Source organism: Halorarum halophilum, from assembly GCF_013401515.1.
Lineage (GTDB): Archaea > Halobacteriota > Halobacteria > Halobacteriales > Haloferacaceae > Halorarum > Halorarum halophilum.
The window spans coordinates 57,672-104,927 of the sequence record NZ_CP058532.1; the positions used below are offsets into that span (position 1 = coordinate 57,672).

Annotated in this window: 88 protein-coding genes and 5 tRNA genes (1 of these 93 cut by a window edge); all 93 read left to right on the forward strand. The window is 61.6% G+C overall.

The window, feature by feature from the left end; translation table 11 throughout:
• Positions 1 to 23: 23 nt before the first annotated feature.
• Positions 24 to 101, forward strand: a tRNA-Pro gene (locus tag HUG10_RS20900).
• A gap of 2 nt (positions 102 to 103) precedes the next feature.
• Positions 104 to 532, forward strand: a complete 429-nt coding sequence (locus HUG10_RS20905) for a dual specificity protein phosphatase family protein (RefSeq protein ID WP_179171625.1) — start codon at positions 104 to 106, stop codon at positions 530 to 532.
• Between the two features lie 128 nt (positions 533 to 660).
• Positions 661 to 900 (forward strand): hypothetical protein, encoded by a 240-nt coding sequence (locus tag HUG10_RS20910; RefSeq protein WP_179171626.1) that lies wholly within the window; start codon positions 661 to 663, stop codon positions 898 to 900.
• 27 nt (positions 901 to 927) lie between these two features.
• A tRNA-Arg gene (locus tag HUG10_RS20915) sits at positions 928 to 1,000 on the forward strand.
• Positions 1,001 to 1,003: 3 nt separating this feature from the next.
• A tRNA-Arg gene (locus HUG10_RS20920) sits at positions 1,004 to 1,079 on the forward strand.
• 208 nt (positions 1,080 to 1,287) lie between these two features.
• A tRNA-Ile gene (locus HUG10_RS20925) sits at positions 1,288 to 1,359 on the forward strand.
• A gap of 4 nt (positions 1,360 to 1,363) precedes the next feature.
• Positions 1,364 to 1,435, forward strand: a tRNA-Cys gene (locus HUG10_RS20930).
• A 42-nt stretch (positions 1,436 to 1,477) separates the two neighbouring features.
• Positions 1,478 to 3,010, forward strand: coding sequence for an ATP-dependent DNA ligase (locus HUG10_RS20935; RefSeq protein WP_179171627.1), 1,533 nt, complete (start codon positions 1,478 to 1,480; stop codon positions 3,008 to 3,010).
• A 688-nt stretch (positions 3,011 to 3,698) separates the two neighbouring features.
• Positions 3,699 to 4,091, forward strand: a complete 393-nt coding sequence (locus HUG10_RS20940) for a hypothetical protein (protein ID WP_179171628.1) — start codon at positions 3,699 to 3,701, stop codon at positions 4,089 to 4,091.
• The gene (locus tag HUG10_RS20945; protein ID WP_179171629.1) at positions 4,084 to 4,431 is read left to right on the forward strand and encodes a hypothetical protein; all 348 of its coding nucleotides are present in this window, start codon (positions 4,084 to 4,086) and stop codon (positions 4,429 to 4,431) included. The genes HUG10_RS20940 and HUG10_RS20945 overlap by 8 nt, the downstream gene beginning before the upstream one ends.
• Before the next feature lie 115 nt (positions 4,432 to 4,546).
• Positions 4,547 to 7,195 carry a DNA-directed DNA polymerase gene (locus HUG10_RS20950; protein ID WP_179171630.1) on the forward strand — a complete coding sequence of 883 codons (2,649 nt, stop codon included), beginning with the start codon at positions 4,547 to 4,549 and terminating at the stop codon, positions 7,193 to 7,195.
• Positions 7,192 to 7,629 carry a hypothetical protein gene (locus HUG10_RS20955; protein ID WP_179171631.1) on the forward strand — a complete coding sequence of 146 codons (438 nt, stop codon included), beginning with the start codon at positions 7,192 to 7,194 and terminating at the stop codon, positions 7,627 to 7,629. The genes HUG10_RS20950 and HUG10_RS20955 overlap by 4 nt, the downstream gene beginning before the upstream one ends.
• Complete coding sequence (locus HUG10_RS20960; RefSeq protein ID WP_179171632.1) at positions 7,626 to 7,817, forward strand: hypothetical protein; 192 nt, start codon at positions 7,626 to 7,628, stop codon at positions 7,815 to 7,817. Before HUG10_RS20955 ends, HUG10_RS20960 begins: the two co-directional genes overlap by 4 nt.
• A 215-nt stretch (positions 7,818 to 8,032) precedes the next feature.
• Positions 8,033 to 8,191 carry a hypothetical protein gene (locus HUG10_RS20965; RefSeq protein WP_179171633.1) on the forward strand — a complete coding sequence of 53 codons (159 nt, stop codon included), beginning with the start codon at positions 8,033 to 8,035 and terminating at the stop codon, positions 8,189 to 8,191.
• Between the two features lie 126 nt (positions 8,192 to 8,317).
• Entirely contained in the window at positions 8,318 to 10,135 is a 1,818-nt protein-coding gene (locus HUG10_RS20970) for a UvrD-helicase domain-containing protein (protein ID WP_179171634.1), read from the forward strand.
• Positions 10,128 to 10,289, forward strand: a complete 162-nt coding sequence (locus HUG10_RS20975) for a hypothetical protein (protein WP_179171635.1) — start codon at positions 10,128 to 10,130, stop codon at positions 10,287 to 10,289. Before HUG10_RS20970 ends, HUG10_RS20975 begins: the two co-directional genes overlap by 8 nt.
• Positions 10,282 to 10,473, forward strand: coding sequence for a hypothetical protein (locus HUG10_RS20980; protein WP_179171636.1), 192 nt, complete (start codon positions 10,282 to 10,284; stop codon positions 10,471 to 10,473). The genes HUG10_RS20975 and HUG10_RS20980 overlap by 8 nt, the downstream gene beginning before the upstream one ends.
• Complete coding sequence (locus tag HUG10_RS20985; RefSeq protein ID WP_179171637.1) at positions 10,470 to 10,709, forward strand: hypothetical protein; 240 nt, start codon at positions 10,470 to 10,472, stop codon at positions 10,707 to 10,709. The genes HUG10_RS20980 and HUG10_RS20985 overlap by 4 nt, the downstream gene beginning before the upstream one ends.
• A gap of 114 nt (positions 10,710 to 10,823) precedes the next feature.
• Positions 10,824 to 10,964 carry a hypothetical protein gene (locus HUG10_RS20990; RefSeq protein ID WP_179171638.1) on the forward strand — a complete coding sequence of 47 codons (141 nt, stop codon included), beginning with the start codon at positions 10,824 to 10,826 and terminating at the stop codon, positions 10,962 to 10,964.
• Positions 10,964 to 11,257 carry a hypothetical protein gene (locus tag HUG10_RS20995; protein WP_179171639.1) on the forward strand — a complete coding sequence of 98 codons (294 nt, stop codon included), beginning with the start codon at positions 10,964 to 10,966 and terminating at the stop codon, positions 11,255 to 11,257. Before HUG10_RS20990 ends, HUG10_RS20995 begins: the two co-directional genes overlap by 1 nt.
• A gap of 269 nt (positions 11,258 to 11,526) precedes the next feature.
• On the forward strand, positions 11,527 to 12,039 hold the full coding sequence (locus tag HUG10_RS21000; protein ID WP_179171640.1) for a hypothetical protein: 513 nt from the start codon (positions 11,527 to 11,529) through the stop codon (positions 12,037 to 12,039).
• The gene (locus HUG10_RS21005; RefSeq protein WP_179171641.1) at positions 12,032 to 12,277 is read left to right on the forward strand and encodes a hypothetical protein; all 246 of its coding nucleotides are present in this window, start codon (positions 12,032 to 12,034) and stop codon (positions 12,275 to 12,277) included. Before HUG10_RS21000 ends, HUG10_RS21005 begins: the two co-directional genes overlap by 8 nt.
• Positions 12,278 to 12,339: 62 nt before the next feature.
• A complete protein-coding gene (locus HUG10_RS21010; RefSeq protein WP_179171642.1) occupies positions 12,340 to 12,579 on the forward strand; it encodes a helix-turn-helix domain-containing protein in 240 nt (79 codons plus the stop codon).
• On the forward strand, positions 12,569 to 12,970 hold the full coding sequence (locus HUG10_RS21015; RefSeq protein ID WP_179171643.1) for a hypothetical protein: 402 nt from the start codon (positions 12,569 to 12,571) through the stop codon (positions 12,968 to 12,970). The genes HUG10_RS21010 and HUG10_RS21015 overlap by 11 nt, the downstream gene beginning before the upstream one ends.
• Positions 12,963 to 13,211, forward strand: a complete 249-nt coding sequence (locus HUG10_RS21020; protein WP_179171644.1) for a hypothetical protein — start codon at positions 12,963 to 12,965, stop codon at positions 13,209 to 13,211. Before HUG10_RS21015 ends, HUG10_RS21020 begins: the two co-directional genes overlap by 8 nt.
• On the forward strand, positions 13,204 to 13,434 hold the full coding sequence (locus tag HUG10_RS21025; RefSeq protein ID WP_179171645.1) for a hypothetical protein: 231 nt from the start codon (positions 13,204 to 13,206) through the stop codon (positions 13,432 to 13,434). Before HUG10_RS21020 ends, HUG10_RS21025 begins: the two co-directional genes overlap by 8 nt.
• A gap of 224 nt (positions 13,435 to 13,658) precedes the next feature.
• Positions 13,659 to 13,787, forward strand: a complete 129-nt coding sequence (locus tag HUG10_RS22070; RefSeq protein WP_281375751.1) for a hypothetical protein — start codon at positions 13,659 to 13,661, stop codon at positions 13,785 to 13,787.
• Between the two features lie 262 nt (positions 13,788 to 14,049).
• Complete coding sequence (locus tag HUG10_RS21030; RefSeq protein ID WP_179171646.1) at positions 14,050 to 14,340, forward strand: HNH endonuclease; 291 nt, start codon at positions 14,050 to 14,052, stop codon at positions 14,338 to 14,340.
• 31 nt (positions 14,341 to 14,371) lie between these two features.
• Entirely contained in the window at positions 14,372 to 14,620 is a 249-nt protein-coding gene (locus HUG10_RS21035) for a hypothetical protein (protein ID WP_179171647.1), read from the forward strand.
• A 483-nt stretch (positions 14,621 to 15,103) separates the two neighbouring features.
• Positions 15,104 to 15,391, forward strand: a complete 288-nt coding sequence (locus HUG10_RS21040; RefSeq protein ID WP_179171648.1) for a hypothetical protein — start codon at positions 15,104 to 15,106, stop codon at positions 15,389 to 15,391.
• A gap of 884 nt (positions 15,392 to 16,275) precedes the next feature.
• Positions 16,276 to 16,596: a hypothetical protein gene (locus tag HUG10_RS21045; protein WP_179171649.1), complete on the forward strand. Its 321-nt coding sequence runs from the start codon at positions 16,276 to 16,278 to the stop codon at positions 16,594 to 16,596.
• Positions 16,596 to 16,760 carry a hypothetical protein gene (locus HUG10_RS21050; protein ID WP_179171650.1) on the forward strand — a complete coding sequence of 55 codons (165 nt, stop codon included), beginning with the start codon at positions 16,596 to 16,598 and terminating at the stop codon, positions 16,758 to 16,760. Before HUG10_RS21045 ends, HUG10_RS21050 begins: the two co-directional genes overlap by 1 nt.
• A gap of 100 nt (positions 16,761 to 16,860) precedes the next feature.
• Positions 16,861 to 16,998 (forward strand): hypothetical protein, encoded by a 138-nt coding sequence (locus HUG10_RS21055; RefSeq protein WP_179171651.1) that lies wholly within the window; start codon positions 16,861 to 16,863, stop codon positions 16,996 to 16,998.
• Positions 16,998 to 17,243 carry a hypothetical protein gene (locus HUG10_RS21060; RefSeq protein ID WP_179171652.1) on the forward strand — a complete coding sequence of 82 codons (246 nt, stop codon included), beginning with the start codon at positions 16,998 to 17,000 and terminating at the stop codon, positions 17,241 to 17,243. The genes HUG10_RS21055 and HUG10_RS21060 overlap by 1 nt, the downstream gene beginning before the upstream one ends.
• Complete coding sequence (locus HUG10_RS21065; RefSeq protein WP_179171653.1) at positions 17,243 to 17,638, forward strand: hypothetical protein; 396 nt, start codon at positions 17,243 to 17,245, stop codon at positions 17,636 to 17,638. Before HUG10_RS21060 ends, HUG10_RS21065 begins: the two co-directional genes overlap by 1 nt.
• A gap of 205 nt (positions 17,639 to 17,843) precedes the next feature.
• Complete coding sequence (locus HUG10_RS21070) at positions 17,844 to 18,029, forward strand: hypothetical protein (protein WP_179171654.1); 186 nt, start codon at positions 17,844 to 17,846, stop codon at positions 18,027 to 18,029.
• A gap of 23 nt (positions 18,030 to 18,052) precedes the next feature.
• The gene (locus tag HUG10_RS21075) at positions 18,053 to 18,235 is read left to right on the forward strand and encodes a hypothetical protein (RefSeq protein ID WP_179171655.1); all 183 of its coding nucleotides are present in this window, start codon (positions 18,053 to 18,055) and stop codon (positions 18,233 to 18,235) included.
• A gap of 299 nt (positions 18,236 to 18,534) precedes the next feature.
• Positions 18,535 to 19,002 (forward strand): hypothetical protein, encoded by a 468-nt coding sequence (locus tag HUG10_RS21080; protein ID WP_179171656.1) that lies wholly within the window; start codon positions 18,535 to 18,537, stop codon positions 19,000 to 19,002.
• Positions 19,002 to 19,193: a hypothetical protein gene (locus HUG10_RS21085; RefSeq protein WP_179171657.1), complete on the forward strand. Its 192-nt coding sequence runs from the start codon at positions 19,002 to 19,004 to the stop codon at positions 19,191 to 19,193. Before HUG10_RS21080 ends, HUG10_RS21085 begins: the two co-directional genes overlap by 1 nt.
• A complete protein-coding gene (locus tag HUG10_RS21090; RefSeq protein WP_179171658.1) occupies positions 19,193 to 19,447 on the forward strand; it encodes a hypothetical protein in 255 nt (84 codons plus the stop codon). Before HUG10_RS21085 ends, HUG10_RS21090 begins: the two co-directional genes overlap by 1 nt.
• A gap of 148 nt (positions 19,448 to 19,595) precedes the next feature.
• Entirely contained in the window at positions 19,596 to 19,745 is a 150-nt protein-coding gene (locus HUG10_RS21095) for a hypothetical protein (protein ID WP_179171659.1), read from the forward strand.
• A 290-nt stretch (positions 19,746 to 20,035) separates the two neighbouring features.
• Positions 20,036 to 21,712, forward strand: coding sequence for an ATP-binding protein (locus HUG10_RS21100; RefSeq protein ID WP_179171660.1), 1,677 nt, complete (start codon positions 20,036 to 20,038; stop codon positions 21,710 to 21,712).
• Between the two features lie 447 nt (positions 21,713 to 22,159).
• On the forward strand, positions 22,160 to 22,417 hold the full coding sequence (locus tag HUG10_RS21105) for a hypothetical protein (protein ID WP_179171661.1): 258 nt from the start codon (positions 22,160 to 22,162) through the stop codon (positions 22,415 to 22,417).
• A gap of 132 nt (positions 22,418 to 22,549) precedes the next feature.
• Positions 22,550 to 22,864, forward strand: a complete 315-nt coding sequence (locus tag HUG10_RS21110) for a hypothetical protein (RefSeq protein WP_179171662.1) — start codon at positions 22,550 to 22,552, stop codon at positions 22,862 to 22,864.
• A 169-nt stretch (positions 22,865 to 23,033) separates the two neighbouring features.
• Positions 23,034 to 23,462 carry a hypothetical protein gene (locus HUG10_RS21115; RefSeq protein ID WP_179171663.1) on the forward strand — a complete coding sequence of 143 codons (429 nt, stop codon included), beginning with the start codon at positions 23,034 to 23,036 and terminating at the stop codon, positions 23,460 to 23,462.
• Positions 23,455 to 23,973, forward strand: a complete 519-nt coding sequence (locus tag HUG10_RS21120; protein ID WP_179171664.1) for a hypothetical protein — start codon at positions 23,455 to 23,457, stop codon at positions 23,971 to 23,973. Before HUG10_RS21115 ends, HUG10_RS21120 begins: the two co-directional genes overlap by 8 nt.
• A complete protein-coding gene (locus HUG10_RS21125) occupies positions 23,973 to 24,233 on the forward strand; it encodes a hypothetical protein (RefSeq protein WP_179171665.1) in 261 nt (86 codons plus the stop codon). Before HUG10_RS21120 ends, HUG10_RS21125 begins: the two co-directional genes overlap by 1 nt.
• A 449-nt stretch (positions 24,234 to 24,682) precedes the next feature.
• The gene (locus HUG10_RS21130) at positions 24,683 to 24,823 is read left to right on the forward strand and encodes a hypothetical protein (RefSeq protein ID WP_179171666.1); all 141 of its coding nucleotides are present in this window, start codon (positions 24,683 to 24,685) and stop codon (positions 24,821 to 24,823) included.
• Positions 24,816 to 25,034: a hypothetical protein gene (locus HUG10_RS21135; protein WP_179171667.1), complete on the forward strand. Its 219-nt coding sequence runs from the start codon at positions 24,816 to 24,818 to the stop codon at positions 25,032 to 25,034. The genes HUG10_RS21130 and HUG10_RS21135 overlap by 8 nt, the downstream gene beginning before the upstream one ends.
• Positions 25,027 to 25,209, forward strand: coding sequence for a hypothetical protein (locus tag HUG10_RS21140; RefSeq protein WP_179171668.1), 183 nt, complete (start codon positions 25,027 to 25,029; stop codon positions 25,207 to 25,209). Before HUG10_RS21135 ends, HUG10_RS21140 begins: the two co-directional genes overlap by 8 nt.
• The gene (locus HUG10_RS21145) at positions 25,206 to 25,829 is read left to right on the forward strand and encodes a hypothetical protein (RefSeq protein WP_179171669.1); all 624 of its coding nucleotides are present in this window, start codon (positions 25,206 to 25,208) and stop codon (positions 25,827 to 25,829) included. Before HUG10_RS21140 ends, HUG10_RS21145 begins: the two co-directional genes overlap by 4 nt.
• A gap of 71 nt (positions 25,830 to 25,900) precedes the next feature.
• Positions 25,901 to 26,359: an HNH endonuclease signature motif containing protein gene (locus HUG10_RS21150; protein WP_179171670.1), complete on the forward strand. Its 459-nt coding sequence runs from the start codon at positions 25,901 to 25,903 to the stop codon at positions 26,357 to 26,359.
• Positions 26,360 to 26,638: 279 nt separating this feature from the next.
• Positions 26,639 to 26,902, forward strand: a complete 264-nt coding sequence (locus tag HUG10_RS21155; RefSeq protein WP_179171671.1) for a hypothetical protein — start codon at positions 26,639 to 26,641, stop codon at positions 26,900 to 26,902.
• Between the two features lie 646 nt (positions 26,903 to 27,548).
• Positions 27,549 to 27,884 carry a hypothetical protein gene (locus HUG10_RS21160; protein WP_179171672.1) on the forward strand — a complete coding sequence of 112 codons (336 nt, stop codon included), beginning with the start codon at positions 27,549 to 27,551 and terminating at the stop codon, positions 27,882 to 27,884.
• 315 nt (positions 27,885 to 28,199) lie between these two features.
• The gene (locus HUG10_RS21165) at positions 28,200 to 28,460 is read left to right on the forward strand and encodes a hypothetical protein (RefSeq protein WP_179171673.1); all 261 of its coding nucleotides are present in this window, start codon (positions 28,200 to 28,202) and stop codon (positions 28,458 to 28,460) included.
• 1 nt (position 28,461) lies between these two features.
• Positions 28,462 to 28,623, forward strand: a complete 162-nt coding sequence (locus HUG10_RS21170) for a hypothetical protein (RefSeq protein WP_179171674.1) — start codon at positions 28,462 to 28,464, stop codon at positions 28,621 to 28,623.
• Positions 28,623 to 28,784: a hypothetical protein gene (locus tag HUG10_RS21175; RefSeq protein ID WP_179171675.1), complete on the forward strand. Its 162-nt coding sequence runs from the start codon at positions 28,623 to 28,625 to the stop codon at positions 28,782 to 28,784. The genes HUG10_RS21170 and HUG10_RS21175 overlap by 1 nt, the downstream gene beginning before the upstream one ends.
• Positions 28,781 to 28,972 carry a hypothetical protein gene (locus tag HUG10_RS21180; protein ID WP_179171676.1) on the forward strand — a complete coding sequence of 64 codons (192 nt, stop codon included), beginning with the start codon at positions 28,781 to 28,783 and terminating at the stop codon, positions 28,970 to 28,972. The genes HUG10_RS21175 and HUG10_RS21180 overlap by 4 nt, the downstream gene beginning before the upstream one ends.
• A 169-nt stretch (positions 28,973 to 29,141) precedes the next feature.
• Positions 29,142 to 29,654: a hypothetical protein gene (locus HUG10_RS21185; RefSeq protein ID WP_179171677.1), complete on the forward strand. Its 513-nt coding sequence runs from the start codon at positions 29,142 to 29,144 to the stop codon at positions 29,652 to 29,654.
• 220 nt (positions 29,655 to 29,874) lie between these two features.
• Positions 29,875 to 30,153 (forward strand): hypothetical protein, encoded by a 279-nt coding sequence (locus tag HUG10_RS21190; RefSeq protein WP_179171678.1) that lies wholly within the window; start codon positions 29,875 to 29,877, stop codon positions 30,151 to 30,153.
• A gap of 101 nt (positions 30,154 to 30,254) precedes the next feature.
• Positions 30,255 to 30,593, forward strand: a complete 339-nt coding sequence (locus HUG10_RS21195) for a hypothetical protein (protein WP_179171679.1) — start codon at positions 30,255 to 30,257, stop codon at positions 30,591 to 30,593.
• A gap of 105 nt (positions 30,594 to 30,698) precedes the next feature.
• On the forward strand, positions 30,699 to 31,505 hold the full coding sequence (locus HUG10_RS21200; RefSeq protein ID WP_179171680.1) for a zinc metalloprotease: 807 nt from the start codon (positions 30,699 to 30,701) through the stop codon (positions 31,503 to 31,505).
• 47 nt (positions 31,506 to 31,552) lie between these two features.
• A complete protein-coding gene (locus tag HUG10_RS21205; protein WP_179171681.1) occupies positions 31,553 to 31,747 on the forward strand; it encodes a hypothetical protein in 195 nt (64 codons plus the stop codon).
• 129 nt (positions 31,748 to 31,876) lie between these two features.
• Positions 31,877 to 32,368, forward strand: coding sequence for a hypothetical protein (locus tag HUG10_RS21210; protein WP_179171682.1), 492 nt, complete (start codon positions 31,877 to 31,879; stop codon positions 32,366 to 32,368).
• Between the two features lie 143 nt (positions 32,369 to 32,511).
• Positions 32,512 to 32,751 (forward strand): hypothetical protein, encoded by a 240-nt coding sequence (locus HUG10_RS21215; protein WP_179171683.1) that lies wholly within the window; start codon positions 32,512 to 32,514, stop codon positions 32,749 to 32,751.
• 23 nt (positions 32,752 to 32,774) lie between these two features.
• Positions 32,775 to 32,987: a hypothetical protein gene (locus tag HUG10_RS21220; protein ID WP_179171684.1), complete on the forward strand. Its 213-nt coding sequence runs from the start codon at positions 32,775 to 32,777 to the stop codon at positions 32,985 to 32,987.
• A 247-nt stretch (positions 32,988 to 33,234) separates the two neighbouring features.
• Positions 33,235 to 33,360 carry a hypothetical protein gene (locus HUG10_RS22075; RefSeq protein WP_281375747.1) on the forward strand — a complete coding sequence of 42 codons (126 nt, stop codon included), beginning with the start codon at positions 33,235 to 33,237 and terminating at the stop codon, positions 33,358 to 33,360.
• Complete coding sequence (locus tag HUG10_RS21225) at positions 33,360 to 33,530, forward strand: hypothetical protein (protein ID WP_179171685.1); 171 nt, start codon at positions 33,360 to 33,362, stop codon at positions 33,528 to 33,530. Before HUG10_RS22075 ends, HUG10_RS21225 begins: the two co-directional genes overlap by 1 nt.
• A 1,060-nt stretch (positions 33,531 to 34,590) precedes the next feature.
• Positions 34,591 to 34,887, forward strand: coding sequence for a hypothetical protein (locus tag HUG10_RS21230; protein WP_179171686.1), 297 nt, complete (start codon positions 34,591 to 34,593; stop codon positions 34,885 to 34,887).
• Positions 34,884 to 35,063 carry a hypothetical protein gene (locus tag HUG10_RS21235; protein WP_179171687.1) on the forward strand — a complete coding sequence of 60 codons (180 nt, stop codon included), beginning with the start codon at positions 34,884 to 34,886 and terminating at the stop codon, positions 35,061 to 35,063. Before HUG10_RS21230 ends, HUG10_RS21235 begins: the two co-directional genes overlap by 4 nt.
• 71 nt (positions 35,064 to 35,134) lie before the next feature.
• Positions 35,135 to 35,620 carry a hypothetical protein gene (locus tag HUG10_RS21240; RefSeq protein WP_179171688.1) on the forward strand — a complete coding sequence of 162 codons (486 nt, stop codon included), beginning with the start codon at positions 35,135 to 35,137 and terminating at the stop codon, positions 35,618 to 35,620.
• Positions 35,617 to 35,811, forward strand: coding sequence for a hypothetical protein (locus HUG10_RS21245; protein ID WP_179171689.1), 195 nt, complete (start codon positions 35,617 to 35,619; stop codon positions 35,809 to 35,811). Before HUG10_RS21240 ends, HUG10_RS21245 begins: the two co-directional genes overlap by 4 nt.
• Entirely contained in the window at positions 35,804 to 35,965 is a 162-nt protein-coding gene (locus HUG10_RS21250) for a hypothetical protein (protein WP_179171690.1), read from the forward strand. The genes HUG10_RS21245 and HUG10_RS21250 overlap by 8 nt, the downstream gene beginning before the upstream one ends.
• Positions 35,958 to 36,383, forward strand: coding sequence for a hypothetical protein (locus tag HUG10_RS21255; protein ID WP_179171691.1), 426 nt, complete (start codon positions 35,958 to 35,960; stop codon positions 36,381 to 36,383). The genes HUG10_RS21250 and HUG10_RS21255 overlap by 8 nt, the downstream gene beginning before the upstream one ends.
• Positions 36,376 to 36,648, forward strand: coding sequence for a hypothetical protein (locus HUG10_RS21260; protein WP_179171692.1), 273 nt, complete (start codon positions 36,376 to 36,378; stop codon positions 36,646 to 36,648). Before HUG10_RS21255 ends, HUG10_RS21260 begins: the two co-directional genes overlap by 8 nt.
• Positions 36,638 to 36,919 (forward strand): hypothetical protein, encoded by a 282-nt coding sequence (locus tag HUG10_RS21265; protein ID WP_179171693.1) that lies wholly within the window; start codon positions 36,638 to 36,640, stop codon positions 36,917 to 36,919. The genes HUG10_RS21260 and HUG10_RS21265 overlap by 11 nt, the downstream gene beginning before the upstream one ends.
• The gene (locus tag HUG10_RS21270) at positions 36,912 to 37,211 is read left to right on the forward strand and encodes a hypothetical protein (protein WP_179171694.1); all 300 of its coding nucleotides are present in this window, start codon (positions 36,912 to 36,914) and stop codon (positions 37,209 to 37,211) included. Before HUG10_RS21265 ends, HUG10_RS21270 begins: the two co-directional genes overlap by 8 nt.
• A complete protein-coding gene (locus tag HUG10_RS21275) occupies positions 37,204 to 37,554 on the forward strand; it encodes a hypothetical protein (protein ID WP_179171695.1) in 351 nt (116 codons plus the stop codon). Before HUG10_RS21270 ends, HUG10_RS21275 begins: the two co-directional genes overlap by 8 nt.
• Positions 37,554 to 37,862, forward strand: a complete 309-nt coding sequence (locus tag HUG10_RS21280; protein WP_179171696.1) for a hypothetical protein — start codon at positions 37,554 to 37,556, stop codon at positions 37,860 to 37,862. Before HUG10_RS21275 ends, HUG10_RS21280 begins: the two co-directional genes overlap by 1 nt.
• 194 nt (positions 37,863 to 38,056) lie before the next feature.
• Positions 38,057 to 38,434: a hypothetical protein gene (locus tag HUG10_RS21285; RefSeq protein ID WP_179171697.1), complete on the forward strand. Its 378-nt coding sequence runs from the start codon at positions 38,057 to 38,059 to the stop codon at positions 38,432 to 38,434.
• Between the two features lie 100 nt (positions 38,435 to 38,534).
• Positions 38,535 to 38,849: a hypothetical protein gene (locus tag HUG10_RS21290; protein WP_179171698.1), complete on the forward strand. Its 315-nt coding sequence runs from the start codon at positions 38,535 to 38,537 to the stop codon at positions 38,847 to 38,849.
• Positions 38,849 to 39,259, forward strand: a complete 411-nt coding sequence (locus tag HUG10_RS21295) for a hypothetical protein (RefSeq protein ID WP_179171699.1) — start codon at positions 38,849 to 38,851, stop codon at positions 39,257 to 39,259. Before HUG10_RS21290 ends, HUG10_RS21295 begins: the two co-directional genes overlap by 1 nt.
• Positions 39,256 to 39,918 (forward strand): helix-turn-helix domain-containing protein, encoded by a 663-nt coding sequence (locus HUG10_RS21300; protein WP_179171700.1) that lies wholly within the window; start codon positions 39,256 to 39,258, stop codon positions 39,916 to 39,918. The genes HUG10_RS21295 and HUG10_RS21300 overlap by 4 nt, the downstream gene beginning before the upstream one ends.
• On the forward strand, positions 39,915 to 40,193 hold the full coding sequence (locus tag HUG10_RS21305; RefSeq protein WP_179171701.1) for a hypothetical protein: 279 nt from the start codon (positions 39,915 to 39,917) through the stop codon (positions 40,191 to 40,193). Before HUG10_RS21300 ends, HUG10_RS21305 begins: the two co-directional genes overlap by 4 nt.
• 180 nt (positions 40,194 to 40,373) lie before the next feature.
• Positions 40,374 to 40,511: a hypothetical protein gene (locus tag HUG10_RS21310; protein ID WP_179171702.1), complete on the forward strand. Its 138-nt coding sequence runs from the start codon at positions 40,374 to 40,376 to the stop codon at positions 40,509 to 40,511.
• A 463-nt stretch (positions 40,512 to 40,974) separates the two neighbouring features.
• Positions 40,975 to 41,382, forward strand: coding sequence for a hypothetical protein (locus HUG10_RS21315; protein ID WP_179171703.1), 408 nt, complete (start codon positions 40,975 to 40,977; stop codon positions 41,380 to 41,382).
• Positions 41,375 to 41,575, forward strand: a complete 201-nt coding sequence (locus HUG10_RS21320; protein ID WP_179171704.1) for a hypothetical protein — start codon at positions 41,375 to 41,377, stop codon at positions 41,573 to 41,575. The genes HUG10_RS21315 and HUG10_RS21320 overlap by 8 nt, the downstream gene beginning before the upstream one ends.
• Positions 41,576 to 41,778: 203 nt before the next feature.
• Positions 41,779 to 42,195: a hypothetical protein gene (locus HUG10_RS21325; RefSeq protein WP_179171705.1), complete on the forward strand. Its 417-nt coding sequence runs from the start codon at positions 41,779 to 41,781 to the stop codon at positions 42,193 to 42,195.
• Positions 42,196 to 42,241: 46 nt separating this feature from the next.
• Positions 42,242 to 42,916, forward strand: coding sequence for a hypothetical protein (locus tag HUG10_RS21330; protein WP_179171706.1), 675 nt, complete (start codon positions 42,242 to 42,244; stop codon positions 42,914 to 42,916).
• Between the two features lie 172 nt (positions 42,917 to 43,088).
• Positions 43,089 to 44,645 (forward strand): terminase large subunit domain-containing protein, encoded by a 1,557-nt coding sequence (locus tag HUG10_RS21335; RefSeq protein WP_179171707.1) that lies wholly within the window; start codon positions 43,089 to 43,091, stop codon positions 44,643 to 44,645.
• A 79-nt stretch (positions 44,646 to 44,724) separates the two neighbouring features.
• Positions 44,725 to 44,856 (forward strand): hypothetical protein, encoded by a 132-nt coding sequence (locus tag HUG10_RS22080; RefSeq protein ID WP_281375748.1) that lies wholly within the window; start codon positions 44,725 to 44,727, stop codon positions 44,854 to 44,856.
• A 16-nt stretch (positions 44,857 to 44,872) separates the two neighbouring features.
• The gene (locus tag HUG10_RS21340) at positions 44,873 to 46,603 is read left to right on the forward strand and encodes a hypothetical protein (protein ID WP_179171708.1); all 1,731 of its coding nucleotides are present in this window, start codon (positions 44,873 to 44,875) and stop codon (positions 46,601 to 46,603) included.
• A 1-nt stretch (position 46,604) separates the two neighbouring features.
• On the forward strand, positions 46,605 to 47,256 hold the 5' portion of the coding sequence (locus HUG10_RS21345) for a hypothetical protein (protein WP_179171709.1). The gene runs 221 nt beyond the window's last position; 652 of the gene's 873 nt are visible here — the first part of the coding sequence; it begins with the start codon at positions 46,605 to 46,607; its stop codon lies beyond the right edge, outside the window.

Below are 47,256 nucleotides of genomic sequence, written 5' to 3' on the forward strand. Positions count from 1 at the left end.
CCACCGAGGTAGAGCTTGGCCGCTGGGTGGTCGCGTAGCCTGGTTTATCGCGCCCGCTTTGGGAGCGGGAAATGTCGTCGGTTCGAATCCGACCCACCCAATGATGGACAGACTAACAGACAGCCTCTGGATTGGCGACATCCAAGACGCCAGAACGAGGCCACTGGCTGACCTTGGTATCGATCACGTCGTGACGGTGTGTCAGAACCGTGTCGACGACAACCTCCCGGACTCGATGGCGTACACGCACATCGACATCGACGACGGTCCCCACGACTACGAGGAGTTCAAGCGCGGTGTCGACACAGTGGTCGAGGCGATCGACAACGGCGAGACCGTCTTCGTCCACTGTCACGCCGGCATGTCGAGATCGACCTGTACGTGCACGGCCGCGATCGCCGTCCGGCGCGGGCTGAAGTGGACGGAAGCAGTCCAGTTCATGCACGACCGCTACCACCGGATGATGCCAAGCGTCGAGCTCGCTCGAAGCGGCGGTCGATACGTCCTCGACCACATGGCCGCGACGCGGTGATACATGATACGTGATACACGGCTCACGCGTAGGATGCGTGTGACACGGGACGCCTGTAGCACCCAGAGTATCACGTGTGAGACGGGCAACGTGGCGCTTATCCATCACCCGCGGGTGACCCAGACATAATGGCACCGCAGTCAACGGAGATCTTCGACGAGATGGTCGAGCTCCTCTATCAGCAGCGCGAGTTCACGATCGGCGACTTCACCGTCGACCCGGGCAAGTACGAGTACGTCAAGACCACGCTCAACGAGCTCGAGGAGCTCGGCTGGGTCGACCGGCTCGATCCCGGCCACCCCGATCCGTCGTGGGGGCCCGGTGAGAAAGCGAAGCTCCTGATGGACCTCCCCGACGAGGACTCCTGATCAGGTGCCACCACCAGCGGAAGTATCGCTCCTGTAGTTCAGCGGCCAGAGCATCCGCCTTCTAAGCGGAGAGTCGTCGGTTCGAATCCGACCAGGAGTATGTGCCCTTGTAGCTCAGCCCGAACAGAGCATCGGCCTTCGAAGCCGAGTTGTCGGCGGTTTGAATCCGTCCAGGGGCGTGAAGTACCAGAACTGTGATATACGTGCTATACGTAGGATACGTATGAAGTGTAACATGTGTGGCGGGCCCATGGTACGAAAACGCGGACGGGTCGGCATCGAGGGGACGCGGCGATACTTCTTCCGCTGCTTCATGTGCGGGAAGATCCACGTCCCCCGGGACGAGAACGATCTCACACCACTGTAGACGTTGCTCGTCCACTCTGCACGCTCGTAGCTCACTGGTAGAGCACTCCGCTGATAACGGAGGGGAAGCTGGTTCAATTCCAGTCGGGCGTACTGTGTCCTGGTGGCCGAGTGACTACGCACCGCGCAGCAGACGCGGAGGACCCCGGTTTGAATCCGGGCCAGGGCTTTCGAAGAAACACTTAACCATTTTACACGTCAATATACATACATGGACTTGACGGAGTTTGGAGCGCATCTTGAAGAGCTCCAGGCCGGCGAGAAATCGAAAGACGACGTTATCCTACGTGCGCTCAGGGACATCAACCCGAGTAGCAAGCACTTCTCCGGTGCTATCGCACTTCTGACGCGAAAGCCCTTCGACGATATCGGCGTCGGGAAGAAGTCGCTCCGGAAGCTCGCGACCACCTGCTTCGACGTGACCCACGACGAGCTCCGCGACCTGGAGCGAGAGTACGGCGATCTCCCGAGCGCGATCGGTCACGTCGATCTCAAGACGAACACGCTGACCCTGAAGCGGAAGATCACGCTGGGCGAGCTCTACGACGATCTGGAGTACCTGCGGCGAACGAGCGGTCCCGAGCAGAAGCGCCGCATGAAAGAGATGCTCGGCTACGACTCGCCCAAGTGGGTCGCCCACGCCATGCTCGGCAAGAAAGGTGTGAGCCTCGGCGTCGGGGAGAAATCGGTCGTGAAGACGCTCGCGATCGAGAATGGCTACGATGAGCACCGGAAGCTCCTATCGCTCAACCCTGACGTAACGACGCTGTGCCACAAGCTGACGTCGCCAGACACGGACCCACGCTCCGAGCCTGGAGTCGGCCACCCGTTCCTCCCGATGTTAGCGAAGTCCAAGGAGGTGCCACCAGACCCGGATGGCGACTGGATGATCCAGCCCAAGTACGACGGTGCTCGCATCCTCGTCCACATCAAGAACGGTGAGCTCCGTCGGGCGTTCAGCCGGAACGCGAATCGCGTCGACGAGTCGCTCCCGGAACTTCGGGAGTTCGTCGACGACGTGTTCGCCACTGGAGACTGGATTCTCGATGGCGAAGCCATTCCGTACAAGGACGGCGAGCGTCAGCCATTCCAGGCGATCATGACCCGATTCGGCCGCCAGGAGGCTGTCGACGAGCAAGAGATCGATGTCGAGTTCAAGTTCTTCGATCTCGTGTACGGTGGCGGCGTGTGCGCTACCTACCCGGGTGATCTCTCGAACGAGACCGCCTCTCGCCGGATTCATCTCCTGCGGGTGCTGTTCGGCCCAGAGCAGGAGTACGTAGCGCCCACGTATCGGCCCGACACGCACGAGAAGCTGAACGAGTACTATCAGTCGTTCCTCGACGACGGACTCGAGGGCGCGGTCGTGAAGCACGTCGACGCGCCGTACGAGTTCGACCGCCGATCTCCCAACTGGCGGAAGATGATCCCGACCAAGGAGAACGTCGAGCTTCGCATCACGGCGGTCCACGAGGGGGAGAACAGCAACGCGGGGAAGGTCGGCGGGATGAAGCTGGAGACAGAAGATGGGGTACCGGTCGGTCACGTCGGTGGTGGCATGGAAGGTCACAGCGGCATTCCATGGGAGGAGCGGGACGACATCATCGACAAGATCGTCGAGGTATCGTGGCGCGAGCTCCAGGAGAACGACGACGGAACGTACGCACTCAGGTTCCCCAGCCTCGAGGGATTCCGGGCTGACAAGGACGAAGCCGACTCACTGGATAAGATCCTGAGCGCCTAATCGGGGTCCGACGCCGGGGTCTTCGGGCCATACCCCCTACCTTCGACACGGTAGATACGGTACCTGTTAAGTTTCGAAAACTGGTATATACGTGCGTCACCCATTACCATACGATGGCGGTGCCAAGCACTGACGGCGACGCCGGAGCCCCGTTTTCAACCACCGATACCTCTCGCGAGGCCATGACAAATCGGTGGTTCGTCCGGCTCGTCGACCCGGGTGGGTTCTGACGACGACTCCCTGAGCGACGACAGGTTGGGTACTGCTGACTGGTCAAGGTTCCTCCGTTTTTCAACATCAGAGAGCTGGTAGGTCTGCTAACCAGTAACATTTATTACAGTATGATGACTATTTCTATACACTAACCTCTGGGCTACTGGCGTGGAACGGAGGTAGTATGTGATAGATCTATGAAGACGAATGGTCAGATAAAGAGAATGCTGGCGAATCGGCGGAACGCCGGCTTTGAAGATAGCTCAATTGGTGCGAATCGTCAACGCCATATCGAATACAAGCTCTTGCGACAGATCCTGGAGCTCGAACCGGGCCAGGACGTGTGTCGCGAGTGCGCGGAGATCTCGGACGGAACCGAGCACTGGGATACCGGACTGTGTCCGGCATGTTCGGATGATACGGTTCAGCTTCGGCTCACGGCAACCGCTGATGGTGGCACAGGAGGTGATGTGTGATGGGAACCCCGCGGTACTGTCCCTACTGTTTCGACCGCATCGAACGGACACGCTACTGGTACCGGGATGCTCCCGAGATCGACCTTCCCGACGTGACGCCGGAAGACGCCCAGTACCCGGGATCGGAGACCCCGGTGCAAGAAGTCGACGAGATGGTCATGGTCAAGCCCTGCGGCCACTCGTTCGAGGCCGGTCGCTGGTTCGACTACGCTGATGCGTGTACGATGTACTCGCTGACGCTCGCCGAGCTCAAGCAGATGATCAGCTCCGACGGGGCACGGTTCCTCTCCGAAGAGCTCGAGCAACACGACATGCGGATGCGGATCAGTGCGGAGGAGTGCTGCGAGACGATGGAGCGGACACCGCCGGAAGGAGTCTTCTCCGATGCGTGAGGAGATCCCGCCGGCCGACGAGTTGGAGTGGATCGAGATGAGCATCCACGCCTGGACGCGCTGGAGTCAGTGGACGGACTCGCCCGGAGTCGGCCCGATCATCGCCTGGAACATGGCCGAGTCAATCACCGGCGACCACGGGCTCTACTGTGACGAAGCGCGCTACTTCGAACCCGCGAACGTCGTCCTCCTGGTCGCGAAAGACGACGACGTCGACGAGGAGACCCCGCGGACGATGGTCACGGTCATGACTGGCGCGACGATCAAATCGAAAGCACGAGAGGCGATTCTGCGAATCACCGCGATCGACCCCGTTGACGCTGAGGTCGTTCAATCATGAAACGGCCATCCCTCATCAACCCTCGCCGTGTCACTCTCGTGCGGTATTTCATCAATGACCTGGTGATGCTCCTCGGTGGCACCGTAATCGGCCTCATACTCGGGGCGGTGTTCCTATGACCGAGGAACCGGTGTCGACGAGCTCCTCGGGCCATGACTCCCACCCTGACACGGCCGACATCGAGGTTACACCCGTGGAGGATTCCGGGATGAAGCCGATGTTGATCACGCAGGTCGATTACACCACCACGACCACTCGTGGGGAGACGCCGGAGCCGGTGATGCACATCTTCGGTCGTGATGCAGAGAACATCGTCCATCAGGTCGACGTGTACGGTCACGAGCCGTACTTCTACATCCCGACGGAGGCGACCGAAGAGCCCGGCTTCGGCTCAGAAGAGATCGTATCGGTCCAGCCAGGGTACACATCCATCCGCGGTCGTGAGCTCTCTCGGGTCTACACGCACATCCCGAAGGAAGTCACGAGAATCAGGGACGACTACGAACACTACGAGGCGGACGTCGTGTTCCCGAACCGGCTCATGGTCGACTACGAGCTCAAGGACGGGATGCTGATCCCCGATCGTGGGACGCATCACACGTTCGATAGCCCCGAAGAGATCGAGCCATGCACGCCGCCTACAGAGGCGGAGCTCCGTATCCACCACGTGGACATTGAGGTGAACGATCGGAACGGCTTCCCCGAGAAGGGTGAAGAGCCGATCCTCTGTTTCACCACCTACGACTCGTACGACGAATCATATATCGTATGGTGGTGTAAGGAGAACGCCGACCAGGAGCTCGACCCCGACCGGAAGGCCGAGCTACTCACCGACCAGGACGCGGGGACCGTCTCACTCCGGTCGTACACGGACGAGGCGAAGATGCTGGATGAGTACCTCGACTACGTCGAGGAGACTGATCCCGACCTGATGACGGCGTGGAACATCCCTTTCGACATGCCGTACATCGTCGACCGGCTCAAGAAGCTCGACGCCACGTCAATGCGGAATCTCTCGAGAGATCGCCTCTCACGCATCGATGAGGTGTGGGGCGGCCGCGACGTGCCGAACATCAAGGGCCGCGTCGTCTTCGACTTGCTCCGTGCGTACAAGTTCACGCACTTCAGTGAAGAGGAGAGCTACCGGCTCGAGGCGATCGGTCAGAAGGTGGTCGGCTTCGGCAAGGAGACGTACACTGGGAAGATCGGCGACCTGTGGGAAGAGGACCCAGACAAACTGCTCGAGTACTCGCTCCAAGACGTCGTGCTCACAGTCGAGATCGACAAGAAGACGGAGACCATCGAGTACATCGACTCGCAACGCCGGTTCGTCGGCTCCCGTATCGAGGACTCGATCGTCGCGAACGAAGTCTGCGACATGTACATCCTGCACAAAGCGCGTGGGAGATTCGTCCTCCCGTCGAAGGGCTCTGAGGACTCCGAGGAATACAGTGGCGGCGCTGTATTCGACGCGTACAGTGGTATCGCCGACATGGTGGCGGTACTCGACTTGAAGTCGCTGTACCCGATGTGCATGGTCTCGATGAACCTCTCCCCCGAGACGTCGGTCGACCCCGACGTGTACGAGGGAGACACCTACGAGTCACCGAACGGGCTCCACTTCCGCAAGGAACCGGACGGAATCATCCGAGAGATCGTCGACGAGCTCCTCGGCGAGCGGGAAGCGAAGAAGTCCGAGCGCGACGAGCACCACCCCGACTCGGATGCGTACAAGCGCCTCGATCGCCAGCAAGTGGCGGTGAAGGTCGTGATGAACAGCCTGTACGGTGTCCTGGGGTGGGAGCAGTTCCGCCTCTACGACAAGGACATGGGCGCCGCGGTCACCGCCACCGGACGGGGCGTGATCCAGTTCACCGAGGAGGTCGTCGAAGACCTGGGCTGGGAAGTGACGTACGGCGACACTGACTCGGTCATGCTCGAGCTCGGGAAAGACGTCTCCAAGGAGGAGGCGATCGAGATCGGGTTCCAGCTGGAGAAGGAGATCAACGCTCGCTACGACGAGTACGCGGAGACGCTCAACGCCGACGAACACCGGTTCCAGATCGAGTTCGAGAAGCTGTACAAGCGATACTTCCAGGGCGGCAAAAAGAAGCGGTACGCCGGCCACATCACCTGGAAGGAAGGGAAGGACGTCGACTCCGTCGACATCACCGGGTTCGAGTACAAACGCTCGGACACCCCGCGATTCGTCAAAGAGACGCAGAAGGAAGTCCTGGACATGATCGTCCGCGGTGAAGAGGTCGATGCCATCAGGGACTACATCAAGGACCAGGTCGACAAGGTGAAGAACGAGGAAGTCCCGCTCGACGAGATCGGTATCCCCGGCGGGATCGGCAAGAAGCTGGAGGGCTACAACCCGCCGAACGTCCACATCAAGGGCGCGATCTACGCGAACCTGCTGCTGGGGACGAACCTGGGGAAGGGATCGAAGCCGAAGCGGGTCTACCTCGAGCGCGTCCTCGACCAGTTCTACTTCAAAATCGAGCGGCGCCGGAAGTGGGAGCTCGAACGCGACGACTGGTACCGCCAGTTCAAGCAGGAGGTCGCCAGCAAGGACCCGAAGGAGGGCGCCATCTGCTTCGAGTACCCCGAGGAGATCCCGGACGATTTCATCATCGACTGGGATGTCCAGCTGGACAAGACGCTCAAGGGCCCGATTGAGCGGATCACGGAACCGCTCGGGCTCTCCTGGGACGACATCATCACTGGGACCGAGCAGACCGGCCTGGGGGCATGGGGATGAGCCTGATTCTCCCCACCGCAGTAGAACGGCTCGAACGCCGTGGGTTCAGAGTCAGAGGTTCGATCACCGATGACGATGGGATGGTTGGAATGTGGCTCTCCCGACGAAGACAGCACTATGTGGTCGTCGCGAAACGATACGCCCACCGAGGGAAAGCGTCGTTCATTACCCGTGCTGTCGAGGCCGCAACGGAATGGGACATGTACCTCGTGTTCTATCGTGCTGATGAAAACGATTACACGGTCTTTGCCCACGAGATCGTCGATCAGTACGGTGCGGACTCAGACGGACCAAGTAAGAAGGGCCCAGCAACGTGGAGAGAACTATCGCTACGATACGGTATCGCATTAGATGACCATCTCGATGGAGGAGACCCGTTCACCGATCACGAGCTGAGTGATATCTCCGACGATCTCCTGAGGACGTGGTCATGAGCGACGACCTGGTCGAGATGGAGATGCCCCGATGGATGGTTCGCCAGATGCTCGGAGATGCGATCCAGAGCAAGCACACCGCATACACGGAGAGTGGACGCGACGACGCTGACCAGATCGCCAGACTACTCAGGTTCTATCTCGAGGAGTCCTCGACGAACCACGAGCCATCTCCAGGCCGTCGCTGACGCAACCCCTCCAACCACTCACGTCGTCCCGCTTACCGGTTCTACGCGCCGCCCTCGCCCGTCCAGCAACGGTCTCCAGCCGCCTCCATCCTCCATGAATCCACGTGAAAGATCCGAAGCTCCCTCACAGATCTCGACTCTGACATGCCACCACCAGCGGGTGCCCGAGAAGTTCAGGAAAACTGGTATGTTCACCATGGTACGTAGCCCGACTGATGAACGAACTAACTCTGTTCTGGTCGTTCCTGAGCATCGTACTGTTCACCTACTCGGTGTTCGTCCTGGTCGTGTACCGCGATATCTTCGGGTCGATGTTCTTCTCGATACTGGCCGCGGTCGCGGCGTTCCTCTGGCTTCTGATGAGCGCACTGTGAACGTACCAAACATCTGTAGCTATCAGAAATTTTAATACTCCACCCTTCCTATCAAGAACCACACATACGGAACCGGAGTGTCGGACCAAATCGGTAGACCGGATGTGTGCTGAGCAACAGCTACCCATGTCACAGAATCAGAAACTACCCCCTGAGGACCGTCTCACGGTCACGAAAGTGATCGGGGGCCCTGGCACCGGGAAGACGACCGCCGTGGTCGGGAACCCGGAGCTCGAGATCGACGGCCTGTTCGTCCAGCACATGGACGAATACAGTCTCGGCGAGCAGCTCCTGGTGACGTTCACCAAAGCTGGCGTCGATGAGGCCGCCACTCGGCTCAAGAAGATGCTGGGCATCCCCAAGAAGGACCTCAAGAAACAGATCCGAACGATTCACAGCCACGCCTATCAGAAGATGGGCGTCGAGAACGGTCAGCTCGTCAGCTGGCGAAACAAGAAGAAGTGGTGCGAACGCCACAACCTCGAGTTCGAGTACGACGACGGGTCGGACGACCTGATGGGCTCCGAGGGCGTCGCCGATGGCAACGCGTTCTTCCAGATCAACAGCTGGCTCAACGCCCACCGGCTCGGCCCCGAGGACCACCCGGAGTGTCCCGCTGACTGGACAGGCCACCAGAACCTGGAGATGCTTCTCCACGACTGGAACACGTTCAAAGAAGAGTACGACAAGCTCGAGTTCGACGACATGATCGAAGGTGTCGTCCAGGAGTGCGTCTCCGTCCTCCGTGAGGGCGGATACGGCGACCCTGACATCGAGAGCGATCGCGAGTACCTCGAAACGTGCCGCTGGGACGAGGACCTCTCGCCCAAGGCGATTCGGAACCACCCGGCGTTCATCGACGAGCCGGTCATGTACGTCGACGAGTGTCAGGACCTGACCTACCTCCAGTGGGACTGGTACCTGTGCCAGAAGTTGGCATGCGAGAAGGTCTTCCTCGGCGGCGACGACGACCAGGCGATCTACGGCTGGGCGGGAGCCGACCCCGAGCAACTGCTCGGCGAGGAAGGCGACGTCGACGTCCTGGAGAAGACGTACCGCATTCCGGCGCAAGTCTGGAGTGCGTGTCAGGCTTGCATCGAGCAGGTCGACGTCCGCCAGGACAAGGATATCGAGCCCGTGGACGACGAAGGAGAGTTCGTCGCCCTCTCGAATCCGTACCCGGCGCAGGTGTGCGAACACATCACCGAGAGTGATGACACGCTGATCCTGTTCCGCGCCAAGTTCCACATCGACGAGTTCCGCAAGACGCTCCACGACCAGGGCATCCCGTACAAGAACATGTCCACGTACAACACGTGGAACGGGACCGTCGTGAAGATGCGCGACATCCTCGCGTCCGTCTGGAACGGCGAGACACTCACCGCCGATGAGGTGAAGCGCCTGATCGAAGTGGCCGACGAGGGGATGATCGACGCGAGCAACCCCGGGATGGTGAAGTACCTCGTCGACGAGCCCGAGTACGAGGCGGTCGACGTCCTCGACTTCTTCAAGGTCCCGTCGTTCGACCAGAAGCAGTTCTGTCTCTGGTACCTCGACCGCTGCGGCAAGCGAGAGGCCGACTCGGACCTGAACTGGTACCAGACGAACGCGATCGCGGGCAACCTCCGACACGGTCTCACTGACCGGGTTCCGGAGCAGGTCCGCATCGGGACCATTCACTCGGCCAAGGGGAAGGAGGCGGACACGGTCATCCTCGGAACGGATTCGACCGGGACGATCCTTCGCAACATGGAAGTCGACGACACCGAACACGGTGCGCCGGCCTACCGCATGACTGGCTCGACGATCTCGGACGAAGAGCGCCGAGTCATCTACGTCGGGATGAGCCGCGCCAAGCGCAAGCTCGTCATGGCCGAGGGCCTCGTCACGCCGGAGACGACCCTGCGGATCAACGCGATCGTATCGGGTGAGCAGGATGTGTGAGTACGCGCTCAACCACTGCATCTCCTGCGGTTCGGAGAACGTCGGCGGCTTCATGGCGACCGAGCGGATCGCGAGCGTGTCGTGTGACGACTGCGGCATCCGGTTCAACATCGACGACATCAACGGCGATCTCGAGTGGGGACGCGATGAGTAAGTTCACCGCGACAGTCGAGGTCGAGCTCGAGAACCCAGACGACAATCTCCACGACCTGACGATGAACGCTGCGGCAACGGTCGCCAAGTCCGCGGTCAAGCGAATGGTAGACGGCACGTTCGACATCCAGGATGCCACCATCGTGGCGATCGAACGAGTCGACGACGATGAGGACGAACAATGAACCCGACAACGAGAACGGAACGAGAAGGAGTACCGATCGACATCTACGATGAGCCAGAGCGAGTGACCGCATCGACCGGGTCGTACACGCACGGCCAGCCGGGTGTGCACCTCGCGCTCGCGCTCGACTACGTCGGAGAAGTGCCCGATGAAGTAGTCCACGAGGAGGTCGCGACCATCGTCGACGAACTGCTCGAACGTGGTCGTGCCGAGATCGAACGCCAGGAGGAGCAGTAAGATGGGAGCAATCCTCGGCGGGATACTGATCGTTATCTTCGTCACGTGGCTGCTCGGCCCCGAGGTCGGCGTGGCACTCGGACTGATCCTGCTCCTGATCGGGCTCCTATCATCATGACGCCGCTCGCTGCGGCGATGGCCGGATGTCTGCTCCTGGCCTCGCCGATCGTGTTCATCGGATGCCTCGCCAACGGAAACGTAGTCGGCGCCCTGTGCATCCTCGCACTGTGGGCGGGCTTCTTCGGAGGGAGCTGATGGCACGAGATGACCGCATCCGTATCGCGCTCGACAACGGTGAAGTGTTCGAGATCAGTGTCGCAGACGCGGCGTACGTCCTCGCCAAGCACAAGTACCCTGACAAGGGGGAATCGCACTACGATGAGCGCCGGTTCTTCGAAGAGGACCCGGAGGAAGCGAAGTGGGACCTTCCGAACACGGTCGGCTGGGACGAGCTCAGAGCGTTCGTCACCCGTGTGGAAGAGCCCGCGAAGACCGACTACGACGACCTGCTGATGAGTGCAGACCTGCGGGTGATCGCCAATGAGTAGACGGCGTCACTGCGACATCTGCGACTCGGAGATCAAGAAAACGCACGGTCTCCCGAGCGGGCAAGTCAGAAAGGGCCGCGACTCGGCCCGCATCTTCGTCCCGCTCAGGTACCGGTTCTTCAGCTGGCTGCTCGGCCCGCCAATCATCTGGCGGCTCTGGGCGGATAAGAAAGGGAAGATCGGTGGCCATTGGTCGGCGATGGACCTGTGCAGCAGCTGTAGCTGGAAGGCCCGCCGGATGATCCGGGACATGTCCCAGGAGGAAGCCAATGAGTAGAATCTACGACCGACACCGGTACGAGTACCCGAGTGGGAAAGTCTCGCTCGACTTCCGGCTCGACGTTCCGAAGGCACCCCACGAGGACTTGAAGAGTAGCGCCACCATGAAAGACGGACTCGTCGACGACTTCGAGCTCCGGCTTGGCCTGCTCTCACAGGAACAGTACACGGCCGACGAGATCCGTGAGACGATGGAGGAGATCCTCCGACAGGCGGACTTGCCCCGGACTCGACACCGGGCCGAGCGCCAGAAGATCATCGACGAGGAAGTGGATGAGTACGGGCTCGACCCCGACAGAATCCCCGACGTCGAAGCAGAGGACGAGATCGACGTGAAGCTCGGGTATGATCCCCACTGGGGAGAGCTCGGCTTCTACCAGATCCACCTGAAGTGCCATTCGTTCTTCCCACCGGTCTGGCGGGAAGACGAGTTCATGGACTTCGTCGAGGAGTACACGGACCTGTTCGTCGACGCGTTCGACTGGGAGGAGACCGATGGGTGACCCGTTCAAGGACTACCACATCCGAGAGGCGGAGAAGCGCCGCCGGCTCGTCGCCGAGAAGTACATCCCGCTGGTCGTCTGGGTCAAGCCCAGTCACCACCTCGTCGACGACGACAATCTCGAGCTCGCGATCACGCAAGAGCTGCTCGAACGGGCGGCGACCATCCCGTGGGTGAAGTTCGCCGACAAGAACGCACCTCGCGTCCGCGATGTGATCACGGAGTTCGACGATGAGTGAGCTCCTCAACCGGCTGGAGGCGACCAACTACGCGCTACAGACAATCAAAGAGGAAGAAGACAATGAGTGAAGCACAGACAGATCCAGTACATGCCACCACAATCGATGGATATCGCGTCCCGACCCCCGACGAGCTACGGATGCTCCGCCGGGATCTCGGCGTAACACAGACCCAGCTGGCGACCGCCGTCGGTTCAACACAGACGACGATCAGCCAGTTCGAGCTCGGGAACCACGACATCATGTCGTCGACCCTGCGAGACGCGGTCGAGTTCCTCCAGGAGGAAGCCGATGGTGAGTAGGCTGATCAACGCCGACGTCGAGCTCGACGACCTGGAACCGGAGGGCCGACGAGCGTACGTCGACGCCCAACGGTGGATCGCCCTCTGGGACGGGATCGCTATCGGAATCGGCTTCGCCGGCATCGTCATCACAGTCGCGATGGGACACGGGCTGGTCGGTATCGGCTTTGTCGTGATGCTGGGCGTCGCCATCCACAGGTACCGGAACCCAGACGAGGAGTACGGGCTTGCGAAAGGACGGCTGGCCGAGATGCCACCACCGCCAGAACCACTCAGCTGGGAAGAGCACGTCAAGAAGTACGGCCACCGTGACGGCGAGCCCCTCACCGACGCGGAAGAGCGAGCACTGATCAACGGGCACGCAAGCGACCTGGGAGACGAGCATGCGTAACAGCCATCGGGCGCTGCTCGACTCGAACGACGAGATCATCTTCGCAGCAGCAGCCATGACCGGCGGCGCGTTCCTGCTCCTCTGGATCGTCGTCGGCGGGGTCACGGGGGTCCTGTTCAGCGGCGTGGTTGGCCTGTTCCTCGGCCTCGCGATCGCGCTCCTGGCGAGCCCGATCCTGTACTTCCGGTTCATGATCATGATCGCGGCCTACGTCGAATGGGAGATCGAGCGCCATGGGTGAGCTCACCGTCGACGAAGGAGCGGAAATCGGTGAATGCCCCACGTGTGGGATCATCACCGAGGACGACGTCGAGTTCAACTTCCCATGTCCAGCCACATGCAACCGGTGCGGTGCAACACTCGACTCGGCCAGGATCGCGCCGATGACGATCACGATCGATAGTCAGCCGACGGGCGAGTCCCAAGCACATGACCCCCACCCCTCGGAGGCTGACAACGAATGATCAAGCGGATACGGCGGCTATTCGGCCTTCCGCCGGATGATGGACTCGACGCTGCGGACACCGACTACCCAACGGGCGAGGACGGAGTGCCTCAAGTCCCCTCCTCGGTCGAGCTTCGTGGGGTGTTCCCCCGCGACGGCACCTGGGGTCACCGAATCGTCTTCGCTAACTACCCAGACCGGCGTGTGTACGGCTGGCTCACACCCCGCGCCCGAGAAGGCGATATGTTCGGCATCCAGATGGACAGCGGACGGATCGGCGTGTTCCAGATGGTCGACGTCGAGCGACCCGGGAACCCGAACGACATGTTCTTCGCCACGGTGGAGGACATCGGCTATCTGAACGAGAACTGACATGACCCCAACACCCGCATGGTCCCCTTCAGCCTGTACCCCTACCTCGACGCCCGATCCGTTCGAATGCCATCAGAATCGTCCGAGCACGAGTTCTGCATCACCTTCGGCTGCGAGATCATCGGTGATGAGTGCTTCCGCTGTGGACGGGCCGTAATCGAATGACACCCATCGAAGCCCAGATCGGCATGGTCATCTGGTTCTACTCGATGCTCCGTGTCGTCGAACATGGATACGAGTGGCTCAAACTGGCGAAGAAGTGATGGTCGACTACGGTCCGACCTGGGACGCTGCACGACTGGGCGAGCTCGAGCGATGCGACTACACCTGTCAGGGGTGCGGACGCGAACACGATCCCGAGACGCTGGACGATGAGAACGGAGTCAAGATCCACGTCCACCACAAAGTGAAGGCGAGACTGTTCCCTCGAATCGAAGACGCTCACTACCCCGAGAACCTGATCGCGCTCTGCTCCAGGTGCCACGGTCGAGTCGAGAGCGGCAAGCTTCCGGACTCGCGTCCGGACGTACGGGACGACGTCAATATGTACTGACCTTGAAGTGCCAGCAGAAGGAGTACGCAGTATGGAACTCGACGATTCACGATCGTTCTACCTGGGATTGCTCGTTGGCGGATACACCGAGGAGATCAACGGCCGGACGTACACTGGACAGGACGTCATCGACGCCATGGGACGAACCGAGATCGACGTGACGCCGGAGCTCGCCCGGTTCATCCTGCACGCGATCCACGAGCATCGGGACAGGCTGGATGATCCTGGGGACGTGAGAGGATTGGAAGCAGAGCTCCAGGCAATCAGCACTCAGGATTGAATGCCACCACAATCGGCTGGGCGAGCAGGTGGTTGAGAGGATGTACATGTCAAGAAGTACTGCACGTACGTACGTACGCGCACATATGTACGTGCACAAACCCGTGACATGTTACGGGGGTTCGCGGCATTGACCCAGATAGACCATATCGCCAGGGCGACCGCCTGACGGCTCCGCCCTGGATTGACCATATAGACCAGAATGAGCCAAAGATTTAAGTTTAGTATACGTTAGTACGACTCTCAGGGCGCTTACATGGGACGATTGGAATGCGAATGAGTGCGAAATGTTTATGTAGTGGAACGGAGTAGTTACGCATGTCAAACGGGTCCTCCGCCCGCTTTGATGCCGGCGTTTCCAGCGTCGGACCGACACTCCGTTCCACGCCCGCCCTTCCTCTTCGAAGGGCGTTTCGACTGATCCTTGAGCGTGAGCGAGATGTGGGAAAACTGGTATGACCTGGATAGTGCGTAGCACTACTTGATGCCCGTCTGTGAGCTGTGTAATCGGTTCAACGCGTCCTGTATTCTCGGAGTCGACGAGGATCTGGCATACAGGAACACCGAGACATGGCTTCGGTTGGATCGAGGCCAGGTGCGCCTCGCGTGCGCCCAGTGCGCGGAGACGCTCGTAAGCCGAGGGAACGCCAGAGAAATGCCGATCGAGGATGGTAATGCCCACGAGATCTGGTACTCGAACTGTCTCGAGATCACGGATGGAGAGGAGTCGATCTGGGCGAGATGGGCGCCGGATATGCTCGGCATGGCGTAACTCGGTGCGGTGCGGCGGTTTTAGCCGAACGAAGTGAGGCTGAGTAGTACCAACTGAGTGGGAATAGGCGCAAGTTGGGTTGCGTACCTGTCCGGAGGACTGACTCGATTTGCTGAGGTAGGGAGAATCGATAGATGGAGGTGGAATTGGATAGGATAGATTAGCGGGCAAATTCGCGAGATTCTCGTTTTGAGAGACCGCTAAACAGTGGATACGAGCCTCCTACGTACACTCTGTGGGCACTTGGAAACCCATGAATTGGGCACATACGAGCCTCGTAGCCCCTGATTTCGACTGGAGAAGTTCCTTACGATGCTTTTCGACGCGATATTTGGCGGTCTGTCTCCATACCCGAACTGGTGGTGGCACCTGCGCGGAGTGCTCGTTACCGTTACACGCCTATCCCTGTGACGTGCGCTGTCAACGAGACTACCGGTTTCGCGCGCGACCCCGCCGTGCTCGTTATCCTGTCGAGCCTATCCCTGTCTTCAGGCTATGACCTCGAGCTCGCAGATCCATGACCCCAGACGAAGTCCCCTGCGCTGCTTTTCATGACCAGAGCGGATCTGGTGTCCGGGAAGGGCTCTCGTTATCGCCGTCGCGCTATCCCAGAGCTCGTTACTGTTCTCGCGCTATCCCGGGCCCGATCGTTCCTGTTATCTCCTGGAGCCTATCCCGGGCTCACGTCACACACTCACACGCGACGCTCTACCCGAAACGGACCCAGCGCGCCACGTCGCAGAAACCCGGCACGCGCGCCGCCGACCTCGCCCACGTCACGCGATTACACGCATGTCAGATAATAGAAACACTTACTATCGCACCCCACCAAAGAAGAAGTAGGTCAGGAAAACTGGCCCACCCGAATGGAGAGTGACAACGCAATGGCAAGTCTGTACGAACCGGAAGAGGCCGAGAGCGCGAGAGAACACCTCGACGAGATGGAGGCGACGATCGTCGAAGACGCGGTCGACCTGTACGACCTCGTCTCAGGCGTCGAGATGACCGCCGCTGACGTAGCCGCCGAGCTCGAGTTCGTCGACGAAGACGAAGGCTCGCTCGAAGACGTCGACCTGGCGGTCGAGATGCTGGACGAGCTGCTGGGCGACAAGATGCTGTACCTGAACCGCCAGAAGCGCCGCGTCGAAGGGCTGCTCGAGGAGTACCGCATGATCTCCGCGGATCTCGAGGAGGCTGGGTTCTGATGAGCGTCGGGAAGGAGTTCGAGGTCGAGCGCGAGCACTCGCGCTACGAGAACGCGCTCGAAGACATCGAGCAGCTCGCACAGGACGGCATCGAGATGTTCGACGTCGACTCGAAGAACGAGGCGCTGCGTCGCATCCGTGACCTCGCCGAGGAGGTGCGCTGATGTCGCCCTGGCTCGCAGAAGCACGCCGTCGGGCGTTCTGCGGTGCGTGCGAGGCCGGCGTCGAACACGGCGACTGCGCGCGGTCGGGAGGTGACCGCTGATGGCCACCGTCGTGCACGACGGGGTCGAGTGCGAGGTCGTCGACGAAGAGACGCACTACGACAAGCGCATGCTGCGAATCGAGGGACCCGACCGCCGTGGCTGGGTCTTCGACACCGACGTCGAGGAGGTGGCGTGATGCGCCGAGTCCACGCCGAAGGGCTGCGCGAGCGGGCGAACATGCGCGAGGCGGCGCGAACCAGCGATGGTGGTCGCACCGACTACGTGTTCCTGTGCCGGCACTGCGGCGCGGAGCACGGCGAGAAGCGGCACTACGGCTCGTGCCCCGAGTGCGACGAGACGCCACCGACCGAGTGGTCGTCGACGATGGTGTTCCCAGAAGACGTCGCGGATCGCCAGGCGGAGATTCGGGGGGCCGCCTGATGGCCGACATCGCCGACCGCAAGGCGCGGGCGCTCGAGGAGATCGCCGAGGTGAAGATCGCCGAGGATGTGCCCGAGGAGCAGTACCGTGACTCGTTCGTCGAGGCCGCGATGGACGTCCTGTGCACGATGGTGACGCAGGCGTCGATGGAGTGGGACGAAGAAGAGGGCGAAGGCGCGGGTGACGACTACATGCATCCGATGGACGTCGTCGATGTCGAGAACGTGCAGAACGTGTACGTGACCGACGCGCCGTACCGGGCGCCGATGGTCGTGCTGCAAGTCGAGGAGTGCCCGACGTACGCGAAGCTGCTGACGGAGACTCGTGAAGTGTGGGTTCGAACGAAGCCGGCGCTCAGCTCCGAGAAGACGTGGGCGCGCTTCCAGGTGCGATAGGATGCGCGGCCCGTCGCAGCAATCAGGTGGAGGGGTGAAGTGGTAGTGGCGTACCTGCTGACCGCACTCATCGTGTGGCTCGGCGGGTTCCTGCTCTGCGTCGCGATCTACAGGGCGCTGACCGCAACGGTAGACGATATGTTACAGCAATGACGACACACGCAGTAGAAGACAAGCACGGCGATGAGCTCGAGGAGGCGGCCTGATGGCGTTCCTCGAAACGGAGAGCGACGCTCGCATCCACCTGGTTGGGTTCCCGAACCTCGCCGAGGTCGAGCTGTCGATACGGCCAGACGATCGCGACGAGAAGGCGCTGTTCGTCTCACTGAGTAGCGAGCAGGTGGACGAGCTCGTCGACCGACTCGAGTCGATGCAGGAGAAGGTGTGCTGATGCGGCGCCGAAGAACCCCGAGGATGGACCCGCCCGAACCGCCCGAGCCGGGCCCGCACCGCTACACCGTGCTGGTGGCGTACTGCTACGAATGTCGCGAGGTGTTCGGACCGACGCTGGCGGAGAACGTGGGCGAGGAGCTCGCGCGGAACCACCTGGGCCACCTGACGAAGACCATCGACGAGTGGGAGCACGTCGAGTACTGACTCCCGCGCTCCGCTTTTGCGCGCCGCCCCGCGCCTGATGCAGCCCCCTGCGTGGATCTTGTAGGGCACTGTCGTCGGCCGGTTCGGGCCATGACTCCCACACTAATCAGTTATCTGGACAGTCGTTGAATCTGTGGGTACACGGGCGTGTATACACGAGGGCCTCACGCCGTCTCCTGGTTGTCCGCCGAGTCGTTGTGCCCCGTCATGTAAGATAATAGAAATACTTAATATCGTATCACTCCTATGAAAGAATGGACACCGAGGAAAAACGGTGGCCATCTGGAGAGTGACCAGAGATGACACAGCAGACCCAGGCGACTGACGCACAGACCACCCAGAAGCCGCTGACGCAGGTCGACGACTTCGACCCGACCCAGCACGTCGTGGGGTTCAACGCCGCGACGATGAAGCGCGCGAAGTGGGAGGAGTTCGAGTTCACCGTCCTCGAGAGCGGCAACGTCGAGGTGCGGAACGCCTCGCACGGGGACGACGCAGACGCGCACGTGTACCACGTGGTGACCGACGCATCGGGCAACCCGAAGTGGTGCCTCCACGCGCTCGAAGACGACGTCGACGACGACTGGGAGCCGTGCCCAGCGATGGCGTTCCACGCGGCGCCGAAGAACCGTGCGACGGGCAAGGACACCGAGGACCTCATCGCCGACGGCGAGTACCGCGTGTGCAAGCACGCGCTCGCGTACGCTCGGAACGAAGCGATCGTCCGGACAGTGCGCCAGGTGAAGCGCGACGGTGGTGAGAACTGATGGAAGTCGCCGAGTCACTCGACGACGACGCGCGCTACGCCCTGCGTGGTGACGACGTCACGGTCAAGTTCGACGACCTGCGGTGGGCCGGCGGGAGCTGGGTGCTCACCAACGATGACGTGGAGGTCGCGATTGTGCGGTACAACGCCGTACCTGAACTGAGCGAGCTGTACGAGGAGGTCGAGAACTGATGGCTTCGAGCATCGACGGCATCAAGAACGTGCTGTCGCTCGGCCGGGTGCGCTACATCGTGGTGCGCCCGCACCGTGGGATGCACGACGGGTACGAGGTAATCAACGCGTGGAACCAGGACCAGATGCGCGAGTTCGGCCCCGACCAGCTGGACGAAGCCATCGAGTACGCACAGGACCAGGCCGCGTACGGGACGTTCGACCAGGTGCTGGCCGTCTTCCCGCCGGAGCGGAAGGACGAGGAGGAGAACTGATGCCCGTTCTTGGCGGCGGTCGCGTGGGCACGTACGAAATCACCTGCTGCGGAGAACGCCAGACGTGGCGGGGGACACCCGGGCCGTGGGGTGTGAACATGAAGTGCGAGGGCTGCGGATCGCACGTCACCGCGCGGAGGGTCGACTGATGAAGTTCGCGATCGTCGAGCACCCGGGGACCGCCGATGAACGCCAGGTCGCCAGCGGATTCATCTCGCGCTACGCTGCGCTGAAGGCGATGAGCGAGCTCGGTCAGGACCCGGTGAAGCACGAAGTGATTCGCGACTACGCGTCGTGACCCTGCTCAGCCAGTTCGTCCGGGCATGGCGCTGGCAACGCAGTCAGGAGTGCCACCACCGGCGCTGGCACGAGGACCCGCTGTTCGGGCCGCACCAGTAGCCGGCTTCCGCTTTTGCGTCGGGCCCCGTCGTCCTGCGGATCGGCGTCCCACGCGCCTGTCATGTCGCCCCCTCACCGCGCCGTGGTGCGGCAATCCGGCGCATGACAGATAATAGAAATCTTTAATATCGTATCTCCCCTATGATAGGATAGGCCCTGGGGAAACTCAGGTCACCTGGAGTGAAGAAGATGGCAAGTGACAACGCAGAGACGACGGAGTACAGCACGGGACAGATTGGCGTCGACGAAGAGCGCATCATCGACGAGCTGATTTTCAGCCAGGCCGAGGGGCTCCCGGACGGCATCCGGGAGGTGGCCCAGAACGGGCTCGATGCGCCCGGCTCGACCCGCGTCGAAATCGACGTGACGCCCGAGCGGACGGTGGTCACCGACGACGGTGATGGCATGGACCTGACCGACGAGAAGGTCCGGGAGTTCCTGACCCACCTCGGCAAGAGCACGAAGCGCGGCGACGACGAGACCATCGGCCAGTTCGGAATCGGCTTCGGTCAGGCCCTCGCGAAGGGCAAGGTCACCGCCCAGAGCGGGAGCTCGAAGGTCGAGTTCGACGCGAAGAACTGGTACCGCGACTACCGCCTGTACGAGACGGACGACTCGGTCTCGGGCTTCCGCGTCGAGATAGAGCACTACGAGGACGAAGTGCCCGCCGCCGACTCGAGCGAGTGGGACGACTACGTGGAGGACCTCGTCGACCGGTTCCAGTTCATGGAGCTGGTGAAGGACACCGAAGTCCACGTCAACGGCGAGCGCATCTCGGACAAGCGCCCCGAGGACGAGCAGGACGGCAACTACGAGATCGTCGACACCGACGTCGCGTACATGGTGCTGAAGCACTCCGGCTTCGACTGGGTCCGCATCTACAGCGCCGGGCTCTTCGTCACCGAGAACTCCGGGCTGGGGCTGGCGGGCACCGTCGTGACGAAGAAGAACCTGACGCTGAACACCGCGCGCAACTCGATTACGTCGGGCTGTGAGGTGTGGGCCGACGTCGAAGAGGAGCTCGCCGAGGCGCGGGCGTCCATCCTCAGCGACGTGGGCGACGACAAGATTTCGAAGGCCGGGCGTCGCGCCATCGTCCGCATGTTCCGGGAAGGGCACGACGAGTTCCGCGACCGGGAAGTGCTGAAGAAGGCGAACGGCGAGATGACGACCATCGACGACGTGCTGAGCGCCGAGCGCGTGATGTTCGCCGACCAGTCGGACAAGGCGGGCGGGAAGCTGGCCGACCACGGCGAGCAAGTCCTGATGGTCACCGACAAGGCGACCCAGGAGCTGATTGCCGGCGCCGAGCGCGAGCAGCTGACGCTCCCGCCCGAGAAGAACGTGCAGGCGACCGCGGCGAGCCAGGGCATCAGCAACGGCTACGACCTGCTCCCGCTCGAGGAGTTCCACTCGAAGCCGCTGGTGATGGCTCGCATCCTGCGCGAGAAGATGGCGGGCTACAGCCCGTACAGCCTGAACCGGGAGATCGTGCCGGGCGACGACTCGAGCGCGAACGCCTGGACGCTCCCCGACCCCGACAAGGTCTCGCCCGCCGCGCAGAAGTACCTCGACTCGATAGACAGCGACTACGACACGTACGTCGCGATCACCGACACCGCCTACAGCGCGCTGGCGTCGGAAGTCCTCGTTCTCGAGCTCTGGCGCATCCTGGCGCACGAGTTCGCGCACACGGACGACTCGACCGGCGAGCCGAACCACGGGACGGGCTTCCACCGCCGGTTCCGCGCCATCCTGGACGCGACCCAGCCGGCGGCCGTCGACCTGATGAACGAGATTCGCAAGGACGGCGTGACCGACGTGTTCAGCCGGTACGACCACGGGGTCCCGCACGCCCGGGCCTGAACCGGCTCCGCCTCCGGGCGGGCCGTGGCGCAGCAATCCGGAACGAGCGTCGGATCGACAGCGTGACGCTGGCGGTCGAACCGCCCCGACGCCGTGGCGACCCGTGCTTCCGTTGGAGTGAAGTACGGATGTCGCCTATCACCGCCTGGACGGGCCGTAAGCTCGTCCCACTCCAGGTGGCCACTCGCCGCTCGTCGGGCTGCACCACTCGGTGTAAGTGGCGGACGGCGGCGGGGCTTCGGCCCCGTGTCACCGATTCGTGTACGTACGTACAGACGCGTGTGTATGTACAGACGCACTTTCACATCCCTGACTTGTCAGACAGTAGAAATACTTATTATCCATACCAGAGAAGGATAGGACGGACCTCAGAAACAGAGGCCATCTGGAGACATGACTGAAACAGCCAACCTGACGATTACGGCCTGGAGTGACCCGACCGACCGAGTGCAAGAAGTCCGAAACATCCTGGGCCAGCTCCCCGGAGTGCCCAGCGGGAAGGAGTTCGCGTACCGCGGGATGACGATTCGCAAGCACGACGAGCACGCCCGCAGTCGTCGCCACCCCGCTATCGAAGTGTTCGACCCCGACGGCATCCGGCGAGCACGCATCCAGCCCGAAGAGAAGACGTCGGCCGAACTGACGATGGAGCTCGACGAGATCCGCACCGCCTGGGCACGCCAGGAGAGGGCCGAAGCGTTATAGTCGAGCTCGCGATCGCGCTCACCGTCGTCGCGCTCGGGCTCGCTGGCTTTTTCGCCGCGCTCGAGTACCTCGACTGGTGACGCGCGAAAACTTGTATGAAGTGTCCGTCGCCTACCGTGCGAGTGAGTACCAATGGGTGCCATCGAACGGATGGGCTGCATCGCGGATCGCCTCTCGACCGAGTGGGAGCTCGACGACGTCGTTATCGAGAAGACAGCCACAGCAACCGCGATGTATCGACACGCCTCCGGCGCGATCGTCATGTGGAGCGCCGAGCCCGGACACACCGTCCAGCTGTGGGATGCCGACGGCGACGTAGAGACGTGGCTCGACGACGAGCACGCCTCGCTCGATGCCGCCTCGGAAGCCGTCCAGACCTGTATCGAGATGGTGGACTATGGCACCGACCAGCTCATGCCACCACAGGCGTCGACCCCGCGACCGTAACGCCGCTTTTCCGCACCGCCCTGCGCCGTGTCAGACCGCGGCCACCGTTCGTCTCACCCGGGTCTGTCGATTATCAGCGATAGTATCGAAATAGCAACACTTAATATCGTATCACACCTCTAATAGAATGGACCTCGGCAAAACACGGTCCACCCGAATGGAGAAACCGATGAGTGACGACTACCCGACGACAGACGGTGGAGAACTGAACTATGAGCAGATGGTCGAAGACCTTGGCCTGGGCGACGTCTCCCCGGCGAACCCGACCTTCGTGGCGGGCGAGACCGGCGAAGTGATGGAGGTGACGTCCATCGACATCGAGGTCGGCAAGGCGTACCTGCGTGACTCGTACGACGGGCGCGGGTTCGACGAGGACATCGCGGAGCTCTGGGGCGCGTGGATGTGGGACGACCTGATGTTCCGCCGCCGCGTGTTCCTCCGGGGCGACCAGGTCGTGGTCAGCCGCCGCGAGCTGGCGTGCCTGGCGGACGAGGTGAACGATGCAGCCGGCGGCCAGGAGACGAACGAGCTCGAACGGGCGGTCGGGCACGCGTATGAAGTGCTCGACTGCGACCACGAGGTGAGCGTCGATGAGTGAGCAGTTCGCGCTGGTCGACGCGGACGGCCGCGTGGTCCACGTCTACGACAAGGGAGACGAGCGCGTCGAGACCTGGGGTGGCGACATCGCGCAGGTCGTGATCGCGCCCACCGACATGACCGACCCCGTGCCGGTCCCGACCGACGCGGCGGAGGTCGCCCGGCGCGAGCTCGATATCCTCATCCGCCAGACGGGTGGCGATGCCGGGTTCGACGTCCCGGAGTACGACATCGTCGAGGAGTCGATGACGCCCCTGGCGATGCTGAAGCTCGCGCTCGAGTCCGAGGCGGAGAGCCTGGACGTCGGCGGCCAGTCCGACTTCGGCCGGGGGAAGCGGGCGGGCCTCGAGTACGCGGTCGAGCTCCTCGAGGGCGTGGCCGACGTGACCGGGTCCGAGACGAGTCGCATCGACCCGTTGCAGGACGACATCTTCCGGGCGCTCGGGGCGTTCAAGGACGTGACCGTCGACCCAGATGAAATCGTCTACACGCTGTCCGGGGGTGAGGAGTGATGGGACTGTCCCGCCACGCCATCCACCAGCTGTACGGCGCGATCGCCGAAGCGCACCCGGAGACTCCGTGGTGGCAAGTCCACTACGAGTCGGATGTGCACGAGAACGACTGGGTGCTCGTCGACGGCGAGACCGAGGCCGACGTCCGGGCACGCTGGGACGAGCTGAAGGAGAACGCGCGTGACCAGACCGACACCGAGATCGTGCGGATCGTCCCGCTGAACGACCTGGCGAAGGAGCAGGCCGGCGCGACAGCCTGACCCAGCCCGCCGGATCGTTACGCCGCCTTGGTGGTGCCCGTAGTCACGGGTACGGGGTTCGACTCCCCGACGGCGCATGGCTTCGACGCCCGTTAGCCCAGTCGATGGGTTGATAGGGTGAAGGAGCCTACCGTCGCCTGGCACCAGATGGTGCCGTTCCGTTCGGGTGGGATAGCACGCGTCGGGCTGCTCGGCAAGGCGCTTCGGCGTCACGTGAGTCGGGTCAGAGGCTCGTGCAGACCCGTGCCGGCCCCCAGTTTGGGGGTCCGGCGCCCTTTCACAGTTCTGAGCCATCGGCTTCGGTGCGCCGTGGCGCGGCTTCCCGGCACGAGTGCTTGTTATCGTCAGTAGAGTATCCTACACAAGCCGACCCTGCGACGTCTGTTGATTACCAGCAGTCCTATCAGATAATACATATATTTATTATCGCCCCAGTCCAAGGATAAGATATGGGACAAAAAACCCATTCCGAGACGGAACGCGTGAACAGCCAGCGGTACGAGGGGAGCGAGTCGACGAGCCTGGACCTGAGCACCGAGCTCGCGCGGCTGAAGGAGATGCGCGAACAGCAGGAGGACGACGATGACTGAGCTGGCGCTGGTCCGAGCGATGCGGGCCACCCCGCGTCGGTGTGCGGAGTGCGGATCGACGACCGCCCGGCGCGTCCCGACGGTCCCGCACGACGTCCCGTCCCGACGACGCTGCTCGGACTGTGGGACCGAGCGGCCGAACCCGAACGACGACCGCAACTGGCGGAAGGAAGACGGCGAGTGGGTCCTGCGGGGTGAGGACGATGAGTAAGCTGTTCGGCCCCGTGCTCGTCCGCTGGGAGGGACCCGGCGGCGACGTCCGGACCCGCGAGTTCGTCCACCACAGCCTGAGCCCGGGCTGGATCGTCGGCTACGACAAGAACGAGAACCCGGTGAAGAAGATTCCGCGCAACCGCGTCTACGAAGTGGAGGTGCTCGGCCGATGAGCTTCGAGGACGACCGGGAAGAGGCGATGGACTCGTTCAACGACATGTCGCCCGCCGAGCTGGAGGAGTTGCTGCACGTCGAGCCCGAGTTCGACCCCGAGCACCAGATAGAGATGCTGCGCGAAGAAGTCGAGAGCCTCGCATACGACGCCGACGTTCTGGACGATGGAGCGACGTTCGAGGTCGTCGAGAAGGCGCTGCTGCACCCCGACCCGCTATGGGAGGAAGACACGGTGTGGTGGTTCGAGTACGACGGCGACGAAGGGTTCGCGGTCCGTGACCCCGAGGGGACGGTGCGCGGCGAGGTCGAGGGTGAGGACGCGTTCGACCAGTTCGGCGAGATCGCGTCGGAGTACCACCGCGAAGAGCAGATTCGCCGGTTCAAGGCGCGGGTGAAGGCGGGCCGCGCTGACGAGGGCGAGATGTGCCTGCTCCCGAACGGGAAGCTCGAGCTCACCGAGGACGGGATGGTCGCCGTGTTCGACCCGCAGCGTGAGCTGGCTGAAGTCGCGCACATCGACGACCCGCTCGATGAGATCGTGGTCGGTGTGATTGACGACTGGAAGCAGCAGATGCGCGCGAAGTACGCGGGAACGCCGATGGAGGAGCACTGGGATTGAGCGCGCTCCGCTTTTGCGCGCCGCCCCGTGCCCGACGGAGTTATCGCTCCGTAGATAGTACCAGTAGACTGATGGAAGAGCCGTGGCGCAACGTCGTAACGCTCGCCAGGGCGTACGAGAAGTACGGGTCAGCAGAAGGAGTCGCCGAGGCGTGGGGTTGTAGTGAACGGACGATTCGGACGTGGCTGCACAAGCACGACGAAATCGAAGTCCAGCGCCAGGGCCGGCGCCCGTCGTGGGAAGACACCGAGCCGCCGAACCACGTGCTCGAGGACGACGAGGGCTACGAGATCGTCGAGTCGTTCTGTCCCGTTCGCGATGAGACGGGTGAGCTCGTGAAGATAGAGCGGAAGGCGGTGCGAATCCACCGCCTCGTGATGGTCGCGTACTGGGGGTTCGACGCTGTGAAGGACGCCGAAGTGCATCACCGCAACGGCGGGAAGATAGACAACCGTCCGAGCAATCTCGTGCCGCTCGACCCGCTGCGCCACGCGTACGTCGGGTCGAAGTACCGCGACAAGTGGGACTGACGTCGAGCGTTCTCGTTAGTGTAGAATCGCGTATCCCGGGCCCGCGTTAGTGCGTTCTTGTTATCCAGGCTCGAGTATCCCTTGCGGTTACCGCAAGTCCACTCCCCCAGTAGAGGTACGAGCCCTTCGCACATCAATTGTGTCAAGTAAGAAACTATTGCCGCATCAAGCGCCCACGCGCGGCATCCCGGCAATTCCTCACGCTAATCGACAGACGGCATCGACATGCCTCATGTTAAACTGTAAACACTTATTACCCTACCCAACGAAGGATAAGATATGGGACAAAAATCCCACCCAGCGGAATGCGGTTCGAGCAGTAGCGGCAACCTCGCGGCCCCAGTGAAAGTGAATGTGGGCCTCTGGAAATGGGACGCGGATCTCGAGAAGCGCATCGCCCTCGAGTCAGTCAAGTGCCACCTCACGGACATCTCACCCGACGGAGAATTTGGCCTCGTCGAGGTCGCGGAAGACGCGGACTTCTTCGACGAGTGGAGAGTGGGTGAAATAAAAGAGATCGAGATGGGCCAGTTGCACTGGTAAGCGGGCTCATGCTAAGCCTTCTCATCGCGCTCGGCGTGTGCGGTGCGGGGCTCGGGGCCTTCTGGGTGCTGGCGCGGCACCTCTGACGGCTCGGGCCCCCTCCGGCGACGCGTGTGTATGTACGTACGTGTCTGTACGTACGGACGTCTTCCGCATTCCCGCCGCGTCCCCGTCGACTGTCGTTTCCTCTCCGTCCACTCCGTCACCTCCAACGCGGATTAGTAGAGGATTTTACTATCTGCACGAACTGGGACGCGAATACAACTCGCCTACGTGAGATCCACAGGCACTACACGTCGACGAGTTTCAGACGGCATGACTCCTACCCCCTGTGGCCACATTCGGATCGTTCGAGCCCTGTGCTCACCGTCTCACACGCGCGGATTCGGGCGTCTCATATTTGCCGGCTCGAACCCCCATTTCCACTCCGCGACCCGGCGCGGCAACCCGGTGATCGTCGGCGTTTCTCTCATGAGTCATGTTGATAAAGAAACACTTATACTCGCTTCCCTCCTATCATAGAATGAGGACCAAAATCCTCACCCAACGGAACAATGGACTACGTGACCCACCTACGGCAACGGAAAATGGCGCGAGCGCGAGACGAGTGTGTGTGGCCTTCGGACCTCAACGAGGACGACGAGCGATGAGCTTCACACCTACCCACGAGCTGGCGGAGCGCCTCGCGGATCACCTTGCCCCCATCTCAAGCGACGAGGGGCAAGCGAAAATCGCGGACTCATCCCACGTCTACGAGGTGTGGGAGGACGGGGAAGTGACCCTCACCAAAGCGGGTCAATTCTTTCGGAAGCGGACGATGAAGCAGGCCCAAGAGCCGTGGCTCCCACGCAACCAACAACTCTGGGACGTGCCGGAGGGGAAGGACCACCAATCCTACGTGCTGCTGTCGAGGGAGGGACTCACGGTCATCAAAGAGTACATGGAGGAAGGCGACTTCGGGTATTGCTACCTCACGCCGTGACCTAACACGGCTCACATGCCACCACGGACGGTGGCTCGTGTTACGCTTTTCCGCACCGCCCCGCCGCTCGTGACCATTGCTTCCACTCCGATCGCGAGCTCGACGAGCATCGTCTCACCGCATGACCCCTACACTCGATGCGGATTTCGACCCTGTCTGCGGGTTGTGACCGGGCCCATATCCCCTGTTTCCGCTCCGCACCCCGCGCGACACCGCTCGGCTATCCGGCACGCACGCCGCTAATCGCACGACGTGGCGGACATGAGTTATGATGATAAAGAAACACTTATACTTGTATGCATCCTATCAAGAAGTATGGAACCAAAAATTCCATCCCGAGCGGAGAGCGACGGCAACGAGGCCACCGCGACTGTCGAGATAACGCTGGGCCACGTGGCCGAGTCGGGCGAGTTGGCCCTGGCGCTGGCCGAGAAGGCCCGCGAGCTGGAGGAGTGCGCGGAGACGGACGTCCCGAACCGCCAGCCAGTGCACGAGCTGCACGCGGCGATTTGCCGCGGGGCGAGCGAGGAGTTCCAGCGAGTGTACAGCGAATGGCGCGAGGAGCGGAGGGCCTGAGATGTACGACCGAGACAGCCCTGTCGAGTGGACGGGGGAAGCGCACCTGGTGACGGTCTCGTGCGACGCTGGATGCGGGAAGTCGCTGACGGTAGCCGAGGAAGCCGCGGTCGACGGGCCAGTCACGTGCAACGACTGCGAGCGGAAGGAGGAGCTGTACTGATGGCGAGTTGCAATGCCGACCCGTTCTGCTCGGAAGAGGGGACGCGGGTCGTCGAGTTCGACCCGGCGCAGTGGGAGCACGACGAGCTCCGCATGTGCCCGCCCTGCGCGAAGGGTGTCGAGCGCCTCGATGGGGTCCGCCGGGTCCGGGTGATCGCATGAGGACGTACGTCGGGTTCGAGGAGCCGCGCGAGGGAGAGCTGGTGTGGGACGAGGAAGTCGCGTACGCGATGGAGGGGCCGAGGGGGATGCGCCGGGCGAAGGCCGCGATCCGCGAGGCGCTCGATGATGGGGCCGTGATGGGAACGGTCGTGCTCGTCGACGGGAAGGTCGATGAGGTGCGCGTGTGATAACGATCGTCGTCGCCATGCTGGTGCTGGCATGCGGACTGAAGATGTTCACCGTGGCGGCCGAGGTGATGTAACCCGCCCGGCTCCCGCGTGCCGTGGCGCGGTTACCCGGTGAGATGCTTCATGTTGATAAAGATACACTTATACCTGCTTACACCAATCATCAATTATGGATTCAAAAAATCCATCTGAGCGGGACGAGCGAGTCGACGTCGAAGTCGGTGACGTGTGGGTAGCGCGTCGCGACGACGTGAGCGAAGCCGAGAAGCTGTCGTTGTGCGACGACGCGCCGCTGCTGAAGTCGTTGTGGGAAGACGAAGACGTCGTGCGACGAGCGTGTGAAGTCGGGCTGCGGGACGAAGAAGTCGGGCGAGCGACGAAGCCGCAGATGGAGTGCGTAGAGGGCGACGCGTGGGCGCAGATGTGGGTCGACGTCGTCGCCGTCGATGGGACGTGGGCGGGAAGCGTCGTCGTGACGATGTCGACGTCGTTGGAGCCGTGGGGCGGAGACGTGAGTGGGTGGGCGAGCGAGATGGGCGAAGTCGAAGCGGGAGGGCGAGAGTGGGTCGTGACGCGCGAGACGTTGAGTGAAGACGACGTGTGGGTAGCGACGGGCGAGTGGCAAAGAGAAGTGTTGAGCGAAGCCGGGCTGAGCGAGAGCGACGTGTTGGGCGACGAGTAGCGCGCGACGCGTCGTCGCCGCCGTCGTCGTGGGTCGGTTTAGGGCCGGGCCCCGTCGCCTTGCGGATCAGCGTACGTACGTACCGACGCGTGTGTACGTACGGACGACCGACGATCGCCCCGTTCACGGGCTGCTCTTGCCGGTCAGGGCATATTTACATTCGCTTGGCTCCAAGATAAAGTATGGCACGAAAAGGCCACCCGACGGAGGAGCGGTGAGCATGCCGGTGAAGAGTGCGGTGTGTGGCGGCTGTGACAGAGCGACGCGGATCGCGTACGAGCTCGAGGGCCGGCGGCCGGGCGAGGAGAAGGAGATCGGGCCCGACGTCCGCTGGGAGTGCAAGTGCGGGACGACCGGCCGACTGTGGTACGACTGGGTCGAGAGCGAGTGGCGCATGTGGGAGGGCTGGCGCCTGGCCGAGCCGAGTTCCGTCCGGGATGTCCAGCGCAGAGACGTCGGTCGAGGAGTGAGCGCCAGGGCGGGCCACCCGCTCGGATAGGCCGTTACCCCGCGCGGCGTGGCGCGGTATCCCGGCGCGATCGCTGCATGCATCATGTTGATAAAGCAACACTTATTATCGTATCCAGAGTAGGATAAAATATGGGAACCAAAAATCCCACCCGAGAGGAATACAGCGAGCCGCCCATCGACCTGCGCCCCCGAATCACGCGGGGTCAGCACCTGCACCTCGAGGGCGCGGGCGAGGGAGTCGTGGATAGCGTCAACGTGGGCTACCCCCTCGAGCAGCGCGACGAGGGGATCGTCGTGAACCGTGAACAGCTGGTGACCCGCGTCGATATCGTGCGAGAGGGCGAGTGCATCGTCATGGGCCTCGCGGAACTCGAGGACCGCCTCGAGCGTGGCACCGTCGAAGTACTGACGTGGAGTGACCGCGATGCCGAGCTCCACGAGGCGTTCCTGCGAGGCGAGCTGCTGTAGTCGCCCCGCGTTCCGTTTTTCCGCCGCGCCCCGTCGATCGCGACCCTTGTTTCCGGTACGCTTGTTATCAGAATCTTTATACTTGCATCCTGAGTAGGTTAAGATATGGGACAAAAAATCCCCACCCGAACGACGCGACGCCGATTCCTGGGAGGAGTCGGCGCTGGCCTGGCGGCGACGCTGGCGGGGAGCGTTCCCGCGGCGGCTGAGCCGGGACTGCTGGGAGTACCGCGTGGGAGGACGTGCGGATCGCCGACGGACGCCGACTCGCTGGAGCTGCGCGACGCCGAGCGTAGCACGAGCGAGTACGCCTGGAGCGAGCCGAAGCCGGGACGGACGAAGTTCGAGGTCGTGGTGTACCAGACGAGCGCGGTCGCCGAGACAGCAGCCGAACAGGGCGTCCCGGAGAGCATGCCTATCGACCTCGTCCGCATGCACCTCGAGCTGGCGGAGCCGTACGCATTCCGCACGCGCCGCGGTGGGACGCTGGAGTACGAGGAGCCTGGCGGGATGCACGAGACCTGGGACGACCTGTACGAGCAGGGTGTCCAGGACGTCGACGCGGATGGGGTGCTCGTCCTGACGGGCGACGTCGACCCGGAGCTCGCAGGACACGGCAAGCAGGGCCTCGGGGTGTCGGAAGCAGGACGCATTGCCGAGCTCAAGTGGCGCCGAATCGGGAAGGCGTACTCGCGCGGAGAGAATCAGCTCGTCACCGCCATGCACGAGGTCGGCCACGTGTTCGGGCTGGAGCACGACGACTACGAGTTCACGGAGCGGGAGACGTCGCGGGGCCTCGAGGAGTACTGGGCGACGGCGATGGTCCGGACTGACCTGGTGGAGGAGGCGTACGGGAAGCAAGCCCAGTTCAGCACGCGATCGCGCGGGAAACTGCTGGCCCGCCTCGACTGAGGAATGTTATCAGAATCTTTATATCTGCATACTGAGAAGATAGAAGTATGGGACAAAAATCCCACCCAACGGACGAGCGGGTAGTCAAGGACTCGCTGTGGTACGACGAGGAGTACGAGGAGGTCGTGCGAGTCGTGAGCGTGAACCGAAACAGTGCGACAGTCGAGGGGCCGAGCGGGATGAGCTGTGCCCCGTTCTCGTGCTTCGGCGAGTCGCTGCGGTACGAGGAGTTCGACGGGTAGGCGGAGCAGTTCCGCTTTCGCGCAGCGCCCCGCCACCGACCGCCCGGATCTCCATGCGACGCCCGGAGATTACCAGCAGTTACAGCAATCTGACATACCTTTATTATTGTACCCTGAGAAGTTCAAGATATGGGACCAAAATCCCACCCAGACGGAGAAGAAGTAGAAGTGAGAGATGACGTCGTCGTCGCGTTGCAGTGCGATGAAGCGTCGTGGAAAATCAATTCAGAGCGCGATGACGATGTCGTGATGAGCGAAGTCGAGAGCGCGGAGCCGCTGAAGCAGATGTGGAGAAGCGATGATGTCGTCGCCGCCGTCGTGTCGTTGATGCTGCGGGATGACGAAGAAGCAGTGCGAGCGTGGGCGACCCAGTCTTTTGTGGAGGGTCCAGTCGAAGCGTTGGGTCGTGAAGTGAGTTGGGCGAGTGTGTGCGTGGATCTTGTTGACGACGCGGGCGAAGAAGATGCAGCCTGTGTCGCGGTGGTGCTGAAGCGCGAGTGGGAGGAGATGTGGGAAGCGCGCGGGAAGTCGGAGATGCCGGTGCCGAAGGAGCAAGTCGCTGTCGAAGATGTCGAGTGGAAGGGGGAAGTGTGGATGGTGGAGAGATGTGAAGTGATGTAGAGCGGGTAGCGTCGCCGTCGGGCGACGTTGTCGTGTGTCGGTTCAGCGCCGGGCCCCGCCGATCGCCGATGATCGTCACGTTCGTTTCCATGCCTAACGCTGATAAAGAAACCTATATATCTGTCAGATGAGAAGTAAGAAGTATGGGACAAAAAATCCCAACCCGAGCCGAGCTCGCCAAGAAACGCCGCAGCCTCGTGAACGAGTTCCCGTTCTCCGTGCCAGTCGAGAAGGAGCGCCGGATCGAGATGTCCGTGCCAGAGCGACAGCAGGAGAAGCTCGAGCAGATCGCCGCCGACCTGGAGCTCGAGATCGTGAACATGCGCCCTGACGGGAAGTCGATGCAAGGCTACCGCGACCGATTCACGCTGGAGGTGCAGTAGGGCCTTCGCGGGCCCGTACCGCCATGGAGTTGCAGTTCGATACCGTCGTCGACGATGGACGCGTGGATGAGTGTGAGGAGGTCGAACCGCGGCTGGGTGCGGATCGATCGTTCGAGACCGTGCGGACCGGGGGACCGTCGTTTCACCTGATGCCCGATGGGACGCTGACGCTGGAGTCGGAGAGTGGGAACGTCGCTGTCCCGGAGTTCGGAACGAACGTGACCGTTCTGGACTGACCGGCTCTCGCCCGATACCCCGCGCGGCAAGTCGCTGCATCCCGGTAACGTGTGGGTACGTATGTACGTGTCAGTACGTACAGATGCCCTGACCCCGAACAGGAGTTCAGTGCCACCACAGCCGTCAGTCCACGCCACTATTCTGCACGTAATCAGCTATGCAATTCACAAACGCACGTCTCACGCTGTCTACGGGCCGATTACGACCAGAACCTATATATCTGCTACGTGACAAGATTAGGATGAGATGGAACAAAAATCCAACTCGAACGGCTTCGATATGGCGCGGTACAAGCAGCAGCTCGACGAGATCGTCGTCTCAGTCTCGCCGAACGGCGCGGCGGCGGAGCGGCTCGCGGAGGGCGAGTACTGATGGAAGTCGAGTGCAAGCGAGCGGGCTGCACGAACAGTTTCGCGAGTAGCGTGGAGAACCAGGGACGCGGGTTCGACAAGTACTGCTCTTTCGAGTGCCGAGACGAAGCGATGCCGTCGCTCGAGGACCTGCGCCACAGAGAGGAGAAGCGACGCTGGGGCGGGTACTGAGACCAGCTGTAGCCGACACCGTTTTTCAAGTGTAGTGTCACGAGTTGACGGTTAAGCGCGCCGTATGCGCCGACTGACGTTTCCACTCCGACCGGTCCGCTGGAGCTCGGTGCTGGTGTCCGTCGATGGCGCGTGATGCTGGTGTCGATCGTCGCCGTTGCCGGTGCGCGATGTTGTCAGTTTCCATGCAGAGCCGGGTGGGTTTAATTGCACCCCCCTGATTGGAGCCCCTAAAAGAGCTTTTTGTGAGGTACGTCCGAGAACGACCTCAATTATAGGGCACACGTTGTCGAGAGGTGTGTACCGCTCACTATGCATTCTATCACTCTCTCACTGAACGCCTACTACCCCCCGTCCTTAGGACGAGGGTTTTCGGACGCGTTTAACTGACCTGTCCCGACTGGCCGGCCCTCCAGGTGTCGTCCGCCCATCCTGCGGTAGCACGATGGAAATCATCCGTGCCCCCTGCAATAGGGTTTCTGACGAGGCCCTCGATCGGTATTGGAGAAGCTCCCGGTTGTCGACAGTTGTCCCGTCTCACGGGCTCCTCAGTACGGAGATCCCAATTACGGAGGCGACGGAAAATCGTCTCCACCCGGGCCTTCGCCCGGTGAGATACTTCGGTTATCCTATGGACCGTACAGGTCGCGTGGAGCGCACCCACGATAGTTTTGATTACCTATGCACCTGACTTGAAAGTATCGAACCCCCTCCCGATCAGCGCCCCACAACCCAGTTTCGTCAGGCTCCGCCAGGATCAGCCCTCCTGTGACGCACACACCCGCTTTCAGGCTGTCGCCTGTGGTGGCATCTGATAGACTGAGTATATCGGTAGTCTGGTAGTAATAGAAATAACCCATAGACCCGGATGAACCCTAATGACTACGAAATACGAAAACTATATCTCTTTACCCTGAGAAGTTACATATGTCACTTCGACCCATGGCGTGGGACGGAGGTGACGTCAACGCATGAAGCGAACGGAGGACCGGCCGGCCTGGAGACCCGGCCAGCAAACGATAGACGAATCGACCGCAGTTCATTCTGGAGGCGATCGGCCGTGACTCGGCTCGTTGCCCAGGATGTCTCGCGAGAGCAGGCGTACGATCTGCACCACGCAGCTACGCTCAACAGTCACCCGTACTCGAACTGGGTGAAGTACGAGTCAGAGTCCCTGTTCCGACGACTGGACTGGGGCGACTCAGGCGAGCTGAAGCTCGAAGAGCCCGAGCGATCCCGAGCGATCTCGATCGTCGAGGACAAGATCGCCCACGAGAACGACCAGCTCCACCCGAATCGGGTGGACGCCTGGGAGGACCTGCTCGACAAGCTGGAGAACGCGCAGGTGCCCCCGTGAAGATCGAAGAGCGAGTCACCAGTGCCGGCCTCATTCGGCCCGACCGGTTCGAGGTAACCATCGAGGCCGACGGGAATGGTGACGGTGCCCGTGCCTGGGAGTCGACAATCCGTCTCAAGCGCGCGATCCAGAAGGAGCTCGAGGCGATCGCGGAGGACTCCTACTCCGAGATGTAGGAACTGTCACGATTAAACATGATAAACAAAGGTAAGAAGTCTGACATGACCCCAAACGTTGGAGTGTTACGATGACGCTCGCACAGAGCATGTCCGAGCTTCCGCAACAGCTCCAGGACTTGAAGAATGACAACCGGCTCGGACTGGTCAGCGTTCGTCCGGGTGGAGACGGTATCCTCCCGTACACGTCGGTCTCGCGGCTTCCGTTCGACACGGCGGCGCTGGAGATCCCGCACGAGGACCCGTACCTCACCGAGAATCCGGGCATCACGTTCGACCAGCTCCTCGCCGAGTACGGCTGTACGTCCACGACGGCGGGTGAGTGTACCTACGTCTTCCCGGTCGAGACGGACGACTCGCTCGAGCAGCGGGCGTTCGAAGATCTGGACGTGATCTACGGTCTCGCCGACGCCGGCTTGGTGGCAATGGCCATCGACGACGTTGACCGAGTCGAAGACGCGCTCACGGGAATCCGTGACCTGGCCGAGGAGTGGCACGATCCCGACTCGGACGCCTGGGAGACCTACGACCAGGAGATTGACGGAGCGTCGCGATGAGTGACGATCCGATCACGGTCGACGTGAACGGCGAGGAGTACGCCGACGTTCGCATCGACGGAGAGCTGGCCGCATCGGTGGTGATCGTCGACGAGGACCAGGTGAAGGTTCGGCTGCACGACCCGCAGGTTTCGGGCGACACGATCGACGTGTGGTTCCTCGACCGCCCGCAGGAGGACGACGATGCCTGAAACCTACGTCAGGGAGGAAGAACAGGAGATCGTCGTCAAGACCGATCCCGGCGGGGAGTTTCTCACGCTGGGACAGGCCAAGCGGTTCGCCGAGTCGATGCAGACGCGTATCGACTACCTCAGCCGGCTCAAGGAGGGTGAGCTCGATGTCTGAGTGGACGGCAACGTACGACGTCGAGCTGAATCGGTACACCGACGCGGACGTGACGATTTGGTACCAGACGACTGTCGAGGCGCCACTCGAGTGCGACGACGACGTGCTCCACGAGATGGCGGTCGAGAAGGCACTTGAGGCCGAGCCGAATGTTCCGCCGTCAGAGTTGGAGCTGGCGTTCGTCGAGCGGACTGCGGTCGAGTCGGATGAACACCGGTTCGAGTTCACCGAGCGCGTGTCGTACCACGTTGGCGAGCAGGACCGACTTGGTCTCATGTTCGGTGTCACCGAACAAGACGGAGAGGTACGGTTCCTGGTGCTGGTCGACGAAGTGAACGGTGAGCACCAGGAGGGTGACACCGTCGACGAGGTGCCGTTCGACGCGATCTGTGAGATCGTGGAGGATGACGATGAGTGAGGCCGCTGAGACGGCGGCGTTCGACGCACTCCGCGAGATGTACGCAGAGGCGGAACCGTCGCTGGACTTCGACGACGTACTCGACAACCCGGAGGAGTACGGCGACGGCTGGTACTCAGAGCACTATCTCGACGGCGATCGCCAGCAGGAGATCGTGGAGAAACACTGCGATAAGCACCGCCTGCGGAGTGCAGAGCGGATGCAGGTTTCAATGACGGCCATCCTCAACTATGGCCCATCATCGGTGAAGGACAATGGAAGATGAAGACCCGATCACGCTGGTCGAGCTCCTCAGCGCCGAGGAGGAGACCGAGTTCGTGATCTTCAACGATGGAACGGAGGTACAGGCATACGACACCTACGGGGAAGCGATCGACGCGGTCCTGGAGACGGTCGGCCTGGAGGTCGGCATCGTCCAGGGCGTCGACGGCGGGGCATCCCGCCCCGTGTACCTCTCGGCGGCTGGCGTGATCGAGACACTGCTCGAGAAGATCCCCGACGACGCGAACACCGACGTGGAGGCTGTCGATGAGTGACGACGAACGCCAGCAGACAGACGATGAGAAGCTGGAGGCGGCTGGGCGGGTCTCTCGGAAGATCTTCATCCAGCTGCTCAAGGCTCGCCAGTCGACTGACCGGGACTGGCCGACCGAGTCGAAGGCGATGGTCCGCGCGGCGGTCGCCGGAGGCTACCGGTTCACGGAGGACGAGCTCGAGAAACTCGCGGCGGTCGACGACGATCTGGTAGACGAGTACAATCGCATGGTGAAAGGGGAGACAATCAACTACGACGGCCCGACGCTCGAGGAGATGATGGACGATGAGTAACGCTGCTCACACGCGGATGCGCGGTCAGGCGAAGCCGACCACGTCCCGGTTCAGCAAGGTCGAGCTCGATCTGGAGATCCCGATGGACGTCGCACTCGACGCGTACTTCGTGTTCCGTGAGTCCAAGAACCGCTGCTCGGACATCATGGCCGACGCGCTGTACTACGGCATCAAGGAGGCGAATCACGAGCGATCGGACGTCGTGAAGGTCGAGACGAACTACAACGATCGGGCCTGGAAGTCCTGGCTCGTGAAGATCTGTGGCGAGCGACCGTGGTGTGCCACCAACGACGAACAGATCGAGAACCTGGAGGCGCTCGCCGACTTCCTGGAGGGACTCTGATGGAGCGTCTCAACTCCGGGCATCTCCAATGGAACGTCGGTCGTGGTGAAGTCTGGGAGGCGGTCGGCGCCGTCCATCGGAACGCCAAGACTGACGATGAGCGGGAGCTCTGGGAGTGGATGGTCGCCGAGCTCTCGGATATCGACCCGCCACAGTTGAACTACCCGCAGCTGGACGATGACGGGCTGGAGCTTCTGATGAAGATCCTCGAGGCCGAGTGTGATGCGATCCACGGCCAGTCGTACCCGTACCACTCGCTGAACAACGTTCGTCGGGAGATAGAGTACTTCCTGTCGGGAAATCCGTAGAGGACTCTGGCCGATGTCCATACTGCAATGGGAACCTGAATCGAGAAGGGACAGCCATGGCCGCGAACGGCCCGATGGCGGCGCAGTACACGCTCGAGGGACATCTACTGTACGAGTGTCCGGACGTGCCGGATGGATACCTGGAGTCCTACTGAGGGGAAAGGGTAATATCTCCGTGAGATGAAATGTCAGATATGAGTTTCGAAAAATACGATGGGTCGAGCAGGGGCCGGAAGGTGACCCATCAGCCCGGCGTCAAGATGTGGGCGTCGGGCAAGATCGCCTTCAACGAGGCGGCCGTCGACGACTGGTTCGGCGATGCGGAGTACGTCGCGCTGTTCACCCACAGCACGGAACCGTGGGTCGGCTTCGCGGCGACGACCGAGGAGCACGCGGGCGAGACCAACGTGTACGTCCTGCACACGACCGGGTCGTACACGGGCAAGCTCCTCCAGGTGAAGAAGCTGCTTCGCGATCTTGAATGCACGCGACCGGACGAGTCGCTCTCGCTCGACGCGGAGTTCGATGCTGAAGAAGGGATGGTGATCGTCGACTTCGACCCCCTCACCTGAGCTGTGTCCCGTTGGAGTAGACGGTGTTCGATTCCCGTCCGGGATTTCAGCGTCCCCACGCCGGCGCTCTACAAACGAGGCGTGAACGGAGTGTAACCCAATGGAAGCGAAAGACATCGACGACATCCCCGACGAGTTGATCGAGAAGGTGATCAACACGCAGGGGTTCCAGAAGATGGTAAAGTACAGCCAGCTGGCTGACAGCGTAGAAGTCCTGGAGGACGACGACTCGCTGTTCAACTCGCTGGTGAAGAACATCACGAGCAAGCACAAGAACGGGATCAGCGAAGAGTCGACCCGCGAGTTCTTCGCCCTGTTCGTCGAGGAAGTCCAGACGTTCACGGAGCCGCTGGTCGACGACGACGGCGGGGAGATCGACTCGGCCGAGCTCGAAGATCTCTACGTGGAGGAGTAATGGAGCTCGTCGTAACGGCCTACGGTCAGAGCCCGAAGCTGGTCACGAAGCCCGATTCACTCGTTCGTGACGGCTATGCCGCCGACGCCTGGGTGCTGTGTACGCAGCTGCTCGGCCAGCGCGACGATGAGATGCTCGTCCAGCTCAGGAACGATGAGGGCGACAACTGGCTGGTCGACGAGAAGGGGCTCAAGTCGGCGGTGCTCCAGCAAGACTGCGTCTACCTCACGGTCGGACACCGAACGGACAACGCGATCCTCGTCGACCAGTTCGGCGTCGGCACCCCGAGCGGTGTTTCGATGCGGTACCCGGTCGGCGATCTCTGGCTCCCGAAGAGTCAGATCACGATGTTCGAACCGAAAACACCCAGCACTGACTCAGACCGAGCAGGTGCCACCACAACCGAATGACCCAGAATCCCACCCAGATGGAAGCAACCGAGCCGATAGCCCGCGTCAACGAGCTCAATCTGACGCTCGACAAGCACGAACCAATGGAACAGCTGATGACCATGCTCGAGGCCGCTGGGATCGACGATGATCAGATCGTCAGCGCCCACATCTCGATCGAGTTCGTCGATCAGAGTGGACTCCCGACCCTCGGCGAAGCCGACCAGCTCGATGGGATCGATACCAAATCGCAGCACACGCGATACACGATCGACGACTTCGAAGCGGACATGGCGGACGTGGCCGACGACACCGATGCCAAGCAGTCGGAGACAGAACAACCGGAGCCGCAGGCGGAGGTCGCGTTGAACGTGGCTCCGTACGCCGACGTGCCGACGGTCGAATACGGCTCACAGCGGTACGCCATCCTGAAACACGCGGAGAAGCTGACTGACGAGGGTGAGTGGGCGATCCCGGGAGAGATCGCCGACCAGCTCGACATCCCGCACGCGTCGGTCAGTTCGTCGTTCGGCAAGTACGCCGACAAGGAGATCGTCGAACGTGCGGAACGAGAGGGAATGCAACAGCCCGCCTACAAGTACCAGATCACGCTTCTCGGTCGCGAGATGCTCCGCCGGTCGGAGTTCGCAGAAGAGCAGCGCCAGAACGAGGGTGAATGACGAAACGAGCCGCACTCTCACCGGCACAGCTCGGGGCACTCACTCGGGGCGCACTGGTCGAGATCGACGATGGGACGCGCCGGTCGGTCGAGCTCTACTGTGCGAGTTCGAACGCTGAGATCTGGACGCGTATCGCGACGGACGACGATGGGAACGAGTTTACTGTGCTCTCGTTTCCAGCGAGCGTCTGGCCCGACGTCTTGGAGGCGATCGGGGCGGACCCGGACCAGGACAAGCTCAAGATCGGCGGGATGATCTGGCTGTGCCACCCGTAACGGAAGCAGGTCGCCTGTGGTGGCATGTTCGAGATAGGTCGGTATTAATAATTCTTACATAATTGCCCCTGTGTGGGTACAGGGCTGTGGGTACAGCCGTGGAGACCTGTCTGTGCGCGCTATCTGTTGAACCTTCGAAAGTTATAATGGTCTGTGGTGCTCTGTGTAAGATAGGCGAATATGCACCTTGACGACTACCTCGTGAACACGATGGTCATCCGGCCACGGTCGTTCGATCTTCGGACGCACTACCAGCTGCTCGAGTTCGGCCGAGCCCACCACGAGGGCACCGTCACGGTCGTGGGCCTCGCATCGTAACATCTGTCGCCTGTCGACCAGCTCTCGACGATATGACCCCTACCCTCGACGTGGAGACAATGACGAATCCGGAGGTTAGATATAACTATCCTTCACGAATCAACATTATTCCTGGCGTTTTTTGCCAATGGTCCCAAGTTAATGTCACCGTGCCTATCCTTTTAGGCATACTAACTAAGTACTTAGCCTCCATGTGGTCATATACGGGGAGATTGACCGGCTGGTTAACATACCGGCTCAAGAACCCGTGCAACTGGGTAGCTGTAAGCGACCCCACTCTGGGAAACGATCTGGGTACCTGGGGAGGTCTCAGATCAATCTCGCTTTCGGCTTTTGTAATCCAACTCTTGAATCCAACAGCCGTCGTTGTTGGACAACACAACTCAACTCGCGAGACTGGTGTCTGTGACTCCTGTTCGATTCAGGACGCGAGCGTCACCCGTGTCTGGGTGAGGAATCTACGATGGACGACGAACAACCAACTACGCACGGGGTCGCCCCGGCACAAGAGCGGGAGTACAACGTCAAGATGCCGTCCGAGAAGATCGTCTACTTCGACAAGCTCAAAGACGAGACGATCACGGTGCGCGACGTCGACGACGATGAAGACTTCGTCACGTATGCGGTCGAGAACGACGTCGAGAGCATGCACACCGAGCCGATGCAGCAGTTCCTGGCGTACCTGGCCGCCGGGCGCTTCGTGAAGCTGGGAGACCGGCGTCAGCCCCACGGCGTGACCACCACGAACGAAGACATCGCGAACGTCTTCGCCGAAGCGTACGGGTACGACCCGCGCGACTTCCGGCCGCTCGAGCTCGCGCGGTTCCTGCTGAGCGAACGCCTCGATGAGACCATCGGACTGGATGAGTAAGACGATCATCGGCTTCGACCAGTTCGAAGTCCCGGACGACGACCGGTGGCACCACATGGAGGTGACCATGTCAGGGACGACGATCGAGGGGATCGTCTTCGACGGCGACATCATGTACGCGACCCAGGAGTATATGGAGGGCCGAGACGACCTGGACGGTATCGATGATGGGCGGGCCCCACAGCTCGGGTGATCACATCGCCTGGTACGAGTACGACGTTCCCGGTCCCGACGGGTCGGTGATCGTTGCCCGTGGTGACATCCTTCGCGAACGTACGTTGTTCGGCCACAGTGTCACGTGGGTCATTGAATCGATAGATAGCGAGAGCTTAATCCTCTCTCGCGGTGCGACACGTCGAAAGGTTGAACATAACGTGGTGCGTACTGGATTCAACGATGGACTCGTCGTCGTCGGGGGACCAGATACACACGCCGAGTAGCACCGCCAGCGATATCTCGCTGACCGTCACTACGGACGCGGGAACGTCGACGCACGCTATCGAGAGCGTCCGGCTTACCCTCTCGCGCGGGTGTACACTCACTGAACACCGCGAGCTCGAGGATGCTGTGATCCGATGGGTCGTCGACGAGATCCACCGTGTAGACGGATCGGTGATCGGCTATACGTTCAAGGTAGAGGAGGGAGAGCACCGGGAGTACTTCGATGCTGACATAGTAGATGAACTGATGGATGAGCGCGTCCTCAGAATGGAACGCTCGGAGATTAGCAAGGCGTGGACCGCCACAGACTCGACGTCGTCTGGCACTTTCACGTCGAACGTTCCCGTCTCGATCGGCTTCAATCGTACTTAAGGGCACCGGAACACTTTTCTGATAGAACAGCCCAATTATCAATTGAATGAGTAGTGGTCGCCGTCCGGACATCGACAGATCTCCCTTCCGCGATGAGATCCGGATGCTCCTCAAGAACAAGGGCCGGTCGCACGACCCGACGTACGACGAGCTCCGTGAGCAGATCCTGGAGCGGTACGGCGAGGAGTTCACCGTCCGCCAGCTTCGCGACTACATGAACAAGGAGATCCTCCCCGAGGAGATGATGCCCGCGAAAGAGGCACAACAGGAACTGGAGAAGCGACGCGAGACGATCGATATCGCCGCGAAGCGCCAGGACCTCGTTGAACTTCAGGAGTCGCGGCTCGGCAAGGCCGTCGAGACTGAAGAGCAGATGGGCGGCATGCTCCTCGACCAGGTGAACGAGCAGATCGTCCTCAAGGACAAACTGCTGGAATCGCTCTCGAAGGACTACGAACGACTTGGCGTCCTCCAGTCCACGAGCCAGATCGACATCGACGTCAACCAGGTGCAGGCTGACCCGTTCAGCAAGATGCTCGCCGAATCGCTCGAGATCGAGCTCGCAGACCCCAGCGACGACGAACACTCGGACTACCGTGACGACGACGACATCCGCAATCTGGCGGAGTCGGACGACGAGTACGACGAGGGCGAAGAAGAGGACGCCTGGATGGACAAAGACCCCGACGAGATCACCTTCGACGACCTCCCGGACGAGTAGACCTGTGCCACCACACTCGTCTGCACGTACATATCCGTACGTACGTACGTACGCCCTCTGACACCCCCGGCCCGCCCCCGCTACCCAGCCCCTCCCCATGACGCAAGCAGACATACTGAACGCCAAAGCCGGTCGGTTTGGCAACGTCCCCGGTGCCGCCTCTCGTGCTCGGATGTCCGAGTTGGTCGAGGGCAAAGGCGCGATCGACCTTCGAAACTACAAGCCGCATTTCACAGCCGGGATCGCTGACCCGGTCGAGGCGCACAAGACGTTCGAGAACTGGTGTTGCCGGGTCAAAGACCAGTTGATCGAAGCGTCCGGCATCACACTCCGGCCGTACCAGAAGGAGTTCTCCGACCGCATCGTCAAGAGCGTCGTCCGCAAGGACGGACAGACGTTCTTCGCTGAGTGGGCTCGTCAGTCAGGGAAGACGGAGACGCTCGCGTCGACGGCGTATGCGATCTCCGTCCTGTTCGCTCCCATCCGCATCGGGATTTTCGGCCCGAAGCAGCGTCAGGCCGAGATCATGTGGGACCGCGTCAAGGAACGGTACAACCAGCGGCTCCTTGACGGGCTCGGGCTCGAGATCGAGACGTACGGCGGGAACACGTTCAAATTGTCGTCCGGTTCTGTGGTCCAGGCAATCACCGCGGGCTCAGGGAACATTGAGGGGGAGACGTTCGACCTGATCCTGATCGACGAGACGCAGAAGATCAGCCGGCGGATGCTGCTTGCCGAGATCTGGCCGATGGGCGCTGAGACGAACGCAACGAAGTGCTGTATCGGCACGCCGCACTTCCAGGACTGCTGGTTCCGCGAGCAGCTCGAACGGCTCAAGGGAACGCCGTTCTGCATGATCTACGACTGGCGGACGCCCGCGAAGTACTCGAAGAACTACCGGCGCTCGATCGCGAGACAGCTCGAGCAGATGAGCCCAGAGTCCGACGAGTTCCGGACCCAGTACGAGCTCGAGTGGATTCTGGAGGCCGGGATGTTCATCACGTACGAGGACTGGCGGCGGATGAACCCACCGCCGCTGATGGCACCCTACGTCACCAAGGATGACTTGCACCGGGATGGGTCCCTTCAGGACAAGTGGCAAATCCGCGCCGGACTGGACCTCGCGAAGACGCAGGACTCGACCGTACTGACGGTCACGGGCAAGTACTTCGGTTCGTGGGACCCGTACCACGACAACTTCAGCACCGAGACGATCGTGCTCCTGGACATCGTGGAGATGCAGAACGTCGAGTATCCCGACCAGATGGACGTGATCAAAGCGGAACTCGACCGATGGGGAGCGGACGTCGTCGGGGTGGACTCGAACGGCGTGGGTGACCCGATGACGGACATGCTCAAGCGGGAGCTGAGCCAGCACGTCGAAGGTATCAAGTTCAGCTCGTCGTCGAAGCACGACCTGTACAAGCACGTCGAGCGGAAGATCAAGGTCGAGGAGGAGTGGGACTACTGCGACTTCGTGATCCCGAAGCAGATCCACGAGTACGAGCACCTGGAGGTACCCATGCGGAAGATGGAGCAGCAGTGGCTCGAGCTGATCAAGGATTACAACGGGTCGCGGATGAAGGTCGAGGCGAAGGAGGGCGGGCACGACGACTTCCCGGACTCGGCCGCGCTCGCCATGTGGGTCCAGGACGCCGACTACAACATCGACCAGAAGCACATGACGTCGCCGACCCCGGTGCTCGGTTCGTTCAACGTCGGCTACTGAGTCGCCCCCGAATATACCACAAAACTGGTATTACCAATTCATCAATACACTTAAGCGTTGGTAGTACCAGATTTGTGATATGGGAACTTCGGTAGAGACTGGCGCAGTCACGCAGCGCCCTGAAGACCTCCGGCAAGACGGCCAGTGCGTTCGCTGTGGTGCCGAGGTCGAGGCGGCTGATGACGAACACGAGTGCGACGACCACGAGTAGGTAGGAGATCACGTGAATGAGTGAGTCAGAGACACCCCCAGACGAGAGCTCGGACGGGGTCGAGATAACCGCGGAAGTCGATTCAGTCGACTCGACCAGTGCGACGGTCGCCAGATCAGCCTCGCTCGCCGAGGTCGTCTCCGAGCCGCGTGAAATCCTCGAGAAGCAAAAGTTCGAGACAGACTTCGATCTGTACGAGCGGCTGCTCGAAATCGACCCGGAGCTCGCAGGAACTGTTCGTGCACAGGCACAGATGGCGTCCGGTTTCCACCTGACGCACCCCACCACTGAGGGTGATCAGGAGGAGCCGACTGAAGACGACGCTGAGGCGCTCAAGGACTGTCAACAGATGGTCCAGGACCTCGACCTCGACCTTTCGCAGCCGTCGATGTTCAAGTACATGATCGCCATGGGGAACGACGTCTCCAAGATCGTCTACAAGGACGGGACCGGGATTACCGGCCTCCAGTCACTTCCCCTTCGGTCGCTCACGATCATCGACGAGAAGACGAAGCCTGAGATAGAGCGTGCGTTCGCGGCCGCGAAGAAGGAGGCCAAGACCGCGGACGCCGACGACGAAATCGATCTCACCACGTACACGGACAACATCCCGGACGCAGTCGTCCAGTCGGCCGACTACTACCTGCTCAACGAGGGCACGGAGGATATGAAGACGATCGAGGCGTGGAAGATCCTTCACCTCGGGACCGAGCGCCGTGGCAACTGGTTCACGGACAAGTTCGGTCGGAAGACGTACGGTGTGTGGGGCGCTCCCCGCATCGAGCCGACCAAGTTCGCACTTCAGGCGAAGCACAACACGCTCACGAACAAGGTCGCGATGGACGACTCCCTGATCGCCCGGGAGATCTACCACATCGACGTCGCCACGCTGTTCGGTCACATCAGCAACGACGACCTGCGTGAAGATAAGGCCAAGAAGTACGCGTCCGACCTGAAGGAGACGCTCGAGGGCATGAAGCCCGACGAGAAGCCGATCCTTCCGAACGAAGTGACCGTCGACGTTCAGGGCCCCGAGGGGAAGGCGAAAGAACACGGCGACTTCCTCGACCTGATGAACGATTCCATCATGCACGCGCTCACGTTCAACGTGAGTGGCGTCGGGCGCGACGCTGGTGGGCCCTACATTGGGAACCGCCCGGCGAAGGACTCCTCGCTCAACAACGTTCGTCACCTTCGCGAGACGATGGGGCGTCAGCTCCGCAAGCTGTTCCGGATGCACCTCCTGCTCAAGCACCCCGAGTGGCGGGCGGAGATGCCCGATAAGGAGGACATCTCGACGTGGAAGCTCCGCGACGACATCGTTCTCCCGACGGTCGAGTGGTCGAATCTGGAAGATGGCGACGTTGAACGGATCGTCAACTCCGCGACGAAGGCGTACGAAGCGAAGCTCATTACCCGGAACGAAGGCCGGGAAATGATCGGACTCGACCCGGTCCCGGACGAGCAGCTCGACCGGATGTTCCAGGACCAGCGGATGAACATGGAGATCCAGGACGAGTTCAACCGCCGCCAGCAGGAACGCCAGCAGGAGAACGAGCCCGACGAGACCGATGACGACTCTGATGAGGACGAAGCCAGTCTCGCTCGGGTCGCAAGCACTCGCCCGGAAGAAGCGAGCACGCGCCGGGGTGATCAGCTCAACGGGCCGTTCCGCGATGACCTGGTGGTGGCACTCGACGATGCCGTGACGAAACTGACCGCGACGCTGAGCCAGGAGGACACCTAAGATGGCGCTGGAAGATCGGCTCGAGGACCACCTCGACGAACTACGAGCAACGCACGAAGAGCAGATCGACGAGTACGTTCGCGCGGCCTACGACGAAGGGCTGTACCACGAAGCAGTCTGGCTTCGGAACCTCGGCGCTCAGCTGTCGAACCCGACGCCCGACCCCGATGGCGCACTCGAGCGCATCCGCTACCGGACGCAGGCTCGCGTCGAATGGTACGATGAGGCGCTCCGGACGGCTGTCCTCGACAACGTCGACTCGGACGATGAGAGCGCCTACGAGACGCTCGCGTCCCTGTACGACGATGGGCTCACTGTCGACCGACGTGGAGAGTCGGAGGAGATCAAGTGGGTGAACCCGGACGGATCTGCGGTGCTCCAGGACCGCGAGGTGTTCTACCTGCTGACCGTCACGCCCGAGACGTACTACGACTGGGCGACGGCGATCGCGGTCATCGAGGCACGGAACGTCGGCCGTGTCGCGATTCAGCTGGAGTGCGAGGAAGTCATGGGCCACGTATGGGTCGACCCGCTCGACGAGTCGACGACGCCCATGGCCGCCCGACTCCACGGCGAAACGTACGGACGCGACGGCGTTCCGTTCTACCCACCCGTGACGGAGCACGGTCGGTCACGCGTGTGGCCACTGTTCC

Excerpts from the sequence above, each read along its gene's own strand:
- HUG10_RS20960 (WP_179171632.1), top strand. The coding sequence starts at position 7,626 with ATGAGCGACGACCTGGTCGAGATGGAGATGCCCCGATGGATGGTTCGC.
- HUG10_RS20910 (WP_179171626.1), top strand. The coding sequence starts at position 661 with ATGGCACCGCAGTCAACGGAGATCTTCGACGAGATGGTCGAGCTCCTC.
- HUG10_RS20990 (WP_179171638.1), top strand. The coding sequence starts at position 10,824 with ATGACGCCGCTCGCTGCGGCGATGGCCGGATGTCTGCTCCTGGCCTCG.
- HUG10_RS21170 (WP_179171674.1), top strand. The coding sequence starts at position 28,462 with ATGTACGACCGAGACAGCCCTGTCGAGTGGACGGGGGAAGCGCACCTG.
- HUG10_RS21035 (WP_179171647.1), top strand. The coding sequence starts at position 14,372 with ATGGAACTCGACGATTCACGATCGTTCTACCTGGGATTGCTCGTTGGC.
- HUG10_RS22080 (WP_281375748.1), top strand. The coding sequence starts at position 44,725 with ATGGGAACTTCGGTAGAGACTGGCGCAGTCACGCAGCGCCCTGAAGAC.
- HUG10_RS21245 (WP_179171689.1), top strand. The coding sequence starts at position 35,617 with ATGAGTGACGATCCGATCACGGTCGACGTGAACGGCGAGGAGTACGCC.
- HUG10_RS21300 (WP_179171700.1), top strand. The coding sequence starts at position 39,256 with ATGACCCAGAATCCCACCCAGATGGAAGCAACCGAGCCGATAGCCCGC.
- HUG10_RS21050 (WP_179171650.1), top strand. The coding sequence starts at position 16,596 with ATGAGCGTCGGGAAGGAGTTCGAGGTCGAGCGCGAGCACTCGCGCTAC.
- HUG10_RS21290 (WP_179171698.1), top strand. The coding sequence starts at position 38,535 with ATGGAAGCGAAAGACATCGACGACATCCCCGACGAGTTGATCGAGAAG.
- HUG10_RS21185 (WP_179171677.1), top strand. The coding sequence starts at position 29,142 with ATGGATTCAAAAAATCCATCTGAGCGGGACGAGCGAGTCGACGTCGAA.
- HUG10_RS21000 (WP_179171640.1), top strand. The coding sequence starts at position 11,527 with ATGAGTAGAATCTACGACCGACACCGGTACGAGTACCCGAGTGGGAAA.
- HUG10_RS21160 (WP_179171672.1), top strand. The coding sequence starts at position 27,549 with ATGAGCTTCACACCTACCCACGAGCTGGCGGAGCGCCTCGCGGATCAC.
- HUG10_RS21255 (WP_179171691.1), top strand. The coding sequence starts at position 35,958 with ATGTCTGAGTGGACGGCAACGTACGACGTCGAGCTGAATCGGTACACC.
- HUG10_RS21335 (WP_179171707.1), top strand. The coding sequence starts at position 43,089 with ATGTCCGAGTTGGTCGAGGGCAAAGGCGCGATCGACCTTCGAAACTAC.
- HUG10_RS20945 (WP_179171629.1), top strand. The coding sequence starts at position 4,084 with ATGCGTGAGGAGATCCCGCCGGCCGACGAGTTGGAGTGGATCGAGATG.
- HUG10_RS21040 (WP_179171648.1), top strand. The coding sequence starts at position 15,104 with ATGCCCGTCTGTGAGCTGTGTAATCGGTTCAACGCGTCCTGTATTCTC.
- HUG10_RS20965 (WP_179171633.1), top strand. The coding sequence starts at position 8,033 with ATGAACGAACTAACTCTGTTCTGGTCGTTCCTGAGCATCGTACTGTTC.
- HUG10_RS21310 (WP_179171702.1), top strand. The coding sequence starts at position 40,374 with ATGCACCTTGACGACTACCTCGTGAACACGATGGTCATCCGGCCACGG.
- HUG10_RS21265 (WP_179171693.1), top strand. The coding sequence starts at position 36,638 with ATGGAAGATGAAGACCCGATCACGCTGGTCGAGCTCCTCAGCGCCGAG.
- HUG10_RS21220 (WP_179171684.1), top strand. The coding sequence starts at position 32,775 with ATGGAGTTGCAGTTCGATACCGTCGTCGACGATGGACGCGTGGATGAG.
- HUG10_RS21320 (WP_179171704.1), top strand. The coding sequence starts at position 41,375 with ATGAGTAAGACGATCATCGGCTTCGACCAGTTCGAAGTCCCGGACGAC.
- HUG10_RS21180 (WP_179171676.1), top strand. The coding sequence starts at position 28,781 with ATGAGGACGTACGTCGGGTTCGAGGAGCCGCGCGAGGGAGAGCTGGTG.
- HUG10_RS21100 (WP_179171660.1), top strand. The coding sequence starts at position 20,036 with ATGGCAAGTGACAACGCAGAGACGACGGAGTACAGCACGGGACAGATT.
- HUG10_RS20935 (WP_179171627.1), top strand. The coding sequence starts at position 1,478 with ATGGACTTGACGGAGTTTGGAGCGCATCTTGAAGAGCTCCAGGCCGGC.
- HUG10_RS21090 (WP_179171658.1), top strand. The coding sequence starts at position 19,193 with ATGGCTTCGAGCATCGACGGCATCAAGAACGTGCTGTCGCTCGGCCGG.
- HUG10_RS20985 (WP_179171637.1), top strand. The coding sequence starts at position 10,470 with ATGAACCCGACAACGAGAACGGAACGAGAAGGAGTACCGATCGACATC.
- HUG10_RS21055 (WP_179171651.1), top strand. The coding sequence starts at position 16,861 with ATGGCCACCGTCGTGCACGACGGGGTCGAGTGCGAGGTCGTCGACGAA.
- HUG10_RS20955 (WP_179171631.1), top strand. The coding sequence starts at position 7,192 with ATGAGCCTGATTCTCCCCACCGCAGTAGAACGGCTCGAACGCCGTGGG.
- HUG10_RS20950 (WP_179171630.1), top strand. The coding sequence starts at position 4,547 with ATGACCGAGGAACCGGTGTCGACGAGCTCCTCGGGCCATGACTCCCAC.
- HUG10_RS21095 (WP_179171659.1), top strand. The coding sequence starts at position 19,596 with ATGAAGTTCGCGATCGTCGAGCACCCGGGGACCGCCGATGAACGCCAG.
- HUG10_RS21340 (WP_179171708.1), top strand. The coding sequence starts at position 44,873 with ATGAGTGAGTCAGAGACACCCCCAGACGAGAGCTCGGACGGGGTCGAG.
- HUG10_RS21205 (WP_179171681.1), top strand. The coding sequence starts at position 31,553 with ATGGGACAAAAATCCCACCCAACGGACGAGCGGGTAGTCAAGGACTCG.
- HUG10_RS21165 (WP_179171673.1), top strand. The coding sequence starts at position 28,200 with ATGGAACCAAAAATTCCATCCCGAGCGGAGAGCGACGGCAACGAGGCC.
- HUG10_RS21115 (WP_179171663.1), top strand. The coding sequence starts at position 23,034 with ATGAGTGACGACTACCCGACGACAGACGGTGGAGAACTGAACTATGAG.
- HUG10_RS21215 (WP_179171683.1), top strand. The coding sequence starts at position 32,512 with ATGGGACAAAAAATCCCAACCCGAGCCGAGCTCGCCAAGAAACGCCGC.
- HUG10_RS21155 (WP_179171671.1), top strand. The coding sequence starts at position 26,639 with ATGGGACAAAAATCCCACCCAGCGGAATGCGGTTCGAGCAGTAGCGGC.
- HUG10_RS21250 (WP_179171690.1), top strand. The coding sequence starts at position 35,804 with ATGCCTGAAACCTACGTCAGGGAGGAAGAACAGGAGATCGTCGTCAAG.
- HUG10_RS21305 (WP_179171701.1), top strand. The coding sequence starts at position 39,915 with ATGACGAAACGAGCCGCACTCTCACCGGCACAGCTCGGGGCACTCACT.
- HUG10_RS21280 (WP_179171696.1), top strand. The coding sequence starts at position 37,554 with ATGGAGCGTCTCAACTCCGGGCATCTCCAATGGAACGTCGGTCGTGGT.
- HUG10_RS21060 (WP_179171652.1), top strand. The coding sequence starts at position 16,998 with ATGCGCCGAGTCCACGCCGAAGGGCTGCGCGAGCGGGCGAACATGCGC.
- HUG10_RS21195 (WP_179171679.1), top strand. The coding sequence starts at position 30,255 with ATGGGAACCAAAAATCCCACCCGAGAGGAATACAGCGAGCCGCCCATC.
- HUG10_RS21085 (WP_179171657.1), top strand. The coding sequence starts at position 19,002 with ATGGAAGTCGCCGAGTCACTCGACGACGACGCGCGCTACGCCCTGCGT.
- HUG10_RS21225 (WP_179171685.1), top strand. The coding sequence starts at position 33,360 with ATGGAAGTCGAGTGCAAGCGAGCGGGCTGCACGAACAGTTTCGCGAGT.
- HUG10_RS21080 (WP_179171656.1), top strand. The coding sequence starts at position 18,535 with ATGACACAGCAGACCCAGGCGACTGACGCACAGACCACCCAGAAGCCG.
- HUG10_RS21285 (WP_179171697.1), top strand. The coding sequence starts at position 38,057 with ATGAGTTTCGAAAAATACGATGGGTCGAGCAGGGGCCGGAAGGTGACC.
- HUG10_RS21275 (WP_179171695.1), top strand. The coding sequence starts at position 37,204 with ATGAGTAACGCTGCTCACACGCGGATGCGCGGTCAGGCGAAGCCGACC.
- HUG10_RS22075 (WP_281375747.1), top strand. The coding sequence starts at position 33,235 with ATGGAACAAAAATCCAACTCGAACGGCTTCGATATGGCGCGGTACAAG.
- HUG10_RS21125 (WP_179171665.1), top strand. The coding sequence starts at position 23,973 with ATGGGACTGTCCCGCCACGCCATCCACCAGCTGTACGGCGCGATCGCC.
- HUG10_RS21315 (WP_179171703.1), top strand. The coding sequence starts at position 40,975 with ATGGACGACGAACAACCAACTACGCACGGGGTCGCCCCGGCACAAGAG.
- HUG10_RS21325 (WP_179171705.1), top strand. The coding sequence starts at position 41,779 with ATGGACTCGTCGTCGTCGGGGGACCAGATACACACGCCGAGTAGCACC.
- HUG10_RS21190 (WP_179171678.1), top strand. The coding sequence starts at position 29,875 with ATGCCGGTGAAGAGTGCGGTGTGTGGCGGCTGTGACAGAGCGACGCGG.
- HUG10_RS21270 (WP_179171694.1), top strand. The coding sequence starts at position 36,912 with ATGAGTGACGACGAACGCCAGCAGACAGACGATGAGAAGCTGGAGGCG.
- HUG10_RS21145 (WP_179171669.1), top strand. The coding sequence starts at position 25,206 with ATGAGCTTCGAGGACGACCGGGAAGAGGCGATGGACTCGTTCAACGAC.
- HUG10_RS20975 (WP_179171635.1), top strand. The coding sequence starts at position 10,128 with ATGTGTGAGTACGCGCTCAACCACTGCATCTCCTGCGGTTCGGAGAAC.
- HUG10_RS21045 (WP_179171649.1), top strand. The coding sequence starts at position 16,276 with ATGGCAAGTCTGTACGAACCGGAAGAGGCCGAGAGCGCGAGAGAACAC.
- HUG10_RS20980 (WP_179171636.1), top strand. The coding sequence starts at position 10,282 with ATGAGTAAGTTCACCGCGACAGTCGAGGTCGAGCTCGAGAACCCAGAC.
- HUG10_RS21140 (WP_179171668.1), top strand. The coding sequence starts at position 25,027 with ATGAGTAAGCTGTTCGGCCCCGTGCTCGTCCGCTGGGAGGGACCCGGC.
- HUG10_RS21130 (WP_179171666.1), top strand. The coding sequence starts at position 24,683 with ATGGGACAAAAAACCCATTCCGAGACGGAACGCGTGAACAGCCAGCGG.
- HUG10_RS21175 (WP_179171675.1), top strand. The coding sequence starts at position 28,623 with ATGGCGAGTTGCAATGCCGACCCGTTCTGCTCGGAAGAGGGGACGCGG.
- HUG10_RS20970 (WP_179171634.1), top strand. The coding sequence starts at position 8,318 with ATGTCACAGAATCAGAAACTACCCCCTGAGGACCGTCTCACGGTCACG.
- HUG10_RS21065 (WP_179171653.1), top strand. The coding sequence starts at position 17,243 with ATGGCCGACATCGCCGACCGCAAGGCGCGGGCGCTCGAGGAGATCGCC.
- HUG10_RS21020 (WP_179171644.1), top strand. The coding sequence starts at position 12,963 with ATGCGTAACAGCCATCGGGCGCTGCTCGACTCGAACGACGAGATCATC.
- HUG10_RS21005 (WP_179171641.1), top strand. The coding sequence starts at position 12,032 with ATGGGTGACCCGTTCAAGGACTACCACATCCGAGAGGCGGAGAAGCGC.
- HUG10_RS21135 (WP_179171667.1), top strand. The coding sequence starts at position 24,816 with ATGACTGAGCTGGCGCTGGTCCGAGCGATGCGGGCCACCCCGCGTCGG.
- HUG10_RS21295 (WP_179171699.1), top strand. The coding sequence starts at position 38,849 with ATGGAGCTCGTCGTAACGGCCTACGGTCAGAGCCCGAAGCTGGTCACG.
- HUG10_RS21240 (WP_179171688.1), top strand. The coding sequence starts at position 35,135 with ATGACGCTCGCACAGAGCATGTCCGAGCTTCCGCAACAGCTCCAGGAC.
- HUG10_RS21150 (WP_179171670.1), top strand. The coding sequence starts at position 25,901 with ATGGAAGAGCCGTGGCGCAACGTCGTAACGCTCGCCAGGGCGTACGAG.
- HUG10_RS21210 (WP_179171682.1), top strand. The coding sequence starts at position 31,877 with ATGGGACCAAAATCCCACCCAGACGGAGAAGAAGTAGAAGTGAGAGAT.
- HUG10_RS21015 (WP_179171643.1), top strand. The coding sequence starts at position 12,569 with ATGGTGAGTAGGCTGATCAACGCCGACGTCGAGCTCGACGACCTGGAA.
- HUG10_RS21120 (WP_179171664.1), top strand. The coding sequence starts at position 23,455 with ATGAGTGAGCAGTTCGCGCTGGTCGACGCGGACGGCCGCGTGGTCCAC.
- HUG10_RS21330 (WP_179171706.1), top strand. The coding sequence starts at position 42,242 with ATGAGTAGTGGTCGCCGTCCGGACATCGACAGATCTCCCTTCCGCGAT.
- HUG10_RS20995 (WP_179171639.1), top strand. The coding sequence starts at position 10,964 with ATGGCACGAGATGACCGCATCCGTATCGCGCTCGACAACGGTGAAGTG.
- HUG10_RS20905 (WP_179171625.1), top strand. The coding sequence starts at position 104 with ATGGACAGACTAACAGACAGCCTCTGGATTGGCGACATCCAAGACGCC.
- HUG10_RS21200 (WP_179171680.1), top strand. The coding sequence starts at position 30,699 with ATGGGACAAAAAATCCCCACCCGAACGACGCGACGCCGATTCCTGGGA.
- HUG10_RS20940 (WP_179171628.1), top strand. The coding sequence starts at position 3,699 with ATGGGAACCCCGCGGTACTGTCCCTACTGTTTCGACCGCATCGAACGG.
- HUG10_RS21075 (WP_179171655.1), top strand. The coding sequence starts at position 18,053 with ATGGACCCGCCCGAACCGCCCGAGCCGGGCCCGCACCGCTACACCGTG.
- HUG10_RS21070 (WP_179171654.1), top strand. The coding sequence starts at position 17,844 with ATGGCGTTCCTCGAAACGGAGAGCGACGCTCGCATCCACCTGGTTGGG.
- HUG10_RS22070 (WP_281375751.1), top strand. The coding sequence starts at position 13,659 with ATGTTCGGCATCCAGATGGACAGCGGACGGATCGGCGTGTTCCAGATG.
- HUG10_RS21260 (WP_179171692.1), top strand. The coding sequence starts at position 36,376 with ATGAGTGAGGCCGCTGAGACGGCGGCGTTCGACGCACTCCGCGAGATG.
- HUG10_RS21030 (WP_179171646.1), top strand. The coding sequence starts at position 14,050 with ATGGTCGACTACGGTCCGACCTGGGACGCTGCACGACTGGGCGAGCTC.
- HUG10_RS21025 (WP_179171645.1), top strand. The coding sequence starts at position 13,204 with ATGGGTGAGCTCACCGTCGACGAAGGAGCGGAAATCGGTGAATGCCCC.
- HUG10_RS21110 (WP_179171662.1), top strand. The coding sequence starts at position 22,550 with ATGGGTGCCATCGAACGGATGGGCTGCATCGCGGATCGCCTCTCGACC.
- HUG10_RS21010 (WP_179171642.1), top strand. The coding sequence starts at position 12,340 with ATGAGTGAAGCACAGACAGATCCAGTACATGCCACCACAATCGATGGA.